Source organism: Campylobacter concisus (assembly GCF_003049705.1).
Classification (GTDB): domain Bacteria; phylum Campylobacterota; class Campylobacteria; order Campylobacterales; family Campylobacteraceae; genus Campylobacter_A; species Campylobacter_A concisus_AR.
Genome location: NZ_PIRF01000004.1, coordinates 1 through 57671, shown reverse-complemented (window position 1 = coordinate 57671; position 57671 = coordinate 1). Strand labels below are relative to the sequence as shown.

Annotated in this window: 47 protein-coding genes and 4 pseudogenes (1 of these 51 running past the window's edge); 34 read left to right on the top strand and 17 right to left on the bottom strand. The window is 38.2% G+C overall.

Annotated elements, in window-relative coordinates; genetic code table 11:
- On the bottom strand, window positions 1-263 hold the 5' end (the start) of the coding sequence (folD, locus tag CVT05_RS05195) for a bifunctional methylenetetrahydrofolate dehydrogenase/methenyltetrahydrofolate cyclohydrolase FolD (RefSeq protein ID WP_107698059.1). Its footprint begins 598 nt before the window's first position; 263 of the gene's 861 nt are visible here — the first part of the coding sequence; its start codon is at window positions 261-263; the stop codon falls past the left edge of the window.
- A gap of 83 nt (window positions 264-346) precedes the next feature.
- On the opposite strand from folD, the pseudogene CVT05_RS09340 reads away from it, so the two are divergent.
- From CVT05_RS09340 to CVT05_RS05150, 9 genes and pseudogenes are all read left to right on the top strand, one after another.
- A pseudogene (locus CVT05_RS09340) lies at window positions 347-682 on the top strand (c-type cytochrome); the annotation flags it as partial.
- A 233-nt stretch (window positions 683-915) separates the two neighbouring features.
- Window positions 916-2199: a glutamate-1-semialdehyde 2,1-aminomutase gene (gene hemL, locus CVT05_RS05185; protein ID WP_107698057.1), complete on the top strand. Its 1284-nt coding sequence runs from the start codon at window positions 916-918 to the stop codon at window positions 2197-2199.
- Window positions 2199-2477, top strand: coding sequence for an AtpZ/AtpI family protein (locus tag CVT05_RS05180; RefSeq protein WP_084108504.1), 279 nt, complete (start codon window positions 2199-2201; stop codon window positions 2475-2477). The genes hemL and CVT05_RS05180 overlap by 1 nt, the downstream gene beginning before the upstream one ends.
- The gene (locus CVT05_RS05175) at window positions 2428-2985 is read left to right on the top strand and encodes a hypothetical protein (protein ID WP_234400555.1); all 558 of its coding nucleotides are present in this window, start codon (window positions 2428-2430) and stop codon (window positions 2983-2985) included. The genes CVT05_RS05180 and CVT05_RS05175 overlap by 50 nt, the downstream gene beginning before the upstream one ends.
- Complete coding sequence (locus tag CVT05_RS05170) at window positions 2975-4219, top strand: MFS transporter (RefSeq protein WP_107698055.1); 1245 nt, start codon at window positions 2975-2977, stop codon at window positions 4217-4219. Before CVT05_RS05175 ends, CVT05_RS05170 begins: the two co-directional genes overlap by 11 nt.
- Before the next feature lie 21 nt (window positions 4220-4240).
- Window positions 4241-5872: a flagellar hook-length control protein FliK gene (locus CVT05_RS05165; protein WP_199906737.1), complete on the top strand. Its 1632-nt coding sequence runs from the start codon at window positions 4241-4243 to the stop codon at window positions 5870-5872.
- On the top strand, window positions 5872-6132 hold the full coding sequence (locus CVT05_RS05160; protein ID WP_021090972.1) for a FlhB-like flagellar biosynthesis protein: 261 nt from the start codon (window positions 5872-5874) through the stop codon (window positions 6130-6132). The genes CVT05_RS05165 and CVT05_RS05160 overlap by 1 nt, the downstream gene beginning before the upstream one ends.
- A gap of 112 nt (window positions 6133-6244) precedes the next feature.
- The gene (locus CVT05_RS05155) at window positions 6245-6814 is read left to right on the top strand and encodes a CheB methylesterase domain-containing protein (RefSeq protein WP_021090732.1); all 570 of its coding nucleotides are present in this window, start codon (window positions 6245-6247) and stop codon (window positions 6812-6814) included.
- Window positions 6801-7625: a CheR family methyltransferase gene (locus tag CVT05_RS05150; protein ID WP_234400554.1), complete on the top strand. Its 825-nt coding sequence runs from the start codon at window positions 6801-6803 to the stop codon at window positions 7623-7625. The genes CVT05_RS05155 and CVT05_RS05150 overlap by 14 nt, the downstream gene beginning before the upstream one ends.
- A 48-nt stretch (window positions 7626-7673) precedes the next feature.
- Here the strand turns inward: CVT05_RS05150 and CVT05_RS05145 are convergent, their stop codons facing one another.
- Genes CVT05_RS05145 through CVT05_RS05135 form a run of 3 tightly spaced genes read right to left on the bottom strand, consistent with a single transcriptional unit; the run spans window position 7674 to window position 10551 of the window.
- Window positions 7674-8870, bottom strand: a complete 1197-nt coding sequence (locus CVT05_RS05145) for an MFS transporter (protein WP_107698053.1) — start codon at window positions 8868-8870, stop codon at window positions 7674-7676.
- A gap of 1 nt (window position 8871) precedes the next feature.
- Window positions 8872-10074, bottom strand: coding sequence for a copper resistance protein NlpE (locus tag CVT05_RS05140; RefSeq protein ID WP_107698052.1), 1203 nt, complete (start codon window positions 10072-10074; stop codon window positions 8872-8874).
- A gap of 48 nt (window positions 10075-10122) precedes the next feature.
- Entirely contained in the window at window positions 10123-10551 is a 429-nt protein-coding gene (locus tag CVT05_RS05135) for a copper resistance protein NlpE (protein ID WP_107698051.1), read from the bottom strand.
- Between the two features lie 80 nt (window positions 10552-10631).
- On the opposite strand from CVT05_RS05135, the gene CVT05_RS05130 reads away from it, so the two are divergent.
- Window positions 10632-11546 (top strand): SPFH domain-containing protein, encoded by a 915-nt coding sequence (locus tag CVT05_RS05130; RefSeq protein WP_054196349.1) that lies wholly within the window; start codon window positions 10632-10634, stop codon window positions 11544-11546.
- A complete protein-coding gene (locus CVT05_RS05125; RefSeq protein WP_107698050.1) occupies window positions 11543-11935 on the top strand; it encodes an NfeD family protein in 393 nt (130 codons plus the stop codon). Before CVT05_RS05130 ends, CVT05_RS05125 begins: the two co-directional genes overlap by 4 nt.
- 21 nt (window positions 11936-11956) lie before the next feature.
- On the opposite strand, the gene CVT05_RS05120 is transcribed toward CVT05_RS05125, so the two are convergent.
- On the bottom strand, window positions 11957-12169 hold the full coding sequence (locus CVT05_RS05120; RefSeq protein WP_107698049.1) for a hypothetical protein: 213 nt from the start codon (window positions 12167-12169) through the stop codon (window positions 11957-11959).
- Window positions 12170-12301: 132 nt separating this feature from the next.
- Between CVT05_RS05120 and CVT05_RS05115 the strand changes: the two genes are divergently transcribed.
- The 3 genes from CVT05_RS05115 to recG are packed head-to-tail and all read left to right on the top strand — an operon-like array spanning window position 12302 to window position 16382.
- Window positions 12302-13348, top strand: coding sequence for a dehypoxanthine futalosine cyclase (locus CVT05_RS05115; RefSeq protein ID WP_103579523.1), 1047 nt, complete (start codon window positions 12302-12304; stop codon window positions 13346-13348).
- A complete protein-coding gene (locus CVT05_RS05110; protein ID WP_107698048.1) occupies window positions 13349-14578 on the top strand; it encodes a M16 family metallopeptidase in 1230 nt (409 codons plus the stop codon).
- Window positions 14568-16382 carry an ATP-dependent DNA helicase RecG gene (recG, locus tag CVT05_RS05105; protein ID WP_107698047.1) on the top strand — a complete coding sequence of 605 codons (1815 nt, stop codon included), beginning with the start codon at window positions 14568-14570 and terminating at the stop codon, window positions 16380-16382. Before CVT05_RS05110 ends, recG begins: the two co-directional genes overlap by 11 nt.
- 366 nt (window positions 16383-16748) lie before the next feature.
- Here recG and CVT05_RS05100 read toward each other — a convergent pair.
- The 4 genes and pseudogenes from CVT05_RS05100 to CVT05_RS05085 all read right to left on the bottom strand — a co-directional run bounded on the left by CVT05_RS05100 (window position 16749) and on the right by CVT05_RS05085 (window position 20037).
- Window positions 16749-17085: pseudogene (locus CVT05_RS05100) on the bottom strand (hypothetical protein).
- Between the two features lie 112 nt (window positions 17086-17197).
- Window positions 17198-17971, bottom strand: a complete 774-nt coding sequence (locus CVT05_RS05095) for an ABC transporter ATP-binding protein (protein WP_107698046.1) — start codon at window positions 17969-17971, stop codon at window positions 17198-17200.
- A complete protein-coding gene (locus CVT05_RS05090) occupies window positions 17971-18978 on the bottom strand; it encodes a FecCD family ABC transporter permease (protein ID WP_107698045.1) in 1008 nt (335 codons plus the stop codon). Before CVT05_RS05090 ends, CVT05_RS05095 begins: the two co-directional genes overlap by 1 nt.
- Window positions 18979-18981: 3 nt before the next feature.
- Window positions 18982-20037: an ABC transporter substrate-binding protein gene (locus CVT05_RS05085; RefSeq protein WP_107698044.1), complete on the bottom strand. Its 1056-nt coding sequence runs from the start codon at window positions 20035-20037 to the stop codon at window positions 18982-18984.
- A 217-nt stretch (window positions 20038-20254) separates the two neighbouring features.
- On the opposite strand from CVT05_RS05085, the gene CVT05_RS05080 reads away from it, so the two are divergent.
- Both CVT05_RS05080 and CVT05_RS05075 read left to right on the top strand, forming a co-directional pair.
- Entirely contained in the window at window positions 20255-22486 is a 2232-nt protein-coding gene (locus tag CVT05_RS05080; protein WP_107698043.1) for a nitric-oxide reductase large subunit, read from the top strand.
- A gap of 71 nt (window positions 22487-22557) precedes the next feature.
- Window positions 22558-23100 carry a DUF1523 family protein gene (locus CVT05_RS05075; RefSeq protein WP_107698042.1) on the top strand — a complete coding sequence of 181 codons (543 nt, stop codon included), beginning with the start codon at window positions 22558-22560 and terminating at the stop codon, window positions 23098-23100.
- A 710-nt stretch (window positions 23101-23810) separates the two neighbouring features.
- On the opposite strand, the gene hpf is transcribed toward CVT05_RS05075, so the two are convergent.
- The 6 genes from hpf to fliW form a co-directional block, all read right to left on the bottom strand.
- Window positions 23811-24338 carry a ribosome hibernation-promoting factor, HPF/YfiA family gene (hpf, locus tag CVT05_RS05070; protein WP_107698041.1) on the bottom strand — a complete coding sequence of 176 codons (528 nt, stop codon included), beginning with the start codon at window positions 24336-24338 and terminating at the stop codon, window positions 23811-23813.
- An 80-nt stretch (window positions 24339-24418) separates the two neighbouring features.
- Window positions 24419-24844: a hypothetical protein gene (locus CVT05_RS05065; RefSeq protein WP_199905983.1), complete on the bottom strand. Its 426-nt coding sequence runs from the start codon at window positions 24842-24844 to the stop codon at window positions 24419-24421.
- Window positions 24841-25857: a type II secretion system protein gene (locus CVT05_RS05060; RefSeq protein WP_234400552.1), complete on the bottom strand. Its 1017-nt coding sequence runs from the start codon at window positions 25855-25857 to the stop codon at window positions 24841-24843. The genes CVT05_RS05065 and CVT05_RS05060 overlap by 4 nt, the downstream gene beginning before the upstream one ends.
- On the bottom strand, window positions 25854-26549 hold the full coding sequence (locus CVT05_RS05055) for a type II secretion system protein (RefSeq protein WP_107698039.1): 696 nt from the start codon (window positions 26547-26549) through the stop codon (window positions 25854-25856). The genes CVT05_RS05060 and CVT05_RS05055 overlap by 4 nt, the downstream gene beginning before the upstream one ends.
- A complete protein-coding gene (locus CVT05_RS05050) occupies window positions 26543-30760 on the bottom strand; it encodes a hypothetical protein (RefSeq protein WP_159071218.1) in 4218 nt (1405 codons plus the stop codon). Before CVT05_RS05050 ends, CVT05_RS05055 begins: the two co-directional genes overlap by 7 nt.
- A 61-nt stretch (window positions 30761-30821) precedes the next feature.
- Window positions 30822-31205, bottom strand: a complete 384-nt coding sequence (gene fliW / locus CVT05_RS05045) for a flagellar assembly protein FliW (protein ID WP_054196362.1) — start codon at window positions 31203-31205, stop codon at window positions 30822-30824.
- A 112-nt stretch (window positions 31206-31317) separates the two neighbouring features.
- Here fliW and CVT05_RS05040 point away from each other — a divergent pair, with 112 nt between their 5' ends.
- Window positions 31318-31965 carry an outer membrane protein assembly factor BamD gene (locus CVT05_RS05040; protein WP_107698037.1) on the top strand — a complete coding sequence of 216 codons (648 nt, stop codon included), beginning with the start codon at window positions 31318-31320 and terminating at the stop codon, window positions 31963-31965.
- Between the two features lie 8 nt (window positions 31966-31973).
- On the top strand, window positions 31974-34391 hold the full coding sequence (gene lon, locus CVT05_RS05035; RefSeq protein WP_107698036.1) for an endopeptidase La: 2418 nt from the start codon (window positions 31974-31976) through the stop codon (window positions 34389-34391).
- A 263-nt stretch (window positions 34392-34654) separates the two neighbouring features.
- Here the strand turns inward: lon and CVT05_RS05030 are convergent, their stop codons facing one another.
- Window positions 34655-35113, bottom strand: coding sequence for a methylated-DNA--[protein]-cysteine S-methyltransferase (locus CVT05_RS05030; RefSeq protein WP_107698035.1), 459 nt, complete (start codon window positions 35111-35113; stop codon window positions 34655-34657).
- A gap of 125 nt (window positions 35114-35238) precedes the next feature.
- On the opposite strand from CVT05_RS05030, the gene CVT05_RS05025 reads away from it, so the two are divergent.
- Genes CVT05_RS05025 through ilvA form a run of 6 tightly spaced genes read left to right on the top strand, consistent with a single transcriptional unit; the run spans window position 35239 to window position 43871 of the window.
- Window positions 35239-37824, top strand: coding sequence for a bifunctional aconitate hydratase 2/2-methylisocitrate dehydratase (locus tag CVT05_RS05025; RefSeq protein WP_107698034.1), 2586 nt, complete (start codon window positions 35239-35241; stop codon window positions 37822-37824).
- A gap of 36 nt (window positions 37825-37860) precedes the next feature.
- Window positions 37861-39072, top strand: a complete 1212-nt coding sequence (locus CVT05_RS05020) for an ankyrin repeat domain-containing protein (protein WP_107698033.1) — start codon at window positions 37861-37863, stop codon at window positions 39070-39072.
- Window positions 39073-39080: 8 nt separating this feature from the next.
- Entirely contained in the window at window positions 39081-39827 is a 747-nt protein-coding gene (locus CVT05_RS05015; protein WP_107698032.1) for an SDR family NAD(P)-dependent oxidoreductase, read from the top strand.
- A gap of 9 nt (window positions 39828-39836) precedes the next feature.
- A complete protein-coding gene (locus CVT05_RS05010) occupies window positions 39837-41531 on the top strand; it encodes a Na+/H+ antiporter NhaC family protein (RefSeq protein ID WP_054196368.1) in 1695 nt (564 codons plus the stop codon).
- Between the two features lie 2 nt (window positions 41532-41533).
- Window positions 41534-42637, top strand: a complete 1104-nt coding sequence (gene trmA, locus CVT05_RS05005) for a tRNA (uridine(54)-C5)-methyltransferase TrmA (RefSeq protein WP_072594828.1) — start codon at window positions 41534-41536, stop codon at window positions 42635-42637.
- Between the two features lie 22 nt (window positions 42638-42659).
- Window positions 42660-43871 carry a threonine ammonia-lyase gene (gene ilvA / locus CVT05_RS05000; RefSeq protein WP_021090937.1) on the top strand — a complete coding sequence of 404 codons (1212 nt, stop codon included), beginning with the start codon at window positions 42660-42662 and terminating at the stop codon, window positions 43869-43871.
- Between the two features lie 46 nt (window positions 43872-43917).
- Here ilvA and CVT05_RS04995 read toward each other — a convergent pair whose 3' ends face one another.
- A complete protein-coding gene (locus CVT05_RS04995) occupies window positions 43918-47109 on the bottom strand; it encodes a S8 family serine peptidase (RefSeq protein ID WP_107698031.1) in 3192 nt (1063 codons plus the stop codon).
- 280 nt (window positions 47110-47389) lie between these two features.
- On the opposite strand from CVT05_RS04995, the gene CVT05_RS04990 reads away from it, so the two are divergent.
- The 10 genes and pseudogenes from CVT05_RS04990 (at window position 47390) to CVT05_RS09690 (ending at window position 57499) form a co-directional block, all read left to right on the top strand.
- A complete protein-coding gene (locus CVT05_RS04990; protein WP_107698030.1) occupies window positions 47390-48085 on the top strand; it encodes a DUF4230 domain-containing protein in 696 nt (231 codons plus the stop codon).
- Window positions 48086-48105: 20 nt separating this feature from the next.
- Entirely contained in the window at window positions 48106-49029 is a 924-nt protein-coding gene (locus tag CVT05_RS04985; RefSeq protein WP_107698029.1) for a Dyp-type peroxidase, read from the top strand.
- A 40-nt stretch (window positions 49030-49069) separates the two neighbouring features.
- Window positions 49070-49498, top strand: a complete 429-nt coding sequence (locus tag CVT05_RS04980; protein ID WP_413784141.1) for an EamA family transporter — start codon at window positions 49070-49072, stop codon at window positions 49496-49498.
- 98 nt (window positions 49499-49596) lie between these two features.
- Window positions 49597-50172: a cytochrome C gene (locus tag CVT05_RS04975; protein ID WP_087578577.1), complete on the top strand. Its 576-nt coding sequence runs from the start codon at window positions 49597-49599 to the stop codon at window positions 50170-50172.
- A gap of 84 nt (window positions 50173-50256) precedes the next feature.
- The gene (locus tag CVT05_RS04970) at window positions 50257-52824 is read left to right on the top strand and encodes a molybdopterin-dependent oxidoreductase (RefSeq protein ID WP_107698028.1); all 2568 of its coding nucleotides are present in this window, start codon (window positions 50257-50259) and stop codon (window positions 52822-52824) included.
- A 157-nt stretch (window positions 52825-52981) separates the two neighbouring features.
- Entirely contained in the window at window positions 52982-53173 is a 192-nt protein-coding gene (locus tag CVT05_RS04965; protein WP_103579865.1) for an EamA family transporter, read from the top strand.
- Between the two features lie 208 nt (window positions 53174-53381).
- A pseudogene (locus CVT05_RS09705) lies at window positions 53382-54113 on the top strand (cache domain-containing protein); the annotation flags it as partial.
- A 303-nt stretch (window positions 54114-54416) separates the two neighbouring features.
- Window positions 54417-55349, top strand: coding sequence for a methyl-accepting chemotaxis protein (locus CVT05_RS09700; RefSeq protein WP_413784140.1), 933 nt, complete (start codon window positions 54417-54419; stop codon window positions 55347-55349).
- A 197-nt stretch (window positions 55350-55546) separates the two neighbouring features.
- Window positions 55547-56317, top strand: a pseudogene (locus CVT05_RS09695) (cache domain-containing protein); the annotation flags it as partial.
- Window positions 56300-57499 carry a methyl-accepting chemotaxis protein gene (locus tag CVT05_RS09690; RefSeq protein WP_413784139.1) on the top strand — a complete coding sequence of 400 codons (1200 nt, stop codon included), beginning with the start codon at window positions 56300-56302 and terminating at the stop codon, window positions 57497-57499. The pseudogene CVT05_RS09695 and the gene CVT05_RS09690, both read left to right, overlap by 18 nt.
- Window positions 57500-57671: the final 172 nt, after the last annotated feature.

Sequence of the window (57671 nt, the reverse complement as noted above, 5' to 3'; positions counted from 1 at the left end):
CTATCGTCTAAATTTAGCACATTTATAAGCGCTAGAAGCTCTGCTTGGGTTGTATTTTCGCTTAGACGGTGAGCTACACTTTTTATGCCGTATTCGTTGCAGGCTTTTTCTTTGGCTCTAACGTATGTTTGAGATGCTTTATCTTCGCCTACTAAGATAACAGCTAGGGTTGGCTCTATGCCAAATTTTTTCAGTTCTTCAGCTCTTACTTTTACGCTTTCTTTGACCTTTAAAGATACGGCTTTGCCGTCTAAAATTTTCATATTGGATCCTTATTTAAAAGCTTTTTTAATCACAAGGGTGGTATCATACCTAAAATTAAATTAAATTTTTAAAAGAGAGGTTTATGCGGTCTGTTTTTTTGATTTTGCTTTTTTGTGTGGCGATTTTTGGAGCTGATTTTATCACAAAGACCGAATATGCCAAAATGCTCTACCTAAATCCACGCGGTATAGGATGTGATAAATGTCACGGTACAAAGGGCGAGGGCAGTCTAATCTCTAAATACAAACACTTTGACAAAAAGGCAAACAAAACGGTTGATGATGAGCTTAGAGCGCCAAAGATAAATGATATAGATTTTGAAAGCTTTAAAGCCGCTCTAACTAAGCCAAAAGGTGTCATGCCAAGCTATTTTTTGACAGAAGAGGAGACTACGATTCTTTATGAATACATTACGAATAAGATAAATACTCCTTCAAAAGCAGCAAAAGCACAAAATTTAGGCAAGCCAGTTTCCACTGATACGACACAAAAACAGCCAGAGCAATCTGCTAAAGCCGCCCCTGCTACAAAACCAGCTGAATCAGCAAAAACTGCTACTACGCAAGCACCAAAGTCAGCAGTAAAACCAGCTACAAACCCAAAAGATAATCAAAAGACAAATTTAAAAACACAAAATCAAAAGGATAAAAAATGACAAATAAAGAGGCATTTAGCGAAGCCAAAAAATATATCCCAGGTGGTGTAAATTCGCCAGTACGTGCATTTGGCAGCGTTGGTGGTGAGCCTGTGATGATAGATCACGCAAAGGGGGCTTATCTATACGACGTAGATGGTAAAAAATACCTTGACTTCATCCAAAGCTGGGGACCGCTCATATTTGGTCACTGCGACAAAGATATCGAAGAGGCGATCATCTCTGCTGTAAAACAAGGCGTATCTTACGGCGCGCCGTCACCAAAAGAGACCGCTCTTGCAAAGCTAATATGTGACGAGTTTAAACAAATAGATAAAATTCGCTTCGTTAGCTCTGGTACAGAGGCAACTATGAGCGCGATAAGAGTGGCTAGAGGATATGCCAAAAAAGATGGACTAATAAAATTTGAAGGCTGCTATCACGGACACAGCGATGCACTTCTTATAAAAGCAGGAAGTGGCGCTACGACATACGGCAATGCTTCAAGTAGCGGCGTACCACAAGATGTTGTGAAAAACACTTATCTAGCAGTTTATAACGATATCCAGAGTGTAAAAGCCATCTTTGAAAATAATAAAGACAAAATCGGCGTCGTTATAATTGAGCCAATCGCAGGAAATATGGGGCTTGTACCAGCTGATAAGAAATTTTTAGAGGAGCTTAGAGCGCTTTGCGATAAATTTGGCGCTGTGCTTATCCTTGATGAGGTTATGAGCGGTTTTAGGGCTTCTCGCCTTGGCTCATATCCATTTCATGAGGTGGACGCTGATCTCATCACATTTGGCAAGGTTATAGGCGGAGGCATGAACGTCGCTGCATTTGGTGGCAAGGCCGAGATAATGGACTGCTTAAGTCCTGATGGCGCTGTCTATCAAGCAGGCACGCTAAGTGGCAACCCAGTAGCGATGAGTGCTGGTATAGCGGCGATTTCAAAGATAAATAGTGATCCAAATTTATACGCTAGACTCGAAAAGCTTGCCCTAAAACTAATGGCTGGCTTTAAAGAGGCTGCAAAGAGTGCTGGCATCACTATCCAAACTGGTGTTCGTGGCTCTATGTTTGGCTACTTTTTTACAGATCATGCCGTGAAAAACTACGATGATGCGCTAAAGAGCGATACAAAGCTATTTGCTAAATTTCATCAAGCTATGCTTAAGCGTGGAATCTATCTAGCTCCAAGTCAGTTTGAGACTGGATTTGTCTGCGATGCGATGAGTGAGGCGGATATCGATCTAGCGGTAAGCGCAGCTAAAGAGGCGTTTTTGGAGATAAAAGCTTAATGGCAAAATTTAAGATAAAAGATATCGTAGCAGGTGCTGAGCAGCTAAGTCTTGGCGTTTCAATCGTAGTTGCGATCTTGCTTGGCACTGGACTAGGGTATTTTGTAAAAAAGGCTACAAATTTTACACCAGCTCTTTGGATAGGCTTTGCTATTGGCATCGCAGCTGCTATTTTAAACGTCTATAAAGCTTACAAAGCGCAGATAAAAAGCCTAGATGAGCTAAAAGATGAAAGCAGATACAAAGGCTACACAAAAGACGATGATGAGGACGATTAGTAGGCTTTTGATTTGCTATTTTGCGCTTTGGCTGGCTCTTAGCGTGGTTGGCAAATTTATATCAAATCAATTTTTCATAAGCTCGCAAATTTCATTTTTTGCCTCGCTTATTATTCTAACGGCTAGTTTTTTTGCCTATAAAAACCGCATAAATTCTCGGCTAGAAAATGCAAGAGATGAAATTTTAGCCAAGATAGAAGAAGAGGACGAAGAGGAAGAAGAAATTTTGCCCCAGAATGAGGCAAAAGATTTTAGCTTAAAGGATGAGAAAGCAAGGCTAAAAAAGCAGAGATTTTCATTTAAAGATAAGAGTTTTGTGGCAGCCTTTATGCCTTACCGCTTGGTGGCTTATGCGATACTTTTTTTTGGATTTATTTTTTTAAAAAATGAAAATTTACTAAATGTGTCTGGCTTTTTAGTTGGGCTTGCTCCGATGCCAATTGGCGCATTTATTTTTGGGCTTATGGAGAATAAATTTAATACTGCAAAGGACACTGATGGCAAGTAGCTTTAGGATCATCCGCTCGATGGGACCGCTATTTTTGGGCATGAGTTTGCTTTTTATCGGAAATGGCCTAGTCATCGCATCTTGTAGCGCACTTCTTAAGCAAAACGGAGTGGGTGAGCTAGAGATCGGATTAATTAACACGGGCTTTTTTGTGGGTGCGTTAATTAGCACCATTACAGCTCACAGAGTCATCTCAACTACTGGCCACATCAGAGCATTTGCCATCTTTTCAGCCATTTTTGCAGTCTCAGCTATGCTTCATGCGGTAAATCAAAATTTAGTATTCTGGGCGATATTGCGTGCATTTTTGGGATATTGCTACTACGCGCTTTTGATGGTTATAGAAAGCTGGCTAAATGCAAAAATTCCAAACAAAATAAGATCTCGTGTGATAGCCTTTTATGAAGGCGTTTTTTACACAAGTTTTGGACTTGGCATTTTGATCTTAGCGCTTGATCTTAAAACCTTTGAAATTTTCATCATAAGCGCAGCTTTTATCATGCTCTCAAGCATTCCATTAAATTTGATCCGTATAAATCAGCCTCAAATCCCAGAGCGTCAGCCCATAAATATCCCAAAAATTTTTGGCATAGTCCCACTCGCTCTTGTTGGTGCACTCATTGCAGGCTTAGCAATAAACGGCTTTTTTTCGATGGCAAGCCTTTTTGTCTTGCTTCAAGGATACGGCACAAAAGAGGCATCGTTTTTTATGACGGTTGCGATGATCGGAGGCTTTTTAGCTCAAGTTTTTATCGGTAGTTTTTCTGATAGATATGGCAGAAGGCCAGCTATTTTGCTTTGTAGCAGTGTGGCTTTAATAAGCGCGGTTTTGTTTTTGCTAAATGGCAAAAATTTAACGGTTGAATATCTGCTTTCATTCTTTTTTGGGGCTGGAATTTTTTGCACTTATGGGCTTTCTCTGGCTAGGGCAAATGATGAGATCACAGACAAGACAAAGAGCGTGCAAGTCGCACGTGCCTTGCTATTTAGCTACTCTTTGGCTTCGCTTTTTTCGCCGCTTCTTATGAGCTATGCGATGAAAATTTTTGGAGCATTTGGCTTTATCTATGTTTATTTGGTGCTTTTTGCCGGGCTTATTTTATTTGCGCTAACGCAAAAAACTATACCACAGCACATGAGAAAAGAGTATAACGATAGGCTCGTTGCAAGGACGGCTGGTATCGCTACTATTGAGCAAAATGGAAATTTTGCCGATAGAAAAAATAAAAAGTAAAAAATGGACGTAGGAAATTCTTTGAATATATCAAATACTTCGGTTCAAACCGGGCAAAATGCTACTCAAAATGTGCCAGTTCGTAAAAATGAAGGCTCGCTTTTTAAAAATCAGCCAAGCGTACAAACGCCTAGTGAGCAGAGTATTTCAGAGACACTTGATAATGTTGGGAAACTCGTTGCAAGAGTACTTGATGATCTAAAAAGTGCTTCAAGTCTTAGCAAGGCTGAACAAATTTTATCTCAGGCAAAGGATACAAAAATCGCTCCAAATTTAGCAGGCGAGCTATCAGACCTTGCAAAAAGCTTAGAAGTAGAAGCAACGCAAAATGAAAGCCCTGAGATAAAGAGCCTTGCACTAAAGATAAAAGAATTTCTAAAACCAATAGCTGATCTAAAGGCTGGCTCACTAAATGATCAGATCAAAAACTCAGGCGTAATGCTTGAAGCAAATTTAAAAGATGCACTTAGTCCAGAGAAGCTTCCAAGCTCGGTTCAGAAGCTACTAAGCGATATAAAAAATCTCTCAAGTGGGAATTTACTAAATCAAATTTTAACCATAAATGATGAAAAATTAGACAATCAAAATTCTTTTTCAAAACTTGCTTCTATACTTGAAAAAGCGAGCAATGATGCAAAAAACATCCTTGATAACTCAAACATAAAAACCCTTTTAAAAGATGTTGACAAGCTTGATAGTGTGGTTAAATTTTTAGATAAAAATTTTTCAAAAGATGAAAATGGCGAGCTAGTAAAAAATCAAATAGGCAAAATGCAAAATTTCATCTCAAATTTAAGCGAGAAGGTAGGAAATTTAGCGAGTGAAAAGCTAAATCAAAATTTTGGTTTTAGCCAAAATCACAAAGAGCTAAAAACTATCCTTGATAGCATAAAAAACGATCTAAAAACGCTAAATAACATAGGCGATGAAGCAGGGCTTGTAAAAGCGTTTAATGAGATGAGCGATGTTTCAAAGGATGATAGCTTGCAAGATAAGCTCCAAAGTGCGGCGAGGCGTCTTGCTCATAGCCTAAGCCTTGCTGATGCTAAGGCAAGTTTGGCTAAAAATGAGCTAAGCGAGAGCAAGGCGCTTTTAAAGCAGTTAAATCTCGCTACAAATGATATAAATAACATTACGACTAAAAATAGCAGCGAAATTTCAAAGGTGCTAAGCCAAGATATAAAAAGTACACTTTTAAATATCAGTGAAAAGAGTCAAAACCCACAAAGCGTAAATGCTGCAAACAAGATGATTTCACAGATCGAGATGCATCAAATGATATCAAGTCTTCAAGGCGGGATTCAAACTTATATGCCTTATATTTGGGATGGTGTTGAGGGTGGAAATATCGCATTTAAGCAAGGCAAAAAGGATAAATTTTACGCTCAGATCGATCTAAATTTTAAGAAATTTGGACAGATAAATGTGATGGTTGGACTTATTGATAAAAGATACATCGATCTTTCGGTGGCTACGCAAACAAATGATTTTAAGGAGCTAATTCTTTCAAACTCTAGCAAATTAAAACAAGCAATATCAAAGCTTGGACTCATAGTTTCAAACTTTAATATCAAAACTTTGTCAAAAGTAAAGCTAAATGATAGATTTAAAAAATTTGGTGGCCTTGATGTGGGCTTTGATAAGAAAATTTAATGCAAGTAAATAAGAAAAAAGCAGTAGCTCTTGGCTACAACAGATCTAAAGACAATGCTCCAAGAGTGCTGGCTAGTGGCGCTGGAGAGATAGCAAATAGAATAATTGATCTTGCAAAAGAGCATGATATACCGATCAAAGAGGATCCTGATCTTATTGAAATTTTAAGCAAGGTTGAAGTTGATCAAGAAATTCCACCAAATTTATATAAAGCTGTTGCTGAAATTTTTAGCTTTTTATATAAGATCACAAAGAAATGATCTATAAATTTGCTTAAAAATTAGCAAGGCATATAAAGAGTGGCAAGGATATTGACGATATACAAAAAAGTGGCGTAAGCTAAATATTAAATTAAAATTTTAAAGGCTATTTGTGGCACAAAAATTAATATTAATAGGGGCGTCTACTGGCGGGCCTGGGCATTTAAAAAAGTTATTAAAAAACGTAAAACTAAATGGAGCTATCATCGTGATAGCCCAGCACATGAATAAAATGTTTATAAACTCTTTTGCTATGCAAATCGGAAAAGAGTGTGGCTTGGATGTTGAAATTTTAAATGAGAGGAAAATTTTAAAAGAAAATACCGTATATGTCTGTGAACAAAATGTAGTGGTGTCACCAAATTTACCGATCAGTGCAAAGCCAAATACAGAAGAAAAGACTATATATACGCCAAATGTTGATGTGTTGTTTAAATCTGGAGTTGGAATTTGTAAAAGCGCAAATGTCCTAGCTATCTTGCTAACTGGCATCGGAGATGATGGTGCATCTGGGCTTGATAAACTTTATAAGGCTGGAGCAAAATGTATAGCTGAAAATGAAGAGAGCGCGATAGTTTATGGCATGCCAAAACGTGCAAAAGAGCTAAATCAAAGCTTAAAATCATTAAATCTAACTATGATAAAAAAAGAGCTGGAGGATTTTTTAAATGCTATTAACTAATGACACAAAAGATACAAAAACAATGCAAACAAATACTTCACAAGATATGGATAGTTTTAATGAATTTATGAACGTTATCAAAACTCTTTGCGGAGTTGATCTGGAGCCAAAAAGAGATATTACATTGCAGCGAATTACCATTTTTATTAGGGATCGCCAGATAAAAAGCTTTAAAGATCTTGTTTCAATGATAAGATATAACTCAAGCTTACGACAAGACATTTTAAATCTAGTAACTGTAAATGAGACTTATTTTTATAGAGAGTTGCCTCAACTTAAAGATGTGATATATTACGCAAAGGAGCTTGGAGGAGCTAGAATTTTGTGTGCTCCTTGCTCTACTGGAGATGAGTCATATTCGCTTGCAATGCTTGCTTATGAGATGGGATTTAAACAGCATGAAATTTCAATCGTAGGTATAGACATAAACTCAGAAGCCATAGCAAGCTGTCAAAATGGTATTTTTAGTGAGAGGAGCTTGCATAGGTTAAGCGATTTTCAAAAAGAGAGATTTTTTACAAAAGTCGATGATAAATTTAAGATAAAAAAAGAAATTTTACCAAGGTGTGAGTTTAAAATTTTAAATGTTTTTGATGATGCTATTTTTAATCTAGGAAAATTTGATATCGTGCTTTCAAGAAATATGATGATCTATTTTGATGATGATTTTAGATTAAAATGTGTTGAGAGGCTTCATAAATTGCTTAAGCCAGATGGTAGGCTTTATGCTGGGCACGCTGATCTTGTGCCTTACACTCCAGCTTATGAAAAACGATTTTCAAATGGAACTACCTACTATCTAAAAAAATAAAAATTTACTAAGTCGCCTTTTAACTTGGGCGACTTAATTTAAAATCAATCACCTTATTTTGTAGCTTTTTAATACGATGTGATAGTAAAAAGCCCCTACAAAAAAGAGGCTTCCCATAAAACTCGCAATCATCTCAACGCTAAATCCAATATCATAAAGCAGACCAATGATAAATGAAATGAGAGCGCTAAAGCCAAGAAAAATCATATCGTTATATGCAATCACTCGGCCATAAAATTCTTTTTTGCAGTTTTGCTGAAGCATCGTATAGGTGTAGCTCCAAAGGCTTGATGTGCAAAATCCAGCAAAGATAATGCCAATAAGCGATAGATAAAAATTCCAAAGCGATAAAGCCCAAATAATGATACCAAGGCCTTGACCGATATATACGAAAATAAGCGTATTTTTATTTATAAATTTGCTAAGTATGGCTGGAGCAAACATAAGTGAAATGGATCTTGAAGTATTTAATAGTCCTATAACTAGCGATGTTGAGAGTAAATTTGCATATTTGTAATCAGCCAAAAGTGCGATCAATGCGTCATAAGCGGTAATGCCAACAAAGGCGTGCAAGAATATAAGATGCACGATGAGTCTATTTTCTTTTAGATATTTAAGCCCATTTTTGAGCATTTTTAGAGGCTTTTCTATAAATTCTGGCTTTAGACCTTGTAAATTTAAAAAATATAAAAATCCAAAGCTAAAAATGTATAGTATGCCATCAAGCAAAAATGCGCTTTTTATCCCAAAAAAATGTATATAAACTCCAGCTAGCCCCATACCAGCGGTGTATGAGACCGCCCATATGATAGAGTGGATCTCGTTTGCGAGTTTGAGATTTTCTTTGCTTAAAATTTTTGGCAGTACGCTCATCTCTACTTGAAAATACATTCCGCCAGTGCCATTTCTAACAAAAATGATGAGTAAAAGTAGCCATAAAAAATCAAGTGAGTCTATAAAAAGAAGCATGAAAACGCTTATCGTCTCAACTGCCATCATGATGACAAGCATTGGTTTTGGGCTAAATTTATCAACTAAAATTCCACTAAACGGAGCTATGACAACACCTGGGATAAATGCCATCGCTGCACTTAGCGTAATCGCCCAAACAGGAGCGTCAAGCTTGATAAGAAGGGTAAAGATACCTGTGTGCGAAAACCATACGCCAAAATAGCATATAAGCTGAATGATGCTTAAAAGGCGAAAATTTCTCTCTTCTTTTAAAAGTTTAAGATATTCTTTCAACTTATTGATTCCACATTAGCGTTATTTGCTCTATCTTTGTTTCATCTGGTATATCGTTTAGGCTTGTTATCTCTTTTGTAAGTGGATTTTTTAGTGTGATTAACATATCGTGGCTATCTATTTTTAGATAAATATTGTTTTTATCGCTACTAAATTTAGAGATAACAAGAGAATTTTTTATATCTTTGAAATTTGATTTAAGGCTGATATTTTCTGGAGTTTTAAACTCATTTGAGTAAATCTCAATGCTTGTGATAATACCATTTAGCAAGGTATATTCAAAAATTCTTTCATTTTTGTTTGTTACGATGTAGCTGTTTTCTTTTTTTGTGTTATCCCGTTTTATGTTTTTTGAGCCATAAATTTTTATCACATCTCTATTTGCTGATTCGTTTGTCAGCTCTGCAAAAAAGCCTTTGCCAAAGAGATTTTTTTGATCTTTATCTTTTTTATATCGTCCACTTATGTGAGCATTTTTACAAATTTTGTCATTTGCTACTAGAAAAATTGCATTATTTATCCTGTGTATGCTTAGAGCAATGCCTTTTTCATCTAAAAGGTAAAAAATTCCTTTGTCGTAAAGTAGCTCAGAGCTAAACTCGCAAAGTGGCGAGCCATTTTTTAATGATGAATAAAAACTTATTTTCGCACCATTTTTGCTTGGTACGATTACAATGTCTAAAAAGTTATCTTTGTTTTTAAATTTATAAAATTTAGCAAAAAAACTATCTTTGTAAGCTTTATTTACCGGCTCGAAATTATAAATTTGAGCTAGCACGCCAACTCGCTTATTTTTCTTGTCATCAAGCTGAAAAAGTGAGTTTTTATTTGGTGCGAAATAGCTAAGATTGCCATTTTCATCTTTTAAAATGATAGCACTATCATCAACATCAAATGTACCATTTTTTTCAACCAAGCTTACTTCTTTATCTATAGTAAGCATTGTTTTTGTGTAGGTTTTGTCTTTATTTAGCGTAATGATAGTTTTTATGCCTTCGCAATTTGGGCAAGGCAAAATAGTGTGAAAACTACTATAAATTGAGTTTGGAAGTATTAACTTTTCTGGCTTTTTGGGTGTATTTGCCTGAACTAGTGGTTTGTCTTCTTTTGCTGTATTTTGTGTGTTTTGTTTTGGCTCTAAATTTTCATTTTTTGCGCAGCCAAGGATGAAAAATGAGATAAGTATGGCAAAAAGATATTTCATTTGCAACTCCTTAAAAATTGCAAAATTATATCATTTTGCCTTTAAAATTTATTTTACGCGTTTAAAGATGTATTTGTCTTTTAGCTCGCCAGTGACCTCTTTTTGATCCATGTCAAGCATCTTTAGGCTCTCTCCCTCGATCTTATAAAAGCTCTTCTCTTTATACTCATCAATAGTTGTGATAACGCCGTTTTTAACTGAGTATTTGCCCTTGCTAACGGCTTTGTAGTTGTCTTTTGACTTGTAGTTCATCACACTTTCAAATGTGCCGTCTTTTTTAAGTGTAAGGGTTGAGTCTATGCCCATGCAGCTAGCGCAAGGTAAAAACGCCTTATAAGTGCCTTCGATACTGCTTACTGGAGCCATGCAGCTACCTTTTACTTCACATTTGCCTTGTGGGACGTTTGCATTTTGGCTAGATGAGGCACAACCTGCCAAAAGTAGGGCCGCACTTAGTGCAAATATAAAATTTTTCATGCTAATCCTTTTTGAAAATAAAATTTAAAATGTATTATAATACTTAAGAAAATAACAAATTATAAATTAAAGGAGTAAAAATGCAAATCGAAGCATTTGGCGTTTTAGTCGTAGTTCTGGTTATCTTTGCGTTCTTGTTTTTAAAGGCTGGCATCAAGATCGTCTCACAAGCTGATAACCTACTCATCGAGCGACTTGGTAAATTTCACAAAGTGCTTGATGGCGGATTTCACATTATCATCCCATTTGTCGATCAGATAAGAGCGATCATTACCGTAAAAGAGCAGCTTGTAGACATCACAAAACAGCAAGTCATCACAAAAGATAACGTAAACATAAGCGTCGATGGTATTGTCTTTTTAAAGGTATTTGACGCAAAAATGGCAGTTTATAACGTAGATAACTACAAGCGTGCCATTGCAAATTTAGCCATGACAACGCTTCGTGGTGAGATAGGCGCGATGAACCTTGATGATACGCTAAGCTCACGTGACCGCCTAAATGCCGCACTTCAAGTGGCTCTTGGCGATGCAGCTGGCAACTGGGGCGTAAAGATCATGCGTGTAGAAATTTCTGAAATTTCTGTCCCACTTGGCATTGAAGAGGCGATGAATATGCAGATGAAAGCTGAGCGTGAAAAACGTGCGATTGAGCTAAAAGCCTTGGCTGAAAAAGAGGCACTAATACGCAACGCAGAGGCGCTAAAACAAGAAAAAGTGCTTCAAGCAGAGGCGATCGAGCGTATGGCTGATGCGAAAAAATACGAGCAAATCGCCATAGCAACGGCTCAAAAAGAGGCTATGGATATGATAAATGATAGCATGAGCAAAAACGCAAATGCAGCAGAATTTTTGCTCGCGCGCGATAGAGTCGGGGCATTTAGCGAGCTAGCTAAAAACAGCTCAAAAGATAAAATTTTAGTCCCTTATGAGGCGACTGAGCTTATTGGCTCCCTTAGCGTTTTGAAAAATTTCCTAGCTAAGGATAAGGCGTGATCAGCCCTTTTATAATGATAGCAATCGGTGTGATTTTGTGCATCACCGAGTTTATCTTTTTCTCGTTTTATTTGCTATTTTTTGGCATAGCTTTTATAGTAGTTGGAGCTATAAATTTTGGTTTTAGTTTTGCTTGGAGCTATCAAATTTTAACTACGGCGGTGATTGCGATCGTGCTCCTTGTGCTTTTAAAAGCGCCGCTAAAGAGTAAATTTATGTCTAGAAAAGAGAGCTTTAACGAGGAATTTTTAGACGAAGCCGGAGTTGGCGAGATTAGAGAAAATATGGTCTATTTCAAAGGCACACTTTGGAAATATGATGGAAATTTAGCTAATGGAGAGAAGGTGACGGTTCTTGGCACCAAAGGTGACAAGGTGATATTAAAATAAAAGTGCCATTTGGCACTTTTATTATTTTGCGTGATCTGGGCAGCCTTGCATATCGCTGTGCATTGAGCCTTGCATCATGCAGCCTTGATGGTGGCAACCTTGTTTTTGCATATCGCTTTTTATCTCTTTGTGATGAGGACAACCGCAACCTTCGTGGCTTGCTGGCTTTGGCTCATTTTTAGCACAACCAACTAAAAATAGTCCGCAAATAACGGCAAATACTATCTTTTTCATAACTCGCTCCTTTAAAGAATTTCTCACATTTTAGCCTTTAAAAATTAATTTTTCATAACGCTTGATTTATCATATTTAAAAGCATTTTTGGCTAAACTTTCGCCCAAAAATAAGCAAAATAAAAGGTTAAATTTGAAAAGACTTAGTGTAAATGAAGCCATCGATCTTATAGAAAATGCACCGCTTCACGAGCTTGGCAAGATGGCGCTAGCTAGAAAAAAAGAGCTTCATCCAGATGGCATAACGACTTTTATCGTAGATCGCAACATCAACTATACAAACGTCTGCTGGGTGGATTGTAAATTTTGCGCATTTTACCGCCACGCAAAAGAAGAGAACGCTTATGTGCTAAGTTTTGAGGAGATCGGCAAGAAGATCGAGGAGCTAATCGCCATTGGCGGCACGCAAATTTTATTTCAAGGTGGCGTTCATCCAAAGCTAAAGATCGAGTGGTACGAGGAGCTTGTCGGCTACATCAGCAAGCACTATCCAAGCATCACGATACATGGCTTTTCTGCAGTTGAGATCGACTATATCGCAAGAGTTTCAAAAATTTCTACAAAAGAGGTCTTAAGATGCCTAAATGAAAAGGGCTTATACTCGATGCCAGGGGCTGGAGCGGAGATTTTAAGTGATAGAGTGCGTGACATCATCGCCCCTAAAAAATGCGACACCGCAGACTGGCTTCGCATACACAAAGAGGCGCACGAGCTTGGCATGAAAACGACTGCAACGATGATGTTTGGCACGGTTGAGAGCACTCGTGAGATCGTGGAGCACTGGGAGCACATCAGAAATTTACAAGATGAAACATCTGGATTTAGAGCATTTATACTTTGGAGCTTTCAGGGGCTAAATACAAAGCTCATGCAAGAATTCCCAGAGATCAAAAAACAAAGCTCAAACGTCTATCTAAGGCTTCTTGCGGTTTCAAGGCTCTTTTTAGATAACTTTAAAAATATCCAAAGCAGCTGGGTCACGCAGGGTAGCTACGTAGGTCAGCTAGCACTTCTTTTTGGTGCAAATGATCTTGGTAGCACTATGATGGAAGAAAACGTCGTAAAGGCTGCAGGGGCTAGCTTTAGGATGAATCAAGAGCAGATGATCGAGCTTATAAAAGATGTTGGAGAAATTCCAGCTAAGCGCAACACAAACTACGATATTTTGGAGAAATTTTAGATGAAAATTTTAGATATCAATGTAAAAAATGTAAAAATCCCAGTCGTTTTTGAAAGCTCAAAAGCGATGCCAGTAGTGAGCCTAAAGCTAGTTTTCAAGGCAGCTGGTAGCTCGCAAAATGGCAAGCTAGCAGGCCTTGCAAGGCTAAGTGCAAATTTGCTAAATGAGGGTGATATGAAGCTAGGCTCGGCTAAATTTGCCAAAGAGCTTGAAGTGCGGGCGATTAGCCTAAATGCAAGCTGCGGCTTTGAGATATTTTGCATCGATCTAAACTGCTTAAAAGAGCACTTTGTCTTTGCGTGCGGCAAGCTAAAAGAGCTTATAAGCGCTCCAAATTTAACAGAAGAAATTCTAAATAGGTGCAAAACCGTCACACTTGGCGAGATCGCAGCAAATGAAAACGACTTTGACTACGTGGCAAGGCAGGGACTCTTTGAGATTTTATACCCAAAAAGCGTGCTTGCTCTGCCAAGCATCGGCACGAAAAAGAGCATTAAAGCCATAACACTTGAAGACGTGAGTAAATTTTTAAATGAGCACTTAGACCTTTCAAACCTACTTTGCGTGCTAGGTGGCGACATCGACGAGAAGCAGACAAAAGAGCTTGCTAGCGTTTTAGAGATACTAAAACCTGGCAAGGTGCGAAAGCTAGAGCGCTTTAGCCCAAGCGACAAGTGTGAAAGTAGCGAGATCATCAGGCAAAGCGAGCAGGCATACATCTACTTTGGCGCGCCATTTGATGTAAAACCTGAAGAAAAATACAAGGCCGCAGTGGCGACATTTATCCTAGGCGAGGGTGGCTTTGGCTCGAGGCTCATGGAGGAGATCCGCGTGAAAAGAGGGCTTGCATACAGCGCCTACGCTAGAAATTTGCTAAATCTCTCTTACAGCCAGCTTTACGGCTACATGCAGACAAAAAATGAGAAAAAGGATGAGGCTATCGCCGTTATAAAAGAGGAAATTTTAAAATTTAGTAAAAAAGGCGTTAGCAAGGCCGAGCTTGAGCAGGCGAAGAAATTTTTACTTGGCTCGTTGCCGCTTAGGCTTGAGACGCTATTTAAGCGCCTTGACATCGCGCAGGGCGAGTTTTACGAGCATGGCGAGCTTGGGGCATTTTTAAAGGATCTGGATAAAATTTCAGCCCTTTCGCTAAGTGAGCTAAATAGCTTCATAAAAGCCCACGCAGAGATCAATCAGCTAAGTTTTTGCGTCTTAAAAAATGAAATTTGAAGCAAGCGACAGAGCAAAACTTCTAAAAATAGGCGTGCTTAGCCTGCTTGACCTTGCTCTCGTGCTACCAAAGGGCTTTGAGGATACGACGATCGCTAAGAGCCCAAGAGAGGGGCAGGTCTGCATAAATGTAAAGATCACCTCACTCGCCTCGCGCCCTGGTATGCTAACTGCACTTACCTTTTGCGAGCAGTGGCAAAGTAGCGTAAAGATCGTCATTTTTAACGCAAAGTCTTGGCACTACGGCGCTTTTAAGATGGGCAAAGAGATGGCGATATATGGGCTTTGCTCCTATGCCTTTGGCTCGTGGCAGATAATAAATCCAAAAATCACCACAAAAATAGGCCAGATTGTGCCTAAATTTAAGACCGAGCTAAAAGACGATGAGGTCAAAAAACTTGTTTTAAAATATATAAATTTACAAAATTTATTAGCCGAAGGCTTAAATGAGCGAGAGGCTAAATTTCTAGCTGAGCTGCAAAGACTAGACGAGCAAAGTGTGCAAATTTTATACCGCCTAAAAAATGATGGCGAGGGCGTGCAGATCTTAAAATTTGTAGAAATTTTTAACTACATAAAAAAGCTAAGTGCTAAAAAAACCTATTTTAAAAGCCCAAAAATCAAACTTTTTGACATAAGCTCTTGGCTTAAGAGCTTGCCATTTACGCCGACAAACGACCAGTTAAACGCGATAAATGATATCAGAGACGACCTTGGCGCTGTGCAGGCAAAAAGGCGCGTCATAATGGGCGACGTGGGAAGTGGCAAGACGCTAGTGATCCTAGCAGCCGCGCTTAGTGTATATCCTCAAAGTGCCATTTTGATGGCGCCAACAAGCATCTTAAGCGAGCAAATTTATAACGAAGCAAAGAGGTTGCTACCTGCTTTTATGAATGTGATGCTGGTGCGAAGCGGGGAGAAAAAGATAGACTTTAGCGGGGTAAATTTGATCGTTGGCACGCATGCGCTACTCTTTCACGAGCTGCCAAACTCGCCGCTTGTTATGGTCGATGAGCAGCACCGCTTTGGCTCAAACCAGCGCAAAAAGATAGAAGAGCTTGCCTCAAACGAGGACGAGCGAGCAAATTTCGTGCAGTTTTCAGCTACGCCAATACCAAGGACGCTAAGTTTAATCCAGTCTGAGATCGTAAATTTTAGCTTTTTAAAGCAGATGCCATTTAAGAAAAATATAACGAGCCAAATTTTAGGCGCTAGCGAGTTTGGCTTTTTGCTAGCTCACATCAAAAAGCAGCTTGCGAGCGGCTTTCAAGTAGCCATCATATATCCGCTAGTCGAGAGCAGCGAGAGCTCAAACTACCAAAGTCTAAGCGAGGCGCAGGGCTTTTGGCTAAAGAATTTCAAAAAAGTCTTTGTCACGCACGGCAAGGATAAAGAGAAAGAAGAAATTTTAAGGCGGTTTAGAGAAGAGGGCGAAATTTTGCTCTCAACCACTGTTGTTGAGGTTGGTATTTCGCTGCCAAGGCTAAATACTATCGTAATCGTGGGCGCTGAGCGGCTGGGGCTTGCCACGCTTCATCAGCTGCGAGGCAGAGTGGGGCGAAACGGCGGTTATGGATACTGCTTTTTATTTACCAAGCTAAAAGAGGCGCCAGCAAGACTAAAAGAATTTTGCGCGACAAACGACGGCTTTAAGGTGGCCGAGCTTGATCTGAAAAACCGCCAAAGTGGCGATATACTAAATGGCTTTTTCCAGCACGGAGCAACCTTTAACTTTTATGACTACGAGGATGATATCACGCAGGCTGCAAAGGCTAGAGTGGCGGAATTTAAAAGTAACGCTTAAATTTGATCTTGTGGGTTGTATTAAATTTAAGGCGGATAATTTTTTGGCTAAGAGGATTTAAATTTGCGTCAAATTTAAGATGAGGTCGCAAGCTTTTATGGCTAGCTTTAAATTTGATAGAAAAATGGCAACTGTTACGCGGTTGATTTGGTTTTGTTGCGACTGATCTTGTTTTTTTTAATATCGCTGTTAAAAAAAGGTTGCTAGCAAACTAGTCTAGGCTCTCTGTGGCAAAATGGCTCAGGGTTTTAAAAGGTCTTTGCTTTTGCGCTATATCTAAATTTGTCTTACCTAGCAAAATTTAACCTTTCACAGGCTCTTTTTAAAATTTATATGAAAATTTGATATGGCGAGATTTTTTGTCGCTCATTCCCAAACTCCTATATTCTCTTTTTTGAGTTTTGCTATCATATCCTCATTACCATCGTCCATATCTATCCAAACCCATTCTTTTACATTTTTAGTTATCCACTTTAGTTATCCACTCATTTTTAGCAGCATAGTGGCAAACAAATAGACCCAAATTTGCCAAATCATTCTCATCGCCTTTTGCGTGAAAAGTATTTTTGTCAATCCTAATTAGATTACATTGTTCGGCAAGTCTATCCAAATACTCGTAAATTACGTCTAGCTTATACTTTTTCTCTCTTAGAACCTTTTCTTCATCGATCACGATCTTTGTGCCTAGTAGTGGGTAAGCCATTGTTTTTCCTTTTAAATTTATTTTGCATTTTATCATTTATGATTAGTAAATTTAAGTAGAAATTTTTAGATAAAACGAGTGATCTGCCCTTAAAAATTAAGAGCAGATAAATTTATAGTGGATAAGTGAGGCAGCAGTTTCTTTTTACTTCGTCGATGTAGCTCACGTTTAAATTTAGTCCGTAAAGCTGGCTTAAATTCTCACTTCTAATGATCTCATCAACCGTGCCAAATCCAACCTCGCCATCACCCTTTACAAGAGCGACATATCCGCCAAGAAGCACGGCAAAGTCAGGGTTGTGAGTGGTTAGCACGACCGAGTAGCCAAGCTCTTTTAGCCATTTGACGGTACGTAGGAATTTATACTGGTTGCCAAAGTCAAGCGCGCTCGTTGGCTCGTCAAATATAATCATCTTTGGCTGCGCAGCCATCGCACGTGCGATCATACACATTTGCTTTTGACCACCGCTCATCTGCGTAATAAAACGCTCTTCAAGATACTCGATCTCAAGCTTTTTAGTATAAATTTTAGCGATCTCTTCGTCCTCTTTGCTAGGTCTTGCAAAGATGCCAAGGTGTGCTGCACGACCCATTGTTATAAACTCAAGCCCGGTGTAGTCGTACTCTGTGATCTCGCTTTGAGCGACGTAGGCCATTATTTTTGCTCGGTCTTTATTACTTAGGCTATCTACGTTTTTGCCATCAAGGAAAATCTCTCCAGAAACTGGCTTTAGCGAGCCACTTATTAAGCCTAAAGTTGTTGATTTGCCAGCTCCGTTTCGACCAAGAATGGTTAAAATTTCCCCAGCGCCTATCTTTAAATTTACATTTTCTAGTTTGCCAGCCCCATTTGGGTAGCTAAAGTTTAAATTTCTAACTTCAAGCATCACGCAACCTTTTTATTTCGCCACAAGACCCAGACGAAAAATACCGTGCCGATAAAGCCAGTAAGTACGCCAAGAGGCACTTCGCTCACGCTTATGCTGCGTGCTAGAGTATCGACAAATAGCAAAAATATCGCACCCATAAATATGCTTGCTGGCATGCTTTTTATGTTATTTGCACCAACTAGCATACGAGCCAGATGTGGCATGAGAAGTCCCACCCAAGCGACTATACCGCTTATGCAGACGCTACACGCTGTAAGGAGCGTAGCGCATATGATAACGATAGCGCGTTCAAAAGCTACATTTACGCCAAGTCTAGCCGCACTCTCGTCGCCAAACGAGAGTAAATTTATGCGCCAGCTCATGGCTATTAGCAAAATGGCGCAGATGATCATCACTGGGGCTATAAATTTTAAATTCTCGCTATCAAGCTTTGCAAGGCTTCCAAGCTGCCAGTAGACTATGTCAGGTAGCTTTGTTTCAGGATCAGCGACATATTTTAAAAAGCCGATTATTGAACCCATTAGGCCGCTTACGATGATACCAGAAAGAACTAGCATAAGTGTGCTCGTGCGCCCCATCATCTTTGGTATGGCTAGCGTGATAGCAACGGCTGCTAGGCCAAAGCCAAATGCAAAAATTTGTATCCAAATTAGCGACAGATCAAAGATAATGGCAGTTGCAGCTCCCACGCAAGCACCAGCCGAGACGCCAAGAAGATCAGGGCTTACTAGCTGGTTCTTAAAGACGCCTTGATAGGCAGCACCGCTCACGCTAAGAGCGGCACCGACTAAGATAGCTGCGATGATGCGAGGTATGCGCAAATTTTCTATCACATTTGTGATGTTGCTAGCTGCGCCATCGCCAAAGCCAAAGCCGTGAACAAGCACGCTAAAGACATCGCTAAATGGTATGTAAAATCTACCAACGCCAAGTGCGACAAAGGCGCAAACAATGGTGAGCAGGGCTAAAAATATAGCAACTAATGAAAAATTTGCGTTTTTCATATATTATTTGCTGCTGCCGTCAGGGTTTAGACCTTTTAGCATGTAGCCATACTCTGTATCGCTAAGATCGTGGTTTAGGAACTCTTTGTAAAACTCTTTTGTTTTTGCTTTCATGTCTAGGTCTTTGAAAAGATCAGGCTGGATAGTTTTTGCTGCCCATAAAATTTGAAGCACGCTCTCAGCGCCATATCTATCCCAAGCAAATACCCCTTTTGGGTTGCCATAAATTTTGCCATTTTTCACAGCATTTGAGCCAGAAAATGCAGGGTGCTCTTTAACATTTTTGATCAAAGCATCTGTGTCATTGCCGCCAACGATGATGATATCAGGGTTTGCATTGATAATCTCTTCAGCTGTAAGCTCGATCATAGAGCCATCTTTTGCCACTGCGTTTTTGCCACCAGCTAAATTTATCCAAGTGTTTTGGATAGTGTTTGTTCCGTCAACCTTTAATAAATTTGCTCCGCCAAGAAGGTGAAGTACTTTTGGGCGCTTATCAGCTGGGATATTTTTTGTTTTGGCTTCAACAAATTTTGAGTTCTCATGGATCTTGTTTGAAAGCTTTTCGGCCAAAGCTCTAGCCTTGTCAGTGCCGATAACTTCAGCTGTTGCGTAGATACTCTTCTCCATATCTGGATAGTCTCTATATATCATATTTACCGCGCTAAAGCCGTTTTTGCTAAGCTCGTCTTGATAGTTTTTGCTTGAGACTATGACAACATCAGGTGCTAGCTTAACTAGCTCTTCTACTTGAATATCTTTGCCATTTAGCGCAGCTGGTAGGTCTTTTACCTTTGGATAGACAAGGGCAAACCACTTGTTCTTCTTGATAAGATCTGTTGTTGTGACCACTTTATCCATACCACCAAGTGCTAGGATGATCTCGTTGTTTGCGTGCCAAAGTGCAGCGATCTTCTCAACTTTTTCTGGGACGCTTACTTTTACGCCTTGCATATCGGTTATGCTTCTTGCAGACTCAGCTGCGTTTAGGCTAAGAGCCATAAATAGTGAAGCAACAAGGCTAAATTTGGTTACTTTATGCATAAAATTTGTTTGCATATTTTTTCCTTTATTTTTGAAGTATAAACATGTATGTTAATAATATTTATATTAATTCTATGTAAATTTTGCATATACATTATGAAGAATTTGCATATATTGTAAATTCTTATAAAACTAATGGGATAAATTCTCTCCTTTTATTGACATATGTCATTATTTGATTTTTTAAAATGAGCTAAACTTCACCTCAAAATTTTTAAAAAAAGGAGAATCAATGCGTGAATACAAAAAGTATTGGCTAGCACTTGTTGCAGTACTAGTAATTTGCTTTAGTATTTTAGGCTACTATGGCGTTGAGGTTTATAGAAGCTCGCCACCAGTTGTAAATTTTACAGATGAGAATGGCAATGTCGTTATCGACAAAGAGAGTATCTATAAAGGTCAAGAGGCCTGGCAAAGCATAGGAGGTATGCAAGTTGGCTCTGTTTGGGGACACGGCGCATATCAAGCACCTGATTGGAGTGCGGACTGGCTTCATAAAGAGTTAGTTATATTTTTAGAGTTAAAAGCAGATAAAATTTATCACTCAAAATATGCTGACTTAAATGATGAGCAAAAGGCAAATCTAAAAGTTCTACTTAAAAAAGAGTACCGAGAAAATGGCGTAAAAGACGATAAAATCGTACTTAGCAGCGATAGATTAAAGGCTATGAAACAAGTAAGCCAAGAGTATTCATCACTTTTTGGAAATGACCCTAAGTTTAAATCTTTAAGAGAAGCTTATGCGATGAAAGAAAATACTCTTCCAAGTGCTTCTGATAGAGATGATCTTAATAACTTTTTCTTCTGGTCAGCCTGGGCAACCGCAGCAAACAGACCTAATAGCGATGCTACATACACAAACAACTGGCCACACGAGCCACTAATCGATAATGTACCAACAAGCGAAAATATCTTTTGGTCAATCGCAAGCGTTGTAATACTTATTGCTGGTATTGGATTTCTTGTTTGGTTTAGCTCTTTTTATGGTAAAAAAGATGATGAAAAGTTGGAAGCTATTAGCGAGGATCCGCTTAGTAAATTAAGCCTAACTCCATCTCAAAAAGCTCTTAAAAAATATCTTTTTGTGACTTTGGCTCTTTTTGCATTCCAAATTTTAATAGGCGGCTTTACAGCTCACTATACAGTAGAAGGACAAGAATTTTACGGTATAAATTTATCAGCTTATATTCCTTATTCACTTGCTAGAACATGGCACATTCAGGCTAGTATTTTCTGGATTGCGACAGGATTTTTAGCAGGCGGTCTTTTCCTAGCACCTATTATAAATGGCGGTAAAGATCCAAAATTCCAAAAGCTTGGCGTAGATTTATTATTTTACGCACTACTAATCCTTGTAGTTGGCAGTTTTGCTGGCGAGTATTTGGCGATCGCAAATATCATGCCTATAAATTTAAGCTTCTGGTTTGGACACCAAGGATATGAATATATCGAGCTTGGACGTGTTTGGCAAATTATTTTATTTGTTGGTCTTGTCATTTGGATGCTACTTTTACTTCGCGGATTTATCGGCGGATTTAAGAACAAAGGTGACAAAAATTTACTTGCTATCTTCGCAGCTTCAGCCGTTGCAGTTGGATTATTTTACGGAGCAGGATTATTTTACGGCCAAAGAAGTCCACTTCCAGTGATGGAATACTGGCGCTGGTGGGTTGTACACCTTTGGGTTGAAGGCTTTTTTGAGGTATTTGCTACCGCTTCACTTGCTTTTGTATTTGTTAGTCTTGGTCTTGTTTCAAAGAGATTTGCTACGTTTTCAACACTTGCGAGCGCATCACTTTTTTTAGTGGGCGGAATTCCAGGAACTTTCCACCACTTATATTTTGCAGGCACTACAACACCTATAATGGCAGTTGGCGCTAGTTTCTCAGCACTTGAGGTAGTTCCTCTTGTATTGCTTGGCGCTGAAGCTTATGAGCATTACAGACTTCAGTTTGCTCAAACTTGGGCTAAGACATTAAAATGGCCACTTTACTGCTTTATCGCAGTTGCTTTCTGGAATATGCTAGGTGCTGGTGTATTTGGATTTTTAATCAATCCTCCGATCTCACTATTTTATATCCAAGGCCTAAATACGACTCCAGTTCACGGACATGCTGCGCTATTTGGTGTTTATGGATTTTTAGCACTTGGATTTGTTTGGCTAGTAGCTACTTATCTATTCAAAGGTCAAGAATTTGATGAAAAACTTATGAAAGTAGGTTTTTGGGGCTTAAATATAGGCCTTATGCTAATGATCGTGCTTTCGTTGCTTCCAATAGGAATTTATCAAGCATTTGCAAGCCTAGAGCAAGGCATGTGGTATGCAAGAAGCGCTGAGCTTCTACAACAATCACACTTGCAAAATTTAAGATGGGTAAGAATGATTGGTGATACGATTTTAATAATCGGTGGAATCAGCTTCCTTGCACAACTTCTAAAATTTATGCTTAATAAAAAAGCTTAAAACTAAAGGGGTATTTTGCCCCTTTATTTAAGCTATCTTTTCATAAAATAGCGTAAATTTAAAGGAAAGAAATGATTACATTTTTTAGAAGAATTTGCGTTACTTTTATTGTCCTCTTGCACCTTTTGTTGGTACTTGTGGTTAATTATTCGTTTCCGCATTATGATAGCGTTTTTATAACTGGTGGCGATGTAAAACGTATGGATAAGGATGGCATAATTGACGCCAAAAACCCAGCTGATGGCCCTACTAGAGATGTCTATTTCATCTACACTAAAAATCCTCAAAACCCAGATAAAGTTATGGCCTATAGAAATGAAGATACTGCATGGGGATTCCCATTTTATTTTAAATTTAACTCAGCTGATGTGCAAGCTAAGGCCCAAGGCTTCACAAATAGCGATAGAAACGTAACTGTAAAATATTATGGATATAGAATTTCTATGCTTCAAGAGTTTAGAAATGTCATCTCGCTAAAAGAAAGCGGCACTGATACTAGTTGGCCGGTAGCTAGCTATGTATTTTACTTTATCTTGTTTATCTCGCTAATCATTTGGATAAGAAAGATAAATAAGGCCTTTAGACCAAAGACTAGTGAAAATTTAGAGAAATAGATAGCATTTGTTTTAGCTATTTGATATTTTAAAAATCAAAAAGAGAGCCTTGTCTCTCTTTTATCTTTAAAAATTTCTGACGCTATCAGGCATTTTTAGCTCGTTTGCTTTGTTGTGTTATTGCCGTATTCTTCTACTCTTTCCCAGTCCATAAAAAAATCCATATCTTGATGCTTGCAATTATTTTTTAAAAAATACTTACTTTTTTACAGCACTTACTTCTTTGCCGTGCTCTCCACCAGCTGTAACTTAGTTTATGTCGTTTTAATTTAGTTCGCCAAGATCTTCTTAAAATGGCTTACAGGGAATCCTTCTTATATCTAGATCTATCTTATGTAGGGATATCTATTCTATAAAATTTTAGGCACTTTTTGATTTTAAAGCACTCTTTCATTATGTTTGGACGTTGAGTTAAAAACCAAAATTGATAATTTGATAAGGTTTTTATAACTCTGATAATCTAATCAACAAAGCTAAATAAAAATTACTCATAAAATTTATAAAAATATAGTTGGCTTTTAAGGCTTAAAGGTTTGCTTAAATACTTGGGTAAAATTTTAAATTTAAAGTTATCTTGATAGAGCTTAACACCTTTTTGAAAATTTAAAGTCATTTGCTGGCACAGTAGTTTTTGCAACAGGTTTTTTAGATTTTAGAAAGAAATTTTATAGTGAATTAGTATAAATTTTAGGGGCGAGCTGCCCCTATTTTTAGTAAAGACCGAAAGTTCCGTCTGTTCTTTTGTAGATCACACGCATTTTTGCGTCAACATCGTTAAATACGTAAAATTGTTTATCGCTTGATTTTAGTTTTTCAAGTGCTTCTTCAACTTCAAGTGGTTTATAAATTTCAAGCTCCATAGGCACGATCTCTTCAACGCCTTCGATCTTTTCTTCGCCTATTCTTGAGCGAAATTCTTTATCATCAGCCTTGCCCTTAACAGTAAATTTCTTATCATGCTCTCTTCTTAAAACTTTTGAAGCTTTTTCGACAGCAAGATCGATCGCAGCATAAAGATCTTTATCTTTTTGGCGAACGACTATCGTATCTTTATGTGCCATATTTAGAGAAAATTCTGCGTTAAAACCTTTCTTGCCTTGTTTTTCATCGGCTGCTACAACACATCTTGCAGAGATGATGTCAAGATTGTATTTGCCAAGTGTATCAAAAGCGTCTTGGATATAGTTTTTGATCGGCTCTGTTAGCTCAAATTGTTTTCCTACAATGCTTATATTCATTGCAATCTCCTTTATAGAAAGTAATGAGATTATAACACGCTAAAACTAAAAACAAATTAAACTAAAATCTTTATAAAATTTTAAAGTTTCTGAAGAGTTCGTTTGTGAAAATTTATAGGATTTGGCGTTTTTTTATCTTTTGATGTTACAAAAACATCAAAGATCATGTTGCCAGTACTTGCGACTCCGTTTGTTCCTGGCATGATGGTCGGTGGAGTGCATATGCCGATATCGCCAAAGTAAGTTATTTTTACTTTAAAGTCGAACATATCGTTAAATTCTCCATCTACTTTATCTAAGCATTTGTTTGAGAAATCAGTTCTAAAAATTTCAAACATCGCATACTCTGCTGCTGCTTGAGCAACGAGTTGTGCTTGCTCTCTTAGATAAATTTCACTGCTTTGTCTAGCTGATGTGCTAGCTATCGAAAGAGCAAGAGTGCTGATAGAAGCTGCTACAACTAGAAAAAATATCGCCGCTATTAATGTAAATCCTTTTCTCATCAATAAACCGCCTTTGACTTGCAAATAGTTATTTCTGATTTTTCTGCTTTAAGGCAGAGCTTTAGCGCGATGACACCATTTTTTTCCGTAAAGACAAATCTTGTTACGTGTTTAGCTAGTGTTGCACTTTCGGCTTTGATATCCTTTGTGGATGTTGAGCTAAATTTTTTAAAGCTTTCATTTAGCCATGGCCTATAATTGTAGTAAATTTTAAGGTCAAAAGAGCCGTTTTGTACATCCTCGACACTTTGCTCAGCTGGCGCTATGGCAATAGCTGTATAAGCTAGTTTATACTGTTCTGAAATTTTTTTATTTTTAAAATCACTTGAAATTTTAAGTGTGTCGATTGACTGTATGCCTACTTTTGCGATATCTAAGTGCCTTTGATCTAAATTTTCTTGATAGCCAAAGCTGCTACCAACTCTATAAAGTATGCTAGAAAATATCGCCACTAAACCACCATTTTCATTATCGGCGTTTATGCACCTAGAGCCGCTATTTACATCTTCTTCATCGCTGTCATTTTCGCAGGTCAAGTCCATTACGCCGTTTCTAAAAGCGTCATTAAATTTGCTTCCAGGGCTTTTTAATCCATTTGCAACAGAACTATTTGCAAGATCTATATATCCGCTATATATGCCTTCTTCAAAGATGGGATCTCCGTTAGTATCATCTCCTTTATATTCGTTTATGCCATTAAATAGCTCATAAGCAGCTGGGATAAATTCTAAAATTTCAAAGTCACTACTTAAATTTACGCCACTATCATTTAGGGCTAGATAATCTCCATTTTTTTTCCTAGCGATAACGCTTTGTTTGATTCTGTGGCTAAGTAGCATTGAAATTTGCTCTAGAGCGATTTCGCTTTGTGTTTCTAGTTCGTTTATTACTTTGCTTTGAAAATAGTTTTGATATAAATTCATAAGCGTGTTAAAGCTCATAAGTGAGATAACACCAAGCACGGTGATGACTATTATTAGCTCAATTAATGTAAAAGCTTTTTTTCTTTTTTTCATTTCCATTCTTTTACACTTAGAGTACTGCTTTCACCTATATTAAAGGCATATCCATAAAGTACGCTTTTACTCTCTTTTGTAGTTTTCATAGTCGTATCTAGCTTTATTTGTAAAACGTCACTATCGTTTAAAGGAGTGCTAACTACAAATTTATCAGCTCCATTTGTTATGGTTGGAGTCGTCTCTGTATCTATGATAAAGTCGCGTTTAGTAGAGCTAGCAGTTGGTGAGATGGATTTTTGGGTATTGAAATTTTTGATAGATTTTACTTTAAAATTTACGCTTTTGATTGATTCTGGAAGCTTTGAATCACTAGGCCTTGTGGCACATGCAGATGAATTTTGTACCGGATACGCAAGTATCCTATGCCCTTCACCTTTTACTCCACTTTTTTCATAAAAATCTGGATTTGCCCCTTGGTCGCAGATAATAAGGGGAAAAATTATAGCCTCTTGAGTCGTTATAGATGATGGCATAGTATTTTTACCGGCTATTAAGACTTGATCGCTAAATGGTGCTTTTAATATTAATGACATATAAGTTTTAGCATTCATTAGTCCTTCTTGCATTAAGGATTGCTCGCTTAAATTTGAAGTAGTTCTTACCGCTAGTGGCAAGCTTGCACTTACTATGGCTACTACAAGCACTGACAAGATAAGCTCTATCAATGAAAAGCCGCCCCTTTTTACCACTCTATTCTCCTGTTTGTCTTATCGCTTATATCTAGGTTATTATCACTATTTGATTTTACTCCTATAAAACCTCCAACTGCACTGCTTGTCTTATCCTCTATATTATTGCTCTTTAGGACTTTACCAGCCCATTCGCCATTTGGTACTAGAAAATTTAGATTGAAATTATTTGTTTCAGTTTTTTCATCAAATTCACTATAAAGAAGCCAGCTAGGTGCTCTCATTTTAGCCACATCAGTAACTGCCGAAGGGTTTCTTATAAAAATTATCTGCTCACCATTACTTATGCTGCTTACATCATTTCTTAAAACAGTGCCGCTGTAAGTATTTGTAAAGCTAAAGTCATGATAGTTAAGTACTCCTGCGCTATGTTTTGGATTGGTGGCCCAAAATGGTGCAGCTGGAAAGTCTTGCCATAATTTACCATCATTTTTCATGTATGCATTTTTATCGCACCCATCGCAGTAGGCACCATAATAAATTTTGGCGTAAAAGCCGCTATAAAGCCCTTCATAAAATGGTGCATAAACCCTACCAAAGTAAAATTTTGCCATTGTTTCTGTTGCTGGTTTTTCATATTTTTTTACTGTATTGGTGCTATCTGACATGCCACTAAAGCTAAAATCATTACTTGAAATAGTAAAAGGATTTTTAGCATGATTTACTTTTCTTTCAAAATTAAAATATACTTCACCTTTGCCTACGCCATTTACAAAAGTATTTTTTTCTACATAAAATGTTGATTTTGTAGCACTTGGATCTATTGCTTTTCTAGTATTTGAGCCAGGAATTTCAAAAAATAAAATTTCTTCATTTGCTTTTGCTAATGTACCGGCATTGCCATCGTTGTCTGTAAAATTTAAAGGAACTCTGTCTAGCTTTATGTCAAAGTTCATATTCTTTGCATAGCAATCTTCATTATAAAGTTTTGCAGGATCATCGTTAAACAACCTAGCAGTTACTTCAAAGTCAAGCTTTGCTTTTTGTATGCCTTCATTATCAAGGTATGTTATATCGCTATCTTTTGTTATCTTTAACTTGCTTATTTGTATATCTTTTGGCCTAAACAAATAATCTCTATTACCTTCTAGCTTTATACTACATCCGATCCTTCCTTCTTGAGCAGTATCTTGTGATGGATCGTTGCTAATTGAGTTTTTTACACAATCATCAGCTCTTGATGGTGTATGCTGATCAGTTATTGTATAGTCTTTGTCTAATACATAAAAATATGTATCACCTATATCTGAGTAAGAAAAGCCAACAGGTCCACTTGATGTGTGACGGAAAATTTTACCCAATGCTTTATTTGGATCGTTAAAATCTACGCTTAGTTTGTTCTCGCTCTCTATAATGCTAGGATCGCAAGTCGCACTATATGCTGGTACAAGTTTTATCTCTCCATTTGAGCCACTTATGTTATTTATATAACCATTTGCTAAGCCACTATCAAGAGGTTTCATAGCCGCAAGAGCAATGTTATTATAAACTTTGCCGCCTATTAAAACATTGTTATTATTGATCGTATTCTTATCAGTATCCCATAGTCTAAAGTGACTTGGTCTTATAGCAAAATCATCTAATTTTTCGCATTCAACCTTTGTAGTATTTGTCACTGGATCAAGATGAGAAATTCTAAATTTTACGCTTTTATAGGCTCTGTCAATACTAATGCCTGACAACAAAATATCAGTTACACCATTAAATGTTATATCTTGTTCATATAAATTTGTTGGAGCACTGCAAGACTCGACCAACTCTACTTTTACATCTACTGGGGCATCTGGTACTTTTTTGTTGCCATCTGTATCATAGTTCGTGATATAGACATTAAATGGCGTAGAAACGATTTTAGTTAGAAGTCTATTTTTAAATTTAGCTTTAAAAGTTGCCGAGCCATCGTCTTGTCTATTGCTTGCGACGAAATTATTTGGACTGGCACTAACACCTAAAGTAATGTTGTAGTTTTGATTGCTACATCTTCTTATGTATGTGTCATAGGGCTGTAAATTTATATCAGCATTTGCAACCGTGGCTTTGTAACTATTTGGCTCAAATTTAGACTTAAGGGTCGTTTCATATATGGCATAAGCGTAGTTGCCTTGATGAATTAGCATTTCTCCACCCTTATTTGCAGCCGCACCTTGTCCCAGATAAAAAGTTAAGTCATTTCCGCTTAATTGCTGTAATCCTGTGTTGTCGTTATAGTGTACCTGTCCTGACATAGTAAGCAGATCACTAGGCCCTTGCGATGCTTTATCTGCGTATATGTAAGTTGAGTTTGGATTATAAATTTGACTTGGATCTATTGTAGCTTTTAGAGCAAAGTCTTGGGCAGCTTCATTAGTATTATTTGTAACTTCAACGAAAGTTTTTAAAATAGTATTTGCTGGTACTACCGTTGGTGTATTTTCTTGCACCTTTGTAAAAGTACTATCGCTAGGTTTTTTTGCGTAAATATATTCCATATAGCAAACATCTGGTTTATATATACGAGAAGAAAAGCCAACTAGTGCTAAATTTATGCGGTCAGCACTTACGACATTAGCACCGCCTGAATTTTTAATCGTTGTAACTGTAAATTTTATATCTGCTTCTTTTTGGGAATGTGACATTTTGTCTGATATATCAAATATATCTAAATCTGCTTGAGAGTGAAATTTTTTGCCTGGATTTATAGGTTGTCCAAATTTTGTCATGGTTGAGTTAAATTGATCACCTTTTGCATTGTATTTGCTGGTTATACTCAGATAGCTACCTTCGTTTTCTATTTCAATATTCTCACCTTTTGTTTCTGGCTTTCCGCCAAAAGAAAACATTGTAAGCGTAGCATTTATATCGCCTGCTTTTGGTGTATAGATATTTTCAAATTTTACATCTACGGTTGAGCTCTTTACAGTACCAAATGGATCGCTTGACTTCATCCAGTCTGCTGCAAGCCTTTCTAGTCCATCAAATATACTAACAAGCTTTGGCTCTATATTGTTTGCTGCGGCAGTTTTATCATCAAAGTCATAAATGATGACCAAGCTCCAAGCTGCAAATTGTGGTGCAATGGATTGTATCCAGTAGCCATTTTGTCCTTGGACTGGCGAAAACAGTAGTGTGCCGTATGTTTTTTTTAGTTTTCTATTAGTAGAGTTGTTTACCTTATATATGCCATCATTTGGGTCTATAAATTCATCACTAAAGGGAATCGTAGTTGATCTGATATTGCCAGCATAAAATGTCCTATCTGACTCACTAGTGCCAAGAGAATCTCTAACTATATCTGTTACATCAGCGCTTGCTACATATTGGTAGTTTATTCCAGCTTTTACATAGTAGCTATTGGACTCGTTTTGATTATATGATTCAAGAGTCATTGATTTTGGTTTATACTCACTAAATGAGCCAAACCAAAAAACATCTTTTGGATCAGCATCTATTGTGATTACATTTTTTCCAGGAGCTTTAAAATCAATCCTGCTATATCCTTTTATGTAATTTAAGGCACTTACATATAAATTTGACCCAAGATTTTTTATTGCCCAGTTTTGATAAAGAGAGCCACCCCAATAAAGCCTGGCATAGACTACGTTTTTACCTTTTAAATTATTTTGTATAAAGGTATTTTTCTCACTAAAATCAAATGTGGAAGAGGATGAATTTTTACAATAAGGATGCTTGCTAGGATTATAAATATATGTTGTTTGACAAAGTGTGTAATTACTAGACGTAAAACTACCAGTATCTAAAAATATTCTATCGGCTGTAGATGATGTTCTTGTTACGTTAGATGGATCTGGAACAAAATTATATCCAGCGTATTGTGGAATCATAATAGTAGCACCAATGGTAGCTATATCTCCATTTACTCTGGTATTTAGATTTCCATTTATTGATCTTTGTCTTAAGCCTTTAGAGTGATCATCCCACATACCTATTAATGATCGTTGATTCCATGGAGAAAATTGCTCAACATAAATATGATAGTGGTCTTGTGCTAAGCCTGAAGAAAAGCTATTGGTATCTATCGTCCAAGTTCTATCAGATTTTCTTATGCAATGTGGGATATTTTTAGAAGAGTTGTCTTGGTACTCTTCAGCGTCTATAAAGCAAGAATAATTTGCTCCACTACAACCAATAGATGCTGCTTCTGCTGTTGTACAAGCTCTGGGTGCACAAAAACCAAATGTGACAATAAAACAGAGTAAGTATGCTATCTTCACAACAAATCCTCTAAATAACAATAAAAAATCTCTCCTTAGATTTTCTAAAAGCTTTTAGCTACTATTTTTGTATAAAATTTTCTATCATTTCAGCTTGCCCGTACTGAGGATATTTGGCAATGTCTAAAACGACTTGAGATAAGGTCATATTATCCATATTGCAAACGATAGGAGCTATAAAATTTACAGTTGATTTTTCAAGCGGGAGTGCAACAACGATAATGTTATAAATTCTAAGTTGAGAGCTTTCTTTAATCTCCATAAGATCTTCATAATAGCTTGGGATATCGAATTCGTAGCTTCTTAATGCAAAAGGATTTATCATTGTAAAAGATGTCTCATCATCTTTGCTTGCTAGCTTAACAAAAAATTTATCAAGTTCAATTAACTCCATCGTCTTGATATGCTCAAAGCCTAAAATAGGGCTTTTAACACTAAAAATCATACTAACTCCTATTTTGTAAAGTTGCCGTATTTTATCATAGTTTTAAAAAATTTATACAAAAATAATAGCAAAAAATGTAGAATACGAGGATTTAAACTTTTTAAGGAAAAGCATGAAAAGATTTTCTAAATTTCTAGCAGTTATAGCTCTTTTGGGGCTTTTTAGTGGTTGTGCTGAAAAATATACCGAGCTTTACAATCTAACCCCCGATGAGTGGTATGCTCAGGTTATCGCTGATATAAAAGACGGTGATCTTGAAGCGGCCGATAAACACTATGTTTCAATGGCAAGTGAACACGTAGCAAGCCCACTTTTGGAGCAAATTTTACTTATCCTTGCCCAAGCTCACGCAAATGATGAAGAGTATCTAATGGCAAATCACTATCTTGACGAGTACATCAAAAGATATGGTGACAACGGCCCAAAAACAGAGTTTGCTCAGTATCTAAAGATAAAAGCAAATTTTGACTCATTTACTCAGCCAAACCGCAACCAAAAGCTTATGGAAGATAGCGTAACAGAGATCGAGAAATTTCTTTATATGTATCCAAATACTGAATATAAGCCACTTATTGAGACTATGCTTATTAAATTCAAACTTGCGCTTTACTTCCTAGATATGCAAATAGCTGATCTTTACAATAGGACTGGTCGTGATGTTTCGGCCAAAATTTACGAGCAAAAACTTGAAGAGTCACCGTTTAGAAATTCTGACCTTATCAAGCCTGATGTAGCATGGTATAGAAAACTGTTTGAATAGGAGAAATTTTGCAAATAAACGAAAATAAAGGCTTCCCAACTGAAATTCCTATTATCGTTGAGGACGAGCTATTTTTATATCCATTTATGATAACTCCGCTTTTTTTAAGCGATGATGAAAATTTAAAAGCACTTGAACTTGCCATACAAGAAGAGACTCCGATCCTTGTGGTGCCTACAAAGCCTCAGCAAGACGGCGCTAGAGACTTTGACGGCATATATGACGCAGGCGTAATCGGCACGATAATGCGCCGTGTGCCATTACCTGACGGACGCGTGAAGGTACTATTTCAGGGCATCGACAAAGGTAAAATTTTAAAACAATCAGGCATAAATCCGCTCCGCGGTATCGTTGATATGCTCCACGTAAAGCGCCCATCGCAGGTCAAAACTGATGCTCTTATCGTGGTTTTAAGAGAAAAAGTAAGAGAGCTTTCGCAGTTTAGCCACTTTTTCCCGCCTGATCTTTTAAAAACGATCGAAGAGAGCGCTGAAGCGATCAGAGTTTGTGACCTAGTTTCAAGCGCACTTCGCTTAAAAAAACAGATCGCTTATAGCTTTTTTGTTGAGGAAAATTTAGAGCAGCGCTTGCTAAAACTAATCGACTATGTTATCGAAGAGATCGAGGCAAATAAGCTTCAAAAAGAGATAAAAAATAAAGTCCATTCAAAGATCGACAAAACAAATAAAGAGTACTTTTTAAAAGAGCAGCTAAAGCAAATTCAAGCTGAGCTTGGAGCGGATACGAGCCGTGAAGAGGAGCTTGAAGAGTACCGCAAAAAGCTTGATGCGAAGAAGAAATTTATGGCCGAGGACGCCTACAAAGAGATCAAAAAGCAAATAGATAAGCTTTCGCGTATGCACCCAGACTCAGCTGACGCAAATACTTTGCAAAGCTATCTTGACTGGGTTTTAGAAATTCCATTTGAAAATGTAGCCAAGAAAAAGTCCTCTATCACTGAGGTGAGCAAACATTTAAATGCCGATCACTACAGCCTTGAAAAGCCAAAAGAGCGCATCGAGGAGTATTTTGCTTTGCGTGAGCTTTTGGAACTTAGAGGCGTTGGCGAAAAGGTAAACAATGGTGCTATTTTGTGCTTTGCAGGCCCTCCAGGCGTGGGTAAAACAAGCCTTGCAAACTCGATCGCAAAGGCGCTAAAGCGTGAGCTAGTTAGGATCGCTCTTGGTGGACTTGAAGACGTAAACGAACTAAGAGGCCACCGCCGCACCTATATAGGCGCTATGCCAGGGCGTATCGTGCAAGGACTCATAGAAGCTAAGCAGATGAATCCAGTAGTTGTTTTAGATGAGATTGATAAGGTTGGCAGAAGCTACAGAGGCGATCCGACTGCTGTTTTACTTGAAATTTTAGACCCAGAGCAAAATAATAAATTTAGAGATTATTACTTAAATTTCAACATCGATCTTAGCAAGATCATCTTCATCGCTACAGCAAATGACGTGAGCATGATACCAGCCGCACTTCGAGATAGGATGGAGTTTATCGAGCTTAGCTCATACACCCCACAAGAGAAATTTGAGATCGCTAAGAAATATCTCTTGCCTCAGGAGCTTAAAAAACACGGACTAAAACCAAGTGATGTGAGCATCAGCAAAGAGGCACTTGAGCTAATAATCAGCGACTATACAAGAGAGAGTGGTGTGAGAAATTTACGCCGTAGGATCGCTGATATATTAAGAAAAGTCGCTAAAAATATCCTTACCAAGAAAAGTGAGGGCAAGATCAGTGTCACAGCTAAAAATTTGAAAGAATTTTTAGAGAAAAAGGTTTATGAGATCGAGCCAGCGGATAAAAAAGATCAGATAGGTCTAGTAAATGGCCTCGCGTGGACTAGTGTCGGTGGTGACGTGCTAAGGATCGAGGCTATAAGGATTCAGGGTAAAGGCAGCATGCAGATCACAGGACAGCTAGGCGATGTGATGAAAGAGAGCGCTCAAATAGCATTTAGCGTGGTAAAAGTGCTGATCGATAACAAAAAACTAAAAGTACCAATGGCTATTGTGCCAAAACTAGATGACGACAAGCGCAAGCTCGAAGCTAGCGATGTTTATAGACACTATGATCTTCACTTGCACGTACCAGAGGGTGCTGTACCAAAAGACGGCCCAAGTGCTGGCATCACGATGGCAACTGCGATCGCATCTATACTAACCGACACAAAGGTAAGACACGACATAGCAATGACTGGTGAGATCACGCTAACTGGTAGAGTGCTACCGATCGGTGGTCTAAAAGAGAAGCTCATCGCTGCCCACAAAGCCGGCATCAAAACAGCTCTGATACCTCGTAAAAACTATGACCGTGACCTTATCGACATCCCAGCTGAAGTAAAGGGTGATATGAAGATCATTGCCGTAGATACGATAGATGATGTTTTAAAAAACGCTCTTGTAATTAAAAAATAATCAAAATCCTAGCCCCATTTAGCCTTACTTAGGGCTAGGAAATTTTTATAAATATACTACGAAGTAAAAATTTTAGGCTAGCTTGTTTACTCTTGAATAAAAAATAAATTTTAAAACTTTTTTATTCGCTTTGGCGGACTACTAAAATTTGTAAGATATTTTTATAAAATCTAGGTCTTGCAAAGCTCGCTGCTAAATTTAGAGCCGTGATATGCTCGTTCATAAATTTTAAAATTTGATGGATTTTTTTCTGTAAATTTTAGCTATTTATGCTTTGCTTCATGCTCTAAAAGCCAAATTTTAGTTGGTAGACCATCTCCGCCAGAGTAGCCACCAAGTCCGCTACTAGCTAGCACTCTGTGACAAGGTACAATAATAGGCACTGGATTTTTAGCATTGGCTGATCCTGCTGCTCGGTAGGCATTTTTGTGACCTACGGCAAATGCTAGGGCCGCGTATGTGGTCGTTTCTCCGTATGGTACTTTTTGTAAGGCCTCGTAAATTTTTGCTCTAAAATTAGTTGTTTTTATATCAAGTTTTGTGTTGAAGGTTTTAAGTTTGCCTTCAAAATATGCTTTTAGCTCATCAAGGCAAAGCCTTAAATTTTCATCTTTTACTGCCACGTTCTCATATTTATTTACAAAATTTATCTCGCAAATTCCATTTTTGCTGGCAACGATCTCTAAAATTCCAATGGGAGATTTTAGGTAAGCTTTTGACACATTTGCTCCTTGAAATTTGAAATTTTGGGCAAATTTTACTTTAGTTTGTTTTGCTTTTTGATAAAATGCAAGCAAAATAGCGATTTTAGACTAAAAATAACGAGCAAAAACCACAAAGGAATTTCATGAGCTTTTTTACCGACTACGAAAAACACGTGAGCGAGCGAGAAAAAGAGGGCGTGCCACCGCTTGCGCTAAATGCCAAGCAAACAAGCGAAATTTGCGAGCTAATAAAGCTTGCCAGCAAGTCTAGTTGCGACGAAAAGGCACAAAGTGAGCTAAAATTTCTTATAAATTTGCTTGAAACTCGTATCAATCCTGGCGTTGATGACGCAGCGAAGATAAAGGCGAACTTTCTTGGCGAAGTGATAGATGGGCTTGCTGTTAGCGGTCTTGATGCTATGCGTGCTATTAAAATTTTAGGCAAGATGCTTGGTGGATATAACGTGGAAATTTTGGTGCGAGCTCTAAAAAATAGCAATGAAAATATCGCTCGCGCTGCAGCAAATGAGCTAAAAAATATCATCCTGGTGCATGAATATTTTGACGAGATCGCAAAGCTAGCAAGTAGCAATAAATTTGCAAAAGAGGTGCTTGTTTCTTGGGCGAACGCAGAGTGGTTTACGCATAAAAAGCCAATCGAAACCTGTATAAACGCAGTCGTTTTTAAAGTACCTGGTGAGACAAATACAGATGACCTAAGTCCAGCGAGTGAGGCTTATACAAGAGCCGACATACCACTTCACGCAAAAGCAATGCTTGTTAAAAAGATGCCTGAGGGTCTAGAAATTTTAAAAGAACTTAAAACTCGTGGTAAAAAAGTGGCGTATGTTGGCGATGTGGTTGGCACTGGCAGCAGTAGAAAAAGCGGTATAAACTCGATCCAGTGGCACCTTGGTGATGAGATAGAGGGCGTGCCAAACAAAAAAACGGGTGGCATCGTGATCGGTACGACCATAGCTCCGATATTTTTTAATACCGCTGAAGATAGCGGTGCACTGCCGATAGTTGCAAACGTAAATGAGCTAGAAATGGGCGATGAGATAGAAATTTATCCATTTAAGGGTGAAATTTATAAGCTTATTGGCACTGAGAAAAAGCTCGTGGCAAATTTTAAACTAAGCCCAAATACTCTAAGCGATGAGATAAGAGCAGGTGGCAGGATACCACTTATGATAGGACGCCAAGTGACCAAAAAGGCCAGAGAGGCTCTAGGACTTGGCGAGGAGAAAATTTTTATAAAGCCAGATCAGCCAAAAGAGCAGAGCGGTGGCTATACGCTGGCTCAAAAGATGGTCGGCAAGGCTTGTGGCGTAGCTGGTGTGAGAGCTGGGGCTTATGTGGAGCCTGAAATTTTAACTGTTGGCTCGCAAGATACGACTGGGCCGATGACTAGAGATGAGATAAAAGAGCTTGCAAGCCTTAGTTTTGGCGCGGATTTTGTTTTGCAAAGCTTTTGCCATACGGCCGCTTACCCAAAGCCAAGTGATCTTGTGATGCATGAGAGCTTGCCAAAATTTATAAATTTACGTGGCGGTGTGAGTCTAAAACCAGGCGATGGCGTCATCCACTCTTGGCTAAACCGCATGGTACTTCCTGATACGGTGGGCACTGGTGGCGATAGTCATACGAGATTTCCTATCGGTATCAGCTTTCCGGCGGGCAGTGGTCTAGTGGCGTTTGCAGCGGTGCTTGGCATGATGCCACTAAATATGCCAGAGTCAGTTTTGATCAAATTTAAAGGCGAGCTAAAAGATGACGTGACGCTTAGGGATCTTGTAAATGCGATACCGTATTTTGCGATCAAAAAAGGACTTTTAAGCGTTGAAAAGAAAGATAAAAAGAATGTTTTTGCGGGTAAAATTTTAGAGATAGAAGGGCTCGAGAATCTAAAAGTAGAGCAGGCGTTTGAGCTAAGTGATGCTTCGGCTGAACGTTCAGCTGCGGCTTGTGTGGTAAATTTAAGCGTTGATAGTGTCGTGGAGTATGTTCGCTCAAATGTTGTGCTAATTGATGCGATGATAAAAGCTGGTTACGAGAGCCGTGAGACTCTGCTTAGACGAAAAGAAAAAATGCAAAAATGGCTAGAAAATCCAACGCTTTTAAGAGCCGATAAAGATGCAAAATATGCTGAAATTTTGGAGATCGATCTAGCTCAGATAGATGAGCCGATTTTGGCTTGTCCAAATGACCCAGACGATGTGGCAACGCTAAGTGAAATTTTAGCTGATAATAAAAGAGTGCATAATATCGATGAAGTTTTTGTTGGAAGCTGTATGACAAATATCGGCCATTACAGAGCACTTGCTAGAATTTTGGAGCGCGAGAGCAAGCTAACGACTAGGCTTTGGATCGCACCGCCAACTAAAATGGATAAAAAGACGCTCGAAGATGAGGGCGTTTATGAGATATTTAAACGGCTAAATGCTAGGACAGAGGTGCCAGGCTGCTCGCTTTGCATGGGTAATCAAGCAAGGGTGAACGACAACGCCGTCGTCTTTTCGACCTCGACTAGAAATTTTGACAACAGAATGGGCATGGGCGCGAAGGTCTATCTAGGAAGTGCCGAACTAGGCGCCGTATGCGCGCTACTAGGGCGTTTGCCAAAGGTTGATGAGTATAAAAAAATAGTAAGAGATAGCCTTAGTTTAAACAAAGATCAAATTTATAAATACCTAAATTTTAATGAAATAAGCGAGTTTAGTATATAAATTTGTTACAATGTCGCGAAATTTTAAGGAGCTTTGATGAGAAAGATAGTTTTTTCCTTCTTTTTTAGCGTTTGCCTTTTTGCAAATTTGCATGCACTAGAGTGCGGCGATTTGGCTAAAAAAGAGAGCTTTAAAACTACTCCAAAAGAGCTTGCTTATGCGAATGAGGGGCTATTTTTTTGTGATGGCTCGCTTCTAAATTTAAAAGAGGTAAAAGAGCTTTTTGACGCGAGCGTGGCAGTTAGGAGCGAGTCTCAAAGCTGCGTTGGCGAGGGCGTTTATAGAGAAAATTTAAATAAATTTAGATGGAACTTGCTAAAAGCCTCGTTTGCACCTGAGCTTTATCAAAAAGAGCTTGCAAAGCCAGAGGCTGCTGAAGCCCAAAAAGATGCTCAAATGGAGTATTTTAGGTACTGGGCAAACGAGAGCTTGTTTAACTTTTTAAAATATAAAAAATTCAGCGAAGCTTATAAAAACGCACAAACTCCGCTAGTTAAATTTTATGAGACTTTAGGCGTTGATAGTGCAAGTGCCGCTTACTACGCTACTAGCGTGATAAATGAGTTTTTAAGCTTTAGCGTTGGTAAAAATGTAAATAAAGCTAAAATTTTAACACCTGAGCAAAACATGATGGCACAAAGGATAAATTCCGATGAGCTGGCAAATTTGCTCTACTCGAAAAATTTTAGTACTGCTGAGCTTACAAATTTGCTTAATATCGCACTTTTAAACGAAAAAAGTAGCGACATGATAAAAGAGATCATAAGGCGTGGGGCCGATGTGAATTTGGGTGATGAGACACCGTTATTTTTTGCTTTAAAAAATATAGAAAATGTAAAAATTTTACTTGCAAATAAAGCCGATGTAAATCACAAAAATTTCTTTGGAAAAAGTGTACTTTTTTATGCTGTGCAGTTTAGCGATAAGCCACTTTGTGAGCTTTTGCTAAAAAATGGTGCCAATGCCAACGATAGCTACATAGATGAAAATGCCAAGATGAATATGATAAATTTGGGTATGGCGCAGGTTGAAGATACTTGTGGTCTAGAACACACAAATAGAAGCGTTTTTATGCATGCAGCAGCTCATGCAACGCCAGAAATTTTAAAGCTTTTGATGGATAATGGTGCTGATATTAATGCCACTGATGATGCTGGGTTTAATGCGCTTGACTATGCCATGAAAGAACAAAACGAAAAGACGATCAAATTTTTAGAAAATTTGGGTTTAAAACCAAATTTCAATTAGGAAAAATCATGAAAAAGACAGCTTTTGTAACTGGTGCAACATCTGGATTTGGCGAGGCGATCGCCAGAAGACTCTCAAAAGAGGGCTACAAGATAGTCGCTCTTGCAAGGCGAGAAGATAGGCTAAAAAAGCTTGCAGCAGAGCTTGGCGATACGCATATCATCGTAGCTGACATACGCGATAAAGAGGCTGTTTTTAAAGCGGTTGATAGCTTGCCTGAAAATTTTAAAGACATCGAAGTGCTTGTAAATAACGCTGGTATGGCGCTTGGACTTGAAAAGACGATAGATGCGAAGGTGGAGGACTTTGAGGCGATGATAGACACCAACGTCAAGGGTCTTATCTACTCGACAAAGGCGGTTTTGCCACTACTTTATAAGCAAGAAAAGGGCTATATATTTAACCTGGGTTCTACTGCTGGCTCATGGCCATATCCTGGAAGTAACGTTTATGGTGCTACAAAGGCCTTTGTAAAGCAGTTTAGTTTAAATTTAAGAAACGATCTAGTCGGCACAAATATCAGGGTGACAAACATCGAGCCAGGACTTTGCAAGACTGAATTTAGCGAGGTTAGATTTAGGGGAGATAAGGCAAAGGCGGATAGTCTTTATGAAAATACAAATTTCATCACATCTGAGGATATCGCGACGATTTTGGTAAATTGTCTAAATATGCCTGGAAGTGTCAACATAAATAGGGTCGAAGTCATGGCAAATACGCAGACTTGGGCTGGGCTTGCGATAGAAAAATTTTAAGGAGTTCTTGTGAGACAAATTTTATTATTACTTTTTTTTAGCGTTGCGCTTTTTGGTGTCGATCCAGAAGTGGCAAAGAGAAACGCTGAAATTTATGGCGTATTTACGCTTATACCACCTGTTGTGGCAATAGCACTTGCTTTTATCACAAAAGACGTTATATTGTCGCTATTTATAGGTGTTTTTAGTGGAACGTTTCTCATAAATATCATCAATGAAAACATCTTTATGGGTATCGTAAAAGGCTTTACAGGTATCGTTTCAAGAGTCGTTGAATCAATGGCTGACAAGACCGACTCAGGCATCTTACTTCAAGTGCTTTGTATCGGCGGCGTGGTCGCACTCATCACAAAGATGGGTGGCACAAAGGCGGTTGCTCTTTGGCTTAGTAAAAAGGCAAAAAGCGGCATTTCAGCTCAAATTTCAACATGGCTGATGGGAATTTTTGTGTTTTTTGATGACTATGCAAATGCTCTAATTGTAGGTCCAATTATGAGACCAATAAGTGATAAATTTAAAATAAGCCGCGAAAAACTAGCTTTTATCATAGATGCTACTGCGGCACCGATCGCTGGCATAGCTATCATCTCGACATGGGTTGGCCTTGAGGTTTCACTCATTGAAAAGGGCTATGAGCTAGTTGGAGAGACTGGTATTAACGCTTATTCTATATTTATCGAGACAATTCCATATAGATTTTATAACCTTTTTATACTATTTTTCATAGTTTGTACCGCCTTGATGCAACGTGAATACGGCCCAATGCTATTAGCTGAAAGACGCGCTAGAAGAGGTGAGCTTCACTCAGGTAAAACTCAAATCCAAGATCTTGAAGATAAAACACTTGAGCCAAAAGAGGGCGTAAAATTAAGCGCTGCAAATGCTGTTGTGCCACTTCTTGTGCTGGTCATTGGCGCATTTACTAGTTTTTACTTTAGTGGTCTTGCTGCACTTGAGGGTGATGCTCTTAAAAATGCACTTGCTAATCCGCTTTCATTTTCTACATTTAAAGATACCTTTGGCGCAGCTGACTCGGCTACATCGCTATTTCAAGCAGCACTACTTGCTAGTATCGTAGCTATCACAATGGGTGTTTGGCGTAAAATTTTTGACGTAAAAGAGGCTATCAGCACATGGGTAAAAGGCTGGAAGACTATGATAATTACGGTTGTCATTTTGCTTCTTGCGTGGAGCCTTAGTGCTGTTATCAAAGAGCTTGGCACATCAAGATATTTGGTTGATCTATTAAGCTCTTCAACGCCTAAATTTATCCTGCCAGTTGCTGTTTTTATCCTTGGTTCGTTTATTAGCTTCTCGACTGGAACAAGCTATGGCACAATGGGGATTTTAATGCCTCTAGCTATCCCACTAGCTTATGCTGTCGGCAAAAACTACGGCCTAGAGGGCGATGCGATGCACGCTTATATGATCGTAAATATCTCAGGCGTACTTACAGGTGCGATCTTTGGTGATCACTGCTCACCGATCTCGGATACTACGATCCTTTCATCAATGGGCGCAGGATGTAACCATATCGATCACGTCTCAACTCAAATGGTATATGCACTTAGTGTTTGTGCGGTTTGTGTGCTAGTTGGCTACTTGCCAGTTGCACTTGGTCTTAGCGTTTGGATCGCACTTCCTTGCGGATTTTTAGCGATTTGGGCACTAGTTAGATTTGTTGGAAAGAAAGTAGAAGCATAAATTTGGATTGCAATTATTTAAAAGAGTGCGGCTCTTGCACTCTTTTTGCCCCTTATGATGAGCAAATTTTATTTAAAACTGACCTTGTAAAACAAAATTTTTCAGAGTTTTATGATGGTGAGTTTGATGTTTTTAGCTCAACACCAAAACATTACCGCACAAGAGCTGAGTTTGGCATCTGGCATGAAGGCAGCAAGCTTTGCTATACGATGTATGCAAGCGAAAAGGGCAAAAAGGTCTTTATAGATGATTGCCCAAAGGTCTGCGAGCAAATTTCAGAGCTTATGCCAAGCTTGCTTTATAACTTACAAGAGAGCGAAATACTACGCGCAAAGCTTTTTGGAGTGGAATTTATCTCTTGTAAAAGCGGTATTTTGGTCACACTTCTTTACCATAAAAGGCTTGATGGCGAGTTCGAGGCGGCTATGAAAATTCTAGCTAGTAAGCTTGACGTCACCATACTTGCTAGATCGCGTGGGCAAAAGCTACTAAGTGGTGAGCTAAATTTGATCGATGAGCTAAATATTGGAGAGCAAATTTATAAATTTAGCCTATCTGAGAATGCCTTTATCCAGCCAAATAGAGCCGTAAATGAAAAGATGATAGCTTGGGCAAAAGAGTGCGTGCAAGGTGGCGCTGACCTACTGGAGCTTTACTGCGGACATGGAAATTTTACTATTCCGCTTTCGTTTAAATTTAATAATGTACTTGCCACTGAAATTTCAAAGAGCTCGATCGCAAATGCCCTTAAAAACTGCGAGCTAAATAAGGCTAAAAACATCAAATTTTTACGAATGGATGCTGATGAGCTTATGAGCGCATTTGCTGGCGTTAGGGAATTTAATAGACTAAAGGATATAAATTTAAGCGATTTTAACTTCTCTCACGTCCTTGTTGATCCGCCCCGTGCAGGACTAAGCGAAAGTGTCATAAATTTCATCAAAAATTTTAAAAATATCATCTATATATCGTGCAATCCAGAGACTCTAAAAGAAAATTTAAAAGAGCTTTGTAAAAGCCATAAAGTGATAAAATTTGCCATTTTTGATCAGTTTGCAAACACTCATCACATCGAGTGTGGCGTGCTACTAAGGGCAAAAGAATAATTTAAAAAAGGAAAAATAAAAAATGGTTTCACTAAATAAAATCATCCAAGCAAAGATCACGATCGGTCATTTTGTAAATAAAACTCCATTTGCTCTGAGTGCGAAACTTAGTAAAAATTTGGGTGCAAGCATCTATCTAAAAGAGGAAAATTTACAACGAACCGGAGCTTATAAAATAAGAGGCGCTTACAATAAAATAGCTAGCCTAAGTGATGAGGAGAGAAAGCGTGGTGTCGTGGCTGCAAGTGCTGGCAACCACGCTCAAGGCGTAGCGATAAGCGCGAAAGAATTTGGCGTACACGCTTGTATCATCATGCCAGAATCAACCCCGCTTCTAAAGGTTGCTGGTACGAAAGACCTTGGCGCAGAGGTTATTTTAAAAGGTGATAATTTCGATGAGGCGTACGCTTTTGCGGTTAATTACGCTAAAGATAAGGGTATGACCTTTGTTCACCCATTTAACGACGAGTATGTCATGGCAGGACAAGGCACTGTGGGGCTTGAGATGCTTGATGAGATAAGCGACCTTGATATAGTCATCGTCCCAGTTGGTGGAGGCGGATTAGCTAGTGGTGTGGCTAGTTGTATAAAGCAGGTCAATCCAAAGACAAAAGTAATCTGTGTCGGTGCAAAAGGCGCTCCAGCGATGTTTAATAGCTACGGTGCTAAAAAGAGCATAAACTCAAAATCAGTCCGCACCATAGCTGATGGCATCGCTGTGCGTGATGCGAGCGAGATCACATTAGCAAATATTATTGAGTGCGTTGATGAGTTTGTGCAAGTTGATGATGAGGAGATCGCAACTGCGATTTTGTTTTTGCTAGAGACTCAAAAGATCGTTGTAGAAGGAGCTGGCGCAGCTGGCGTGGCAGCACTTATGCATGATAAGATCAAATTTAAAAAAGGTGCGAAGATAGGCGTGGTACTAAGTGGCGGAAATATCGACGTACAGGTGCTTTCTATCATCATCGAAAAGGGTCTTATCAAGTCTCACCGCAAGATGACACTACAAATAACACTTGTGGATAAGCCAGGAGCGCTCATGAGCCTAACAGATAGCTTAAAATCAGCAAACGCAAACATCGTCAAGATCGACTACGATCGCTTCTCAACAAGGCTTGACTATGGCGATGCAAGTATTACGATCACGCTTGAGACAAAGGGTCTTGAGCATCAAGAAAAGATCAAAGAAGTGCTTACTAAAAACGGTTTTTCTTTCACTCAACTATTTTAATTTAATGGCTCGCTACTATTTAAAGTAGCGAGCATATTTTACCTAATTAAAACAAAATTTCAAATTTCGCATTTACGCTGTTTGACTTCACGTCTTTAGCAAAAGCACCTGTGTAAGATAGGCCTAAATTTATATTTTTATAAACATTCGCTTTTACACCAAGGCTAGCTGTGCCAAGATCGCGTACCTCTTTTCCTTCAAGTTCCAAGTATCCAGCATTTGCGATATTTACGCCGATATTTGGTCTTGTATCGCCAACTAGTCTATTGTAGGCTAGATCAGCTTCAAATTTCATCTTTGTACTACCAAGACTAAATGGCACACTAGGGTTTAGACCTATGCTAAATACACTTAAATTTCTAGTTTTTTCATCAACGTCCATTCTAAAAATTCCTACATTTTGGCTAGTGCTATCAGTTTTCATACGTAGATAGCTTGCGCCCACATAAGGATTTAGTGAGAAATTCGCACTATTAAATGCTGTTAGTGCCAAATTTGCGTAAGCAGTAAGTGCTTTTTCCTTGCTTTTTACATGCTCGTCTGAGTAAAAGCTAACAATCGTAGCACCATTTTGCGTTTTTCGTTTTGCATTTGTGTATATGAGACCGAGGTCTAGTTTTGTGCTAGCGATCAGGCTTTTTCCGTAGATGCCGATGCTTGTGCCTTTTGTTTTATAAGCATCATCGCCATCTTCTTTTACTTTTTCACTACTAGCACCAAGTACACCACCGAGCGTGAAAGCATCATTTACATTGCCGTCAAATCCAAAAAGCTGAGTGAATGAGTTTGCCTTTACATCATCAAATTTCATAGCATTAGCCATGGTGTTTGACCAAAAATTCATGCCACTTGCATCGATTGCTTTTGCACTGAATGGATCAAATTCGTGGTTGATGATCGCATTTTTGAGCAAGATATTTTCTAGTAAAAATGCATTATGTTGAGCTAAATTTGCATTATTTGCAAATGTTTTTAGCGTATCACTTGCTTCTTTTGGTGTAGCGTAGATGAAGTGTCTGTATAGATCGCTCGTGATGACTGCTGGTCTACTTCTAAACGGTGAAGCAAGGAGTGCCGGTCTGCTAGCTGTGCTCTCAATGAGCTGTGCTACTCTTTTTTGGTTGTCGCTAGCTGCTATACTTGTTATTGTATTTTTTGATTTTTTGAGTGTTAGTTCTAGCTTGTTGTCGCTATAGTTTCTAGTAAGGTCAAAAAATGCGTATTTTTTTGAGATAGTGTCGTTGTAGCCACTAAAATTTCCAGTTACGGCATAAGTTTTTGCCTTTGAGCTATCATCATATAGTCTTTTCATGACATCTACATCTGGCTCGCTTATATCTATGATAGAGTTCTTCTCAAAATTTAGATTTAAATTTGCTGCGTTATTTGAGATAATATAACTACCACCTGTTTTTATAGTAGCTTTTACTGCGTCATTTGTACTTTTTCTAGTTACATCTTTAAAAGATAGCTTTTGAGAAAATTTATTTCTATCAATTTCTCTAACACTCATCTCTTTAACAATCTCAAGTGCACCACCATTTTCGACTACTACCTCGCTTGATTTTAGTGATTGATTTAGTGCTGTGATCTTGCCGCTTTTTATTATAGTATTGCCAGTGTATGAGTTGGTTCCTGCTAGTTTTAGAGTGCCTAGGCCTCTCTTAATAAGAGTTCCTTCATAGCCCTCGCTAGCTCTTTGTTCTCTCGCTTTTTCTCTAGCGTTACCCATATCAAGTTCAGCCCTTTGCTCGGCTGTTAAATTTGACATTTTCTCAAGCTCAGCCTTGCGATTATCCCAAATTTTTGCCTCTGCCTCATCTTCAGTCTTTCTGTATTTTATAGCTACATCACTGATATTATTTGAGTAAAGATCATCTGTGTCTAGACTTACATCAAATACGCCTAGTAGCTGTCCTGGTCCAAACATAGCCTTTGACATATCAAGTGCTCCCCAGCCCCAGCGCTCATCAGGTACGCCAAGTGGCGCAGTAAAACCAGAAATTCTTCTTGTATCGGCTGGCTTTTTAAACTCGTCCCTAACTTGTCTTGCGGTAGTTAGCAAAACATCTCTTGCTTGAGAGTTACTCATATATGGGTATCTTTGCATGACAAGACCAAGTGCGCCAGTGACATGTGGAGCTGCCATTGATGTACCATCCCAGCTCTCGTAACCAGCGTTTCCATTTTTAGGATCAACTGTGCTTGATTTTATACTTTTGCCAGGTGCTGCGATACTCCACCATTTTGAGTGTCCTGCGGTATTAAAATGTTGTGCATCGCCATCTGTCATTCCAGTAACGTTTATCCAGTATTTTTCAGCATCTGGACGAAAATATGGAAGCATTGCTCTTGTGTATGACTCTTTCATGCCATTTCTATTTCCGGCAGTGAAGACTTGAATGATGCCGTATTTTTTGGCGACTTCATAAGCAGCATCTAAGAAATTTTTACCATTTGTGACAAATGGATAGTAGCTTTTATAGGCTGCGTCAAGATCTTTTATATCTAAGCTATTGCCGCCATCAAATCCAGTTGCTCCCTCATAAGCTTTATAAAATTTTCGGTTTGAACCCCAACTATTATTTATAGCTCTTGCACCAGCTTTGGCCAACCCCTCATAAGATGCTAAAAAGAAGTTGTAGTCTTGGTTTGGTCCATATGTCATACCATCGGTTCCGCCAGTATTTCCTACTATAAGTTTTGAGTCAAATGCTACACCATGCATCCCTTTACCATCTCTTGAGCCAGCAATTGTGCCAGCTACGTGCGTGCCGTGCGAGTCGTTTACACCAGCGATCCAGTTGCCATCAGCTTCAAATTTATCACCTTTTTTAAAGTCGCCAAAGTCAGCTCTATTTTTATCAGTGCTTCCCTTTTTTAAAAAAGGAGAGTTGCCGTGCTCAGTATCTGGATATTTTTGTCCGTCTTTGTAGTAGCTACCAGAAATTTTTAGTGCGCTTATCCTACCGTCACTAAGTTCAGGGTGGCTAAGTAATGTGCCAGAGTCCATAACACCAAGCGTCACACCTTTGCCCGTCACTCCAAGAGCATATGCGATAGCTGCATTGATACGCTTTAGTCCCCAGTATGCTTTATACTCAGTGCTCTCCCAGCTACTTATGTCACCAAATTTGCCACTTTCTTGATCGTTAGCATTTAGTGAATTTGCAAACAAAAGAGTACAACAAGCCGCGCTTATCAAAATACATTTTTTATTTAAAATGGATCTTTTCACATCTCATCCTTTTGCATAAAATTTAAATGGATTGTAATATCCTTAAAATAAATTATTAATTAAAATATTAAAATTTATGATAAAAATTTACTTTAATAATCCCTTTTTTACGCTATTTTTACTATAAGATATGAAAAAATGATCAAGATAATATCACTTAAATATTATTAATTACGATTTTATTTTAAAACAATTATTTAAATATAATTTTTAATAAAAGTAGAATTTCACCTTTGCTTTACAAATTTAAGCTAAAATAGCAAGCTTTAAAGGAGAAAAAATGAGCGAATATGCAAATTTGATATTAGCTATCTTACTAGCTGTTTTGGCATTTGCATTTTATAGGTCAAATAAGGCGTTAAAAAAGGCAAAAGATGATAGTGAAAATGTCTCGGTCAGTACTGAAATTTCACAGCTAAAAAGCATCGGCGAGCTTTCAGTTTTTCAAGTTTATAGCAAAGAGATCGTCACAAAAACTGATCATGCGTTTGGAAATTTTGGCAAAGAGTATCTAAGATGGCTTATAAGCGAGAAGAAGCTTTCGATGATATTTGAGTTTGAGATAAATTTCATCTACGATCTAACTAGCCCTAGACTCGAGATCACGCAGATCGCAAACTCTAGCTATAAGATAAAAATGCCTCCTTGCAAGTATAAATTTTCGATCGCCGATATGAAATTTTACGATGAGAAAAACGGCAAATTTATACCATTTTTACTGCCTGACTCGCTAAATGGCTTTTTTGGCAGCACTTTTACAGAAGAAGATAAAAATAGGCTAATAGAAGAAGCTAGAAACGAAGTCAAAAAGATGAGCGTTCGCCTTATCTCACAGCTTCAAAGCAAAATTCATAAATCAGCTCGCGATACGCTTGAAGCGATAGCTAAGAGCTTTGGCGCAAATAAAGTTGAGTTTTTCTTTGACGATAATGATGAGCAGATAAGCTCGCAACTAAATTTAGAAAATATTGCATAAAACTTTAAAAAGGAGAAAAAATGAGCGTAAATTCACAGGAAGTCACGCAGACACCAGGCAACAACACAGTCTTTCAAACATGGGTTTTAACAGCTGATAAAAAGGCTTGTAAAGAGGGTTTTGCCGAGATTTGCGCCCTGGTTGTAAATTTAAATAAAACTGCCAAGATTAGATTTGGCGCAAATGAAAATGTAAACTGCGTCCTTGGCGTGGGTCACGATGCTTGGAAAAAGCTTGAAATTTCAAAAGAATTGCCAAAAGAGCTTGTAAATTTTAAAGCGATCAAAGGCGATAAACACGAGGCTGTTAGCACAAAGGGCGATATCCACATCCATATCCGCGCTTTAAATGCACCTGATTGCTTCGATATGGCTCAAGCAATAAAAGCTGTGCTTTTTAAATTTGCAGAGCTTACAGACGAGACGCAAGGCTTTAAGTATCATGATGGCAGGGCGATAATTGGCTTTGTTGATGGTACTGAAAACCCTGAGGGTGAGGATAGAGATTTCTTTGCTAAAGTTGGCGATGAGGACGCTAAATTTAAAGGCGGTAGCTACGTTTTTGTACAAAAATATCTTCACAATATGAAAGAGTGGAACGCTACAAGCATAAGTGAGCAAGAAAAGGTAATAGGTCGCTCAAAAGAGCTTGACATCGAGATGAGCGAAGATGTAAAACCTACAAATTCACACTCAGCTGCTGCAAACGTCGGAGATAATAAAAAGGTCGTGCGTGGCAATATGCCATTTACCGAGGGCAGCAAAACTGGCACTTACTTCATCGCTTATGCGAGCACGTTTTCAACGGTTGAGCTTATGCTTAAAAAGATGTTTATCGGCGAGCCAAAGGGTAACTCAGATAGGCTGCTTGACTTTAGTACGCCAGTAACTGGTGCCTTATACTTTGTTCCAACAGTTGATATGCTTGGCGATTATGAGGGCTAAATTTAAATGGGTGAGGCAACTTGCCCTTTTAAATTTTTAAATAAAAATGCCAGAGTGGTTTATCTACGCAGCTCTTTCAGCTGTTTTTGCTGCACTTACCGCGATCTTTGCAAAGCTTGGTGTAAAGGACATTGACAGTGATTTTGCGACATTTATAAGAACGATCGTTGTTATTCTTATGCTTGTTTTGCTTTTAAGTGTGGCTAAAAAATGGCAGCCACTAAGCTCTCTAAGTCCTAAAAACTGGCTCTTTCTCATATTAAGTGGCATAGCAACTGGGCTTTCGTGGCTCATGTATTTTAAAGCTATGCAGGCAGGCAAGGTCTATCAAGTGGCGCTGGTTGATAAATTTAGCGTTGTGCTTGCTATTATTTTGGCTGTCATCTTTCTTGGCGAGAGGTTAAATTTAAAAGAAATTTTAGCCGTCTGCCTTATCGTGTCTGGTGTATTTTTACTCATTTTTAAATAAAATTTTCTGCATTATTCTTAAAATATATTTTTAATTTTAATTTGTAATTCATTAAAAAGCTCCTAAAATTTGAACAATTTCATTTTGAAGGGAGAAATATGAAAGAAATCATTCTATCAACCATCGTGGCTTGTGCGGCATTTGGTGCTAGTGTAAACTACACAGATGTTGTAAAAGATGTTTACGGTGATGCTAGCTCAACAAAAAGTATAGGCAGACTGCTACCAACCAACGCAGTTGAAATTTTACAAACAAGCGGTGACAGAGCGCAAATTAAAGTAAAAGGCTATCAAAATCCAGCTGTTAGCAACGTAGTTTATTTTGCTGATGGCGCGAGGATTATCTCGGTGGCATTTGCAAAAACTGCACCTTTTGATATTAAAGTGATCAAAGAGGGCAAAAACGGCAAATGGAATGAAGTAGAAACAACAGTTTTTGTTCAAAAAGATGGCTTTAGCACTGACGTAAACGCAATGTTTGCAAAAGCTGACAAGATGTATAAAGAGAGCTGTGGTGTTTGCCATGCGTTGCCTCAAACCACACATTTCAATGCAAACCAATGGCCGTCACTTCTAAAATCAATGATCGGCAGAACCGCAATAGAGAAAAAAGACGAGTGGTTGGTTGTTGAATACCTTCAAAAACACTCATCTGACGTAAACCTAGGTAAATAAGCAAAACTTTTGTAGCGGCGAGTAAAAACAAATATTAAAGTTTAGCTTATTCAAAAGAGAACTTAAAAATGAAAGGGAGATAAGATGAACGAGAACAGACGAGAATTTCTAAAAAAAGGTGCTACAGCAATTGCAGCGACACCTTTGCTTTCAAGCGTAACAGCTTCAAATTTATTTGCTGATGGTGTAAAAAAGAGTGTTTTAAGAGATGGCGAGGTCATCACAGCCGCTCACTGGGGTATGCTAAAAGTGACAACCAAAAACGGCGTTGCAGTAAAGTCAGAGCCTATCCAAAAAACAAGTGAAATTTACAACCCACTTCAGCACTACACACCAGATATGATCTATAAAAGTCGTATCAAACGCCCAGCAGTAAGAAAGAGCTATCTTGAAAATCCAGATAGTCCAAAGCCAGAGCTTCGCGGCAAGGATGAGTGGGTTGAGGTGCCTTACGAAGAGGCGATCAAGCTAGTTGCAAGAGAGCTTAAAAAGACAAGAGCGCAAAAAGGCTTGCAAAGCGTATTTGCGGGCAGTTACGGCTGGAAGTCAAGCGGCAACGTGCATAACTCGAGAATTTTACTTCATAGATTTATGAATTTAAGCGGCGGCTTTGTTGGCTCACTAGGAGATTACTCAACAGGTGCTAGTCAGATCATCATGCCTCACGTCGTGGGTAGTATCGAGGTCTATGAGCAGCAAACCAGCTGGCCCGTAGTACTAGAAAACTCAAAAGTTGTCGTCATCTGGGGTGCAAACCCACTTGCGACACTTCGCATAGCTTGGACAGCGACTGATGAGCAAGGCTTTAAGTACTTTGAAGAGCTTAAAAACAAAAAAGATATCAAAGTGATCATTATTGATCCTATCAAGAGCGACACAGCGCAATACTTTGATAACGCTCAGTGGATAGCTCCTGTGCCAAACACCGACACAGCGATGATGCTTGGTATGATGCACTACCTATATGAAAGCGGCAAGTATGATAAAAATTTCGTTGAAACCTACACAACAGGCTTTGATAAATTTCTCCCATATCTACTTGGTAAGACAGACAATACTCCTAAAAATTTAGAGTGGGCGAGCAAAATTTGTGGCATCGATAAAGATACTTTAAAAGAGCTAGCTGATACATTTGTCGCAAACCGCACTATGATAATGAGTGGTTGGGGTATGCAGCGCGCTCACCACGGCGAGCAACCACACTGGGCGATGGTGACACTAGCAGCTATGATTGGTCAGATCGGACTTCCTGGTGGGGGATTTGGGCTTAGCTATCACTATTCAAACGGCGGCGCACCAACATGCAAGGGTGCAGTCATTGGCGGAGTAAATAGCGCAAGTGTGGGTAAATTTAACGATAAGGGCGAGTTTATCGGCACAGACACAGGCGAGTTTGATAAACGAGGTCGCTTCGTCGCAAAGGCAGCTGCAGCAGCAGGTACAGGCCAAAGTTGGCTACAAAAAGCAACCAACTATGCCTTCCCGGTCGCAAGGATTGCTGATGCGTTGCTACATCCTGGTAAAGTGATCGACCACGACGGCAAAAAGATCACCTATCCAGATATCGACTTTATCTACTGGGTCGGCGGTAACCCACTTGTGCACCACCAAGATACAAATACAAATTTAAAAGCGTGGAGAAAGCCAAGAACGGTTGTCGTACATGAATCATACTGGACACCGACAGCAAAAATGGCTGATATAGTATTTCCTGTCACTACAGAGTATGAGAGAAACGATATCACCATGACTGGCGACTACTCAAATATGAACATCGTGCCGATGAAACAAGTCGTTGAAAAATACCACGAGGCAAGAGACGACTACCAAATTTTCACTGATCTTTGCAAGGCTTATGCTAAAAATTTGGTCATTGCCTACACAGATAACGGCAAGGATGAGTTTGACTGGATCAAAGAGTACTATGACGCAGCCTACGCCCAGGTCAAGGCTGTGCCAGAGCTCACAACTAATATGAAGCCATTTGAAGAGTTTTGGAACGAGAACAAGCCAATTACATTTGCCTCATCTCAAGATAGCGATAGCTGGGTGAGATTTGGCGAATTTAGAGAAGATCCTGTGCTAAATGCTCTTGGAACCCCAAGCGGCCTTATAGAAATTTACTCAGAGACTATCGAGAAAATGGGTTACGACGACTGCAAGGCACACCCAATGTGGTTTGAGCCAATCGAGTGGCTAGGCATGAAAGATAAACCGGCTAAATTCCACATGATAAGCGCTCACCCAACTGACCGCTTGCACTCACAGTTAAGCCAAACCTCACTTCGAGACAAATACGCTATCGCAAACCGCGAGCCTATCTGGATTAACGAAAAAGACGCAAAAGAGCTTGGTGTACAAAGTGGTGATTTGGTGCGTGTGTTTAACGCACGTGGCGAGGTTCTAGCAGGTGCTCATGTGACTAAAAATATCAAAGAGGGCGTTGTAAAACTAGCTGAGGGCGCTTGGTATGACGGCTTTGATAGTGGCATCTGCAAAAACGGCTCTGCAAACGTGCTAACCATAGATATCCCAACAAGCAAGCTAGCAAATGGCAATATTAGCCATACAGCTCTTGTAAATATCGAGAAATATAAAGGCGACGAGGCGTTAAAGCTTACAGCTTTTGCTGAACCAAAAATTTCTAAATAATATTAAAAGCAGGGGAGCGATCTCCTGCTTTTGAACTTAAAGTTTAAAATAAATCTACTACTCACAAAAGCTTAAATTTATATTAAAGCCTATAGCTTTATAAATTTTTTATTTTGCAATTATATTTGTAAAACTTGACGTAAAGGATGTCACCACTGTGTTATTTCGTCCTGTGTGTTTTAAAGAGATACAAGCAGGTAAGGTTTATCGAGTGGCGCTGGTTGATAAATTTAGCGTTGTGATTGCTATTATTTTGGCTGTCATCTTTCTTGGTGAGAGGCTAAATTACAAAGAAATTTTAGCCATTTGTCTTATTATTTCAGGCGTTATTTTATTGATTTTCAAGTAAAAATTTATACTCTATATCTAGCAAAATAACAAAAAACAAAACTAGCTTATTTAATGGCATTTTGTGATCTAAAATTTATTCAAAAATTTTTAATTATCAAGATATCTTTATTAATTTTTAAAAAGCATTAAATAGAGGGTAAATTTAATACTAATTTTAATTCTTTTTCGATAAATTAAAGCGATTATAACTTTTTAAAGGAGGAAAGATGAAGTCCATAACTTCAAAGATAGCGATGATTATCATCTCATTGCTAGTTATTTCGTTTGCTGCTATTTCAGCAGTCAGCTACTATACAGCGGAAAGTAAGGTAGTAGAGTTGGTCAGCCAGACCCAGGATCAGATTCTAAGTGACATCAAAGCTACTACGGATTCTTTTTTTGAAGATTATTTAGAAGTTGCCAAAAAGTCTGCTTCAGATATAGCACAAATACCAAATAATGATGACTCGTACATGGAAAAAACAAAAATGCAAAAAGAAAGCGTTAGTCATCTAGTTACTGATATTTTTTATGGTCGCGAGAGTGATGGACATTTTTTCCAATCAGATGGAACTAGAACAACTCCAGCCGATAACTACGATCCTAGAACTAGAGGCTGGTATAAAGCAGCAAAGAGTGCAAATGGTGCTATATATACCGAACCTTACAAAGCTGCCTTGTCTAATGCTTTAGTAATTAGCTTTGCCGCTCCAGTAAATAAAAATGGAAATTTTGATGGTGTTTTGGGGCTTGATTTAAATATAGATGCTTTAAGTAAAAAAATTCTCGAAATGGGTAAAACGAAATACGGTTACGTCTTTTTAATGAACAAAGACGGCTTAATGCTAATGCACAATGACCCAAACAATGTTGGTAAAACCGTTCCTGCTAGCAAATATATTGCTGAGGTTTTTGCAGCTAAAAAATTTGATGAAAATGGACTTATCCCTTATACAAACTATAAAGGCGAAAACGTAACTGCTAAAGTCCTTCCTATAAATGATCAGGGCTGGCTGGCCGTAGCCGCTATCGGAGCAGATACTTTTTCGTCTAATACCTTACCTTTATTAAAAGCTCAAATAATCCTAGCCGTAGCTTTTATAGTCATACTTTCGGCTATCGTATTTACTCTTCTTAAAAAATCCCTTAGCCCTATTAGAACTATTCAAACCAAGCTTGAAGACGCGTTTAAATTCATCACCTACGAAACCCCTAACGCTCCGGAAAAGCTAGTAGTAACTACCAAAGACGAATTCGGCAGAATGAGCGAATCTATTAACGATAATATAGAAAAAGTCCTTAACGGCGTTAAAAAAGACAGCGCCTTAATAGAGGAGATGAACGGTATAGCAAATCTCATGATAAAAGGACACATGGGGGCTAAGATTAACTCCGTCCCTAATAATCCGGCTTTAGTTCAGTTAAAAGATCTGCTAAATAAATTCTTTGCGTCAATTTCTGAAAATTTAAAAGGAATAGCGGTAGTTTTAGCTTCTTACAATAAAAACGACTACACTCCTAAACTAGAGCTAAAACCGGAGCTTGAAAGCGATCTAAGAGATATGATAGTAGGCCTTCAAAGCGCGGGCGACGCCGTAAGCAATATGCTAAGGGAAAATTTAAAAGAAGCTCAGGTCCTAGAAGAAAAAGCCAAAATCCTAGCAGAATCTATGAGAACCCTAACCGACGGAGCCCATAAGCAAGCCGACTCCATACAAGAAAGCGCGGCGGCTATAGAAGAGATGAGCAGTTCTATGAACGCTATTAGCCAAAAGGCTAGCGACGTAACTAGACAAAGCGAAGAGATTAAAAATATCATCGTTATTATTAGAGATATAGCCGATCAAACCAATCTACTTGCTCTAAATGCGGCTATCGAGGCAGCTAGAGCGGGTGAACACGGCAGAGGCTTTGCCGTAGTTGCCGACGAGGTTAGAAAACTAGCAGAGCGAACTCAAAAATCACTTGGTGAGATCGAAGCTAACGCAAATGTTCTAGCTCAAAGCATCAATGAGATGAGTGAAAGCATCAGAGAGCAAAGCGAAGGCATAAATATGATAAATCAAAGCGTAAGTCAGATCGACAGTATTACAAAACAAAATATAAATATTGTTGGTACAACAAACGAAATTACTGACCAAATAGACGACATGGCTAAGACGATAGTAGCCGACGTTAGAAAGAATAAATTTTAATTTCAGACCGAATTTAGGGATTTGCTTCCCCTAAATTCTAATTTTATATCGCTGATTTTAACTACCTAGAATGAAAAAATAATTTAAAATTATTATTTAATGTATACATCACTATTTTGTAATTAATATTATTTAATACTATTTAATATAAAAAAATATAGAATCGCATCTTAAAAATTTTTGTAAAAGGAAAGTAAATGCGATCAATTGCAAACAAAATATCTTTAATGCTAATACTGGCATTATTTATATCATTCTCGCTAATATCTATAGCTAGCTATAACACAGCTCATGATAAAGCCATTGAGTTAGTAATACAAACTCAAAAGCAAATCTTAAAAGATGTGAAAATCACATTAAATAGCTTTTTTGATAACAATCAGTATGCTATAGAGAAAATGGCTGAGACTCTTAGTAAGATAAGCGAGAAAAGTGATGGCTCGATGAATGCAGATGGTATAAATTTAGCTTTATCTCAAGCAAAAGCTATATCTGGAAAAGAGATCACTCTTGTTTACGCTGGATATGAGGATGGGGCTATGTTTAGATCAAATGGGCAAAATAAAGCTGGATATGATCCAAGAGTTAGAGGATGGTATAAACAAGCTAAAGCCGAGAATAAGCCAATATATACTGATCCATATATGGCAGCTTCATTAAATGCGATGGTTATAACCTTTGCTGCACCTATTAAAAATATTGGAGTTACTGGTATAGATGCATCTATTGAGGAGTTGAGCAATAATATATCGCAAATCAGTAAGACTGAATACAGCTATGCTTTTGTTACAGATCAAAATGGCAACGTTATAATGCACCCAAATAAAGAATTAGTCGGCAAACCTCACGAGATCGCTAAAAGCCTAATAAAACAATATAATGAAAAGAAATTTGATGAAAATGGATTAATAGCATATAAAAATACAAAAGGCGAAGATGTCTATGCTTATATGTTAGAGATAAATGATAAAGGTTGGTTAGCAATAACAGCAATGGATCAAAATATCTTTAGCTCGCATACTTTGCCTATTTTAAAAGTTCAGATTATTTTAGCCTTTATATTTATAGTTGTCTTATCTTTGATTGTATATTTCTTGCTAAAAAGATCGCTTAATCCTATTAAAACTATTACAGATGCTTTGGTTAGTTTCTTTAGGTTTTTAAATTTTGAGATAAAAGAGCCAGTTGTTTCAAAGGTGGCAACAAAAGATGAATTTGGCGTAATGAGCAAACTAATAAATGATAATATTGCTAAAATTTTTGACAATGCCGATCAAGACTCTAGAGTGGTATCTCAATCTGTTGAGACTGCAAAGGCGATAGAAAATGGAAATCTAAAAGCAAGAATAGTAGATGTTCCAGCCAATCCAAAACTAATTGAATTAAAAGATGTCTTAAATAAAATGCTAGATGTTTTGGAAAAAAGAGTCGGTAGCGATTTAAATATGATCCAAAAAACTTTTAATGATTTTAGAAATTCTGATTTTACTTCAAGAATTTTGGATGCCAAAGGTAATGTCGAACTAGTAACAAATGAGCTTGGCGAAGAGATAGCTAATATGCTTGCATTTAACCTAAAACAAGCACAATTCTTAGAAGAAAAAGCCAAAAATTTAGATGCATCAATGAAACAAGTAACTCAAGGTGCTAGCACACAGGCAAATTCTCTTCAAGAAAGTGCTGCTGCGATCGAGCAAATGAGTAGCTCAATGAGTGCAATTAGTCAAAAGACTGTAGATGTTATAAAACAATCTGAAGAGATTAAAAATATCATCGTTATTATTAGAGATATTGCAGATCAAACCAACCTACTTGCTCTAAACGCTGCTATCGAGGCAGCGCGTGCTGGTGAGCATGGACGAGGATTTGCTGTAGTTGCTGACGAGGTTAGAAAACTAGCCGAGCGCACCCAAAAATCACTTGGCGAGATCGAAACTAATGCAAATATACTTACTCAAAGTATCAATGAGATGAGTGAGAGCATCAGAGAGCAAAGTGAAGGCATAAATATGATAAATCAAAGTGTAAGCCAGATTGACAGCATTACAAAGCAAAATGTTGATATCGTGAGCTCAACGAATGAAATCACTGCCCAAATCGATGAAATGGCTAAGACGATAGTAGCCGATGTTAAAAAGAATAAATTTTAACCTTATAGCTTAACACCTAAAATTTTATTAATATTTCATCCTCAAAATTTGAGGATGAAAATAACTCCTTTTTATCTCTAATCTTAAAATTATTTTTTATTTTATAAATATAATAAAATTTTTTAAAATTATCTAATTTTTATAGCTTTATAGTGATATCGCTAGTTAAATT

Bases quoted from the DNA above. Each gene is read 5' to 3' on its own strand.
- ilvA (WP_021090937.1), top strand. From the start codon at position 42,660: ATGGTTTCACTAAATAAAATCATCCAAGCAAAGATCACGATCGGTCAT.
- CVT05_RS04970 (WP_107698028.1), top strand. From the start codon at position 50,257: ATGAACGAGAACAGACGAGAATTTCTAAAAAAAGGTGCTACAGCAATT.
- CVT05_RS05085 (WP_107698044.1), bottom strand. From the start codon at position 20,037: ATGCAAACAAATTTTATGCATAAAGTAACCAAATTTAGCCTTGTTGCT.
- CVT05_RS05175 (WP_234400555.1), top strand. From the start codon at position 2,428: ATGAAAGCAGATACAAAGGCTACACAAAAGACGATGATGAGGACGATT.
- CVT05_RS05020 (WP_107698033.1), top strand. From the start codon at position 37,861: ATGAGAAAGATAGTTTTTTCCTTCTTTTTTAGCGTTTGCCTTTTTGCA.
- CVT05_RS05015 (WP_107698032.1), top strand. From the start codon at position 39,081: ATGAAAAAGACAGCTTTTGTAACTGGTGCAACATCTGGATTTGGCGAG.
- CVT05_RS05130 (WP_054196349.1), top strand. From the start codon at position 10,632: ATGCAAATCGAAGCATTTGGCGTTTTAGTCGTAGTTCTGGTTATCTTT.
- fliW (WP_054196362.1), bottom strand. From the start codon at position 31,205: ATGATTTTTAGTGTTAAAAGCCCTATTTTAGGCTTTGAGCATATCAAG.
- hpf (WP_107698041.1), bottom strand. From the start codon at position 24,338: ATGAATATAAGCATTGTAGGAAAACAATTTGAGCTAACAGAGCCGATC.
- CVT05_RS05135 (WP_107698051.1), bottom strand. From the start codon at position 10,551: ATGAAAAATTTTATATTTGCACTAAGTGCGGCCCTACTTTTGGCAGGT.
- hemL (WP_107698057.1), top strand. From the start codon at position 916: ATGACAAATAAAGAGGCATTTAGCGAAGCCAAAAAATATATCCCAGGT.
- CVT05_RS05110 (WP_107698048.1), top strand. From the start codon at position 13,349: ATGAAAATTTTAGATATCAATGTAAAAAATGTAAAAATCCCAGTCGTT.
- CVT05_RS05025 (WP_107698034.1), top strand. From the start codon at position 35,239: ATGAGCTTTTTTACCGACTACGAAAAACACGTGAGCGAGCGAGAAAAA.
- CVT05_RS05150 (WP_234400554.1), top strand. From the start codon at position 6,801: ATGCTATTAACTAATGACACAAAAGATACAAAAACAATGCAAACAAAT.
- CVT05_RS05180 (WP_084108504.1), top strand. From the start codon at position 2,199: ATGGCAAAATTTAAGATAAAAGATATCGTAGCAGGTGCTGAGCAGCTA.
- CVT05_RS05075 (WP_107698042.1), top strand. From the start codon at position 22,558: ATGATTACATTTTTTAGAAGAATTTGCGTTACTTTTATTGTCCTCTTG.
- CVT05_RS05080 (WP_107698043.1), top strand. From the start codon at position 20,255: ATGCGTGAATACAAAAAGTATTGGCTAGCACTTGTTGCAGTACTAGTA.
- CVT05_RS05090 (WP_107698045.1), bottom strand. From the start codon at position 18,978: ATGAAAAACGCAAATTTTTCATTAGTTGCTATATTTTTAGCCCTGCTC.
- CVT05_RS04990 (WP_107698030.1), top strand. From the start codon at position 47,390: ATGAGCGAATATGCAAATTTGATATTAGCTATCTTACTAGCTGTTTTG.
- CVT05_RS09690 (WP_413784139.1), top strand. From the start codon at position 56,300: ATGTTAGAGATAAATGATAAAGGTTGGTTAGCAATAACAGCAATGGAT.
- CVT05_RS05140 (WP_107698052.1), bottom strand. From the start codon at position 10,074: ATGAAATATCTTTTTGCCATACTTATCTCATTTTTCATCCTTGGCTGC.
- CVT05_RS05040 (WP_107698037.1), top strand. From the start codon at position 31,318: ATGAAAAGATTTTCTAAATTTCTAGCAGTTATAGCTCTTTTGGGGCTT.
- CVT05_RS05160 (WP_021090972.1), top strand. From the start codon at position 5,872: ATGCAAGTAAATAAGAAAAAAGCAGTAGCTCTTGGCTACAACAGATCT.
- CVT05_RS05095 (WP_107698046.1), bottom strand. From the start codon at position 17,971: ATGCTTGAAGTTAGAAATTTAAACTTTAGCTACCCAAATGGGGCTGGC.
- recG (WP_107698047.1), top strand. From the start codon at position 14,568: ATGAAATTTGAAGCAAGCGACAGAGCAAAACTTCTAAAAATAGGCGTG.
- CVT05_RS04985 (WP_107698029.1), top strand. From the start codon at position 48,106: ATGAGCGTAAATTCACAGGAAGTCACGCAGACACCAGGCAACAACACA.
- CVT05_RS05060 (WP_234400552.1), bottom strand. From the start codon at position 25,857: ATGAAAAAAAGAAAAAAAGCTTTTACATTAATTGAGCTAATAATAGTC.
- CVT05_RS04975 (WP_087578577.1), top strand. From the start codon at position 49,597: ATGAAAGAAATCATTCTATCAACCATCGTGGCTTGTGCGGCATTTGGT.
- CVT05_RS05170 (WP_107698055.1), top strand. From the start codon at position 2,975: ATGGCAAGTAGCTTTAGGATCATCCGCTCGATGGGACCGCTATTTTTG.
- CVT05_RS05120 (WP_107698049.1), bottom strand. From the start codon at position 12,169: ATGAAAAAGATAGTATTTGCCGTTATTTGCGGACTATTTTTAGTTGGT.
- CVT05_RS09700 (WP_413784140.1), top strand. From the start codon at position 54,417: ATGAGCGAATCTATTAACGATAATATAGAAAAAGTCCTTAACGGCGTT.